General features: G+C 67.1%; 48 protein-coding genes and 1 pseudogene (2 of these 49 only partly in view). 21 read left to right on the top strand and 28 right to left on the bottom strand.

Annotated elements, in window-relative coordinates:
* A protein-coding gene (locus HV786_RS08115) for a hypothetical protein (RefSeq protein WP_128829285.1) crosses the window boundary here: on the bottom strand, positions 1 to 355 show its 5' portion. It extends 137 nt beyond the left edge of the window; the window shows 355 of its 492 coding nt (coding positions 1-355); the start codon lies at positions 353 to 355; the stop codon falls past the left edge of the window.
* 113 nt (positions 356 to 468) lie between these two features.
* A complete protein-coding gene (locus tag HV786_RS08110) occupies positions 469 to 1602 on the bottom strand; it encodes a 3-deoxy-7-phosphoheptulonate synthase (RefSeq protein ID WP_056317640.1) in 1134 nt (377 codons plus the stop codon).
* Between the two features lie 313 nt (positions 1603 to 1915).
* Here HV786_RS08110 and HV786_RS08105 point away from each other — a divergent pair, with 313 nt between their 5' ends.
* Together HV786_RS08105 and HV786_RS08100 are read left to right on the top strand one after the other, a co-directional pair.
* On the top strand, positions 1916 to 3142 hold the full coding sequence (locus HV786_RS08105) for an EAL domain-containing response regulator (RefSeq protein ID WP_128829252.1): 1227 nt from the start codon (positions 1916 to 1918) through the stop codon (positions 3140 to 3142).
* Positions 3143 to 3295: 153 nt separating this feature from the next.
* Positions 3296 to 4606, top strand: a complete 1311-nt coding sequence (locus HV786_RS08100) for a ferredoxin reductase family protein (protein WP_128829251.1) — start codon at positions 3296 to 3298, stop codon at positions 4604 to 4606.
* Between the two features lie 4 nt (positions 4607 to 4610).
* On the opposite strand, the gene HV786_RS08095 is transcribed toward HV786_RS08100, so the two are convergent.
* Positions 4611 to 6257: a mucoidy inhibitor MuiA family protein gene (locus tag HV786_RS08095; protein ID WP_254599463.1), complete on the bottom strand. Its 1647-nt coding sequence runs from the start codon at positions 6255 to 6257 to the stop codon at positions 4611 to 4613.
* A 155-nt stretch (positions 6258 to 6412) separates the two neighbouring features.
* On the bottom strand, positions 6413 to 7312 hold the full coding sequence (locus HV786_RS08090; RefSeq protein WP_128829250.1) for a LysR family transcriptional regulator: 900 nt from the start codon (positions 7310 to 7312) through the stop codon (positions 6413 to 6415).
* Positions 7313 to 7418: 106 nt separating this feature from the next.
* Between HV786_RS08090 and HV786_RS08085 the strand changes: the two genes are divergently transcribed.
* The 3 genes from HV786_RS08085 to HV786_RS08075 all read left to right on the top strand — a co-directional run bounded on the left by HV786_RS08085 (position 7419) and on the right by HV786_RS08075 (position 12291).
* Positions 7419 to 8699, top strand: a complete 1281-nt coding sequence (locus HV786_RS08085) for an MFS transporter (protein WP_175210504.1) — start codon at positions 7419 to 7421, stop codon at positions 8697 to 8699.
* 96 nt (positions 8700 to 8795) lie between these two features.
* Entirely contained in the window at positions 8796 to 11792 is a 2997-nt protein-coding gene (locus HV786_RS08080) for a GAF domain-containing protein (RefSeq protein ID WP_128829249.1), read from the top strand.
* A 133-nt stretch (positions 11793 to 11925) separates the two neighbouring features.
* Positions 11926 to 12291 carry a hypothetical protein gene (locus HV786_RS08075; protein WP_128829248.1) on the top strand — a complete coding sequence of 122 codons (366 nt, stop codon included), beginning with the start codon at positions 11926 to 11928 and terminating at the stop codon, positions 12289 to 12291.
* Positions 12292 to 12348: 57 nt separating this feature from the next.
* On the opposite strand, the gene HV786_RS08070 is transcribed toward HV786_RS08075, so the two are convergent.
* Entirely contained in the window at positions 12349 to 13794 is a 1446-nt protein-coding gene (locus HV786_RS08070; protein WP_128829247.1) for an RNA polymerase factor sigma-54, read from the bottom strand.
* 158 nt (positions 13795 to 13952) lie between these two features.
* Positions 13953 to 14957, bottom strand: a complete 1005-nt coding sequence (locus tag HV786_RS08065) for a sigma-54 interaction domain-containing protein (RefSeq protein WP_128829246.1) — start codon at positions 14955 to 14957, stop codon at positions 13953 to 13955.
* Between the two features lie 175 nt (positions 14958 to 15132).
* Between HV786_RS08065 and HV786_RS08060 the strand changes: the two genes are divergently transcribed.
* Positions 15133 to 16518, top strand: coding sequence for a sigma-54-dependent transcriptional regulator (locus HV786_RS08060; RefSeq protein WP_128829245.1), 1386 nt, complete (start codon positions 15133 to 15135; stop codon positions 16516 to 16518).
* 6 nt (positions 16519 to 16524) lie between these two features.
* Here HV786_RS08060 and HV786_RS08055 read toward each other — a convergent pair whose 3' ends face one another.
* Entirely contained in the window at positions 16525 to 16899 is a 375-nt protein-coding gene (locus tag HV786_RS08055; RefSeq protein ID WP_056317667.1) for a hypothetical protein, read from the bottom strand.
* A gap of 149 nt (positions 16900 to 17048) precedes the next feature.
* Here HV786_RS08055 and HV786_RS08050 point away from each other — a divergent pair, with 149 nt between their 5' ends.
* Positions 17049 to 17264, top strand: coding sequence for a hypothetical protein (locus tag HV786_RS08050; RefSeq protein ID WP_128829244.1), 216 nt, complete (start codon positions 17049 to 17051; stop codon positions 17262 to 17264).
* Between the two features lie 28 nt (positions 17265 to 17292).
* Here HV786_RS08050 and HV786_RS08045 read toward each other — a convergent pair whose 3' ends face one another.
* Positions 17293 to 17601, bottom strand: a complete 309-nt coding sequence (locus HV786_RS08045; protein WP_128829243.1) for a DUF378 domain-containing protein — start codon at positions 17599 to 17601, stop codon at positions 17293 to 17295.
* Between the two features lie 46 nt (positions 17602 to 17647).
* Positions 17648 to 17914, bottom strand: a complete 267-nt coding sequence (locus tag HV786_RS08040; protein WP_128829242.1) for a hypothetical protein — start codon at positions 17912 to 17914, stop codon at positions 17648 to 17650.
* A 171-nt stretch (positions 17915 to 18085) separates the two neighbouring features.
* Between HV786_RS08040 and HV786_RS08035 the strand changes: the two genes are divergently transcribed.
* The gene (locus tag HV786_RS08035) at positions 18086 to 18676 is read left to right on the top strand and encodes a phage holin family protein (RefSeq protein ID WP_062839532.1); all 591 of its coding nucleotides are present in this window, start codon (positions 18086 to 18088) and stop codon (positions 18674 to 18676) included.
* 31 nt (positions 18677 to 18707) lie between these two features.
* Positions 18708 to 19328, top strand: a complete 621-nt coding sequence (locus HV786_RS08030; protein WP_175210502.1) for a DUF4142 domain-containing protein — start codon at positions 18708 to 18710, stop codon at positions 19326 to 19328.
* Positions 19329 to 19335: 7 nt separating this feature from the next.
* Here the strand turns inward: HV786_RS08030 and HV786_RS08025 are convergent, their stop codons facing one another.
* The 3 genes from HV786_RS08025 to HV786_RS08015 all read right to left on the bottom strand — a co-directional run bounded on the left by HV786_RS08025 (position 19336) and on the right by HV786_RS08015 (position 21055).
* Positions 19336 to 20226, bottom strand: coding sequence for an SDR family oxidoreductase (locus HV786_RS08025; protein WP_128829240.1), 891 nt, complete (start codon positions 20224 to 20226; stop codon positions 19336 to 19338).
* 83 nt (positions 20227 to 20309) lie between these two features.
* Positions 20310 to 20651 carry an ElaB/YgaM/YqjD family protein gene (locus tag HV786_RS08020; protein WP_056317694.1) on the bottom strand — a complete coding sequence of 114 codons (342 nt, stop codon included), beginning with the start codon at positions 20649 to 20651 and terminating at the stop codon, positions 20310 to 20312.
* Positions 20652 to 20725: 74 nt separating this feature from the next.
* Positions 20726 to 21055, bottom strand: a complete 330-nt coding sequence (locus HV786_RS08015) for a four-helix bundle copper-binding protein (RefSeq protein ID WP_056317697.1) — start codon at positions 21053 to 21055, stop codon at positions 20726 to 20728.
* Between the two features lie 148 nt (positions 21056 to 21203).
* Here HV786_RS08015 and HV786_RS08010 point away from each other — a divergent pair, with 148 nt between their 5' ends.
* Entirely contained in the window at positions 21204 to 21455 is a 252-nt protein-coding gene (locus HV786_RS08010; protein ID WP_128829284.1) for a hypothetical protein, read from the top strand.
* Here the strand turns inward: HV786_RS08010 and HV786_RS08005 are convergent, their stop codons facing one another.
* The gene (locus HV786_RS08005; protein ID WP_128829239.1) at positions 21456 to 22508 is read right to left on the bottom strand and encodes a DNA topoisomerase IB; all 1053 of its coding nucleotides are present in this window, start codon (positions 22506 to 22508) and stop codon (positions 21456 to 21458) included.
* Between the two features lie 182 nt (positions 22509 to 22690).
* Here HV786_RS08005 and HV786_RS08000 point away from each other — a divergent pair, with 182 nt between their 5' ends.
* The 3 genes and pseudogenes from HV786_RS08000 (at position 22691) to HV786_RS07990 (ending at position 24162) form a co-directional block, all read left to right on the top strand.
* Complete coding sequence (locus tag HV786_RS08000; protein WP_175210500.1) at positions 22691 to 22855, top strand: hypothetical protein; 165 nt, start codon at positions 22691 to 22693, stop codon at positions 22853 to 22855.
* A gap of 47 nt (positions 22856 to 22902) precedes the next feature.
* The gene (locus HV786_RS07995; RefSeq protein ID WP_076520934.1) at positions 22903 to 23055 is read left to right on the top strand and encodes a DUF3309 family protein; all 153 of its coding nucleotides are present in this window, start codon (positions 22903 to 22905) and stop codon (positions 23053 to 23055) included.
* 150 nt (positions 23056 to 23205) lie between these two features.
* Positions 23206 to 24162, top strand: a pseudogene (locus HV786_RS07990) (2-hydroxyacid dehydrogenase).
* 77 nt (positions 24163 to 24239) lie between these two features.
* On the opposite strand, the gene HV786_RS07985 reads toward HV786_RS07990, so the two are convergent.
* Both HV786_RS07985 and HV786_RS07980 read right to left on the bottom strand, forming a co-directional pair.
* Positions 24240 to 25076: a universal stress protein gene (locus HV786_RS07985; protein ID WP_128829238.1), complete on the bottom strand. Its 837-nt coding sequence runs from the start codon at positions 25074 to 25076 to the stop codon at positions 24240 to 24242.
* A 117-nt stretch (positions 25077 to 25193) separates the two neighbouring features.
* Positions 25194 to 27317 (bottom strand): FUSC family protein, encoded by a 2124-nt coding sequence (locus HV786_RS07980; RefSeq protein ID WP_175210498.1) that lies wholly within the window; start codon positions 27315 to 27317, stop codon positions 25194 to 25196.
* A 258-nt stretch (positions 27318 to 27575) separates the two neighbouring features.
* Here HV786_RS07980 and HV786_RS07975 point away from each other — a divergent pair, with 258 nt between their 5' ends.
* Positions 27576 to 28487, top strand: a complete 912-nt coding sequence (locus HV786_RS07975; RefSeq protein ID WP_128830022.1) for an EAL domain-containing protein — start codon at positions 27576 to 27578, stop codon at positions 28485 to 28487.
* A gap of 175 nt (positions 28488 to 28662) precedes the next feature.
* Positions 28663 to 28842, top strand: a complete 180-nt coding sequence (locus HV786_RS07970) for a hypothetical protein (protein WP_128830023.1) — start codon at positions 28663 to 28665, stop codon at positions 28840 to 28842.
* Positions 28843 to 28965: 123 nt separating this feature from the next.
* On the opposite strand, the gene treY is transcribed toward HV786_RS07970, so the two are convergent.
* From treY to glgA, 8 genes are read right to left on the bottom strand one after another with little or no spacing between them, the layout of a single operon-like run.
* A complete protein-coding gene (gene treY, locus HV786_RS07965; RefSeq protein WP_175210496.1) occupies positions 28966 to 31593 on the bottom strand; it encodes a malto-oligosyltrehalose synthase in 2628 nt (875 codons plus the stop codon).
* A complete protein-coding gene (malQ, locus tag HV786_RS07960) occupies positions 31590 to 33710 on the bottom strand; it encodes a 4-alpha-glucanotransferase (protein WP_175210494.1) in 2121 nt (706 codons plus the stop codon). Before malQ ends, treY begins: the two co-directional genes overlap by 4 nt.
* Positions 33707 to 35494 (bottom strand): malto-oligosyltrehalose trehalohydrolase, encoded by a 1788-nt coding sequence (treZ, locus tag HV786_RS07955; protein WP_175210492.1) that lies wholly within the window; start codon positions 35492 to 35494, stop codon positions 33707 to 33709. The genes malQ and treZ overlap by 4 nt, the downstream gene beginning before the upstream one ends.
* Positions 35491 to 37602, bottom strand: coding sequence for a glycogen debranching protein GlgX (glgX, locus tag HV786_RS07950; RefSeq protein ID WP_175210490.1), 2112 nt, complete (start codon positions 37600 to 37602; stop codon positions 35491 to 35493). The genes treZ and glgX overlap by 4 nt, the downstream gene beginning before the upstream one ends.
* A gap of 4 nt (positions 37603 to 37606) precedes the next feature.
* Positions 37607 to 39805: a 1,4-alpha-glucan branching protein GlgB gene (glgB, locus tag HV786_RS07945; protein WP_128828457.1), complete on the bottom strand. Its 2199-nt coding sequence runs from the start codon at positions 39803 to 39805 to the stop codon at positions 37607 to 37609.
* Entirely contained in the window at positions 39802 to 43179 is a 3378-nt protein-coding gene (gene treS, locus HV786_RS07940) for a maltose alpha-D-glucosyltransferase (protein WP_420809631.1), read from the bottom strand. The genes glgB and treS overlap by 4 nt, the downstream gene beginning before the upstream one ends.
* Positions 43176 to 46373 carry an alpha-1,4-glucan--maltose-1-phosphate maltosyltransferase gene (locus tag HV786_RS07935; protein WP_175210486.1) on the bottom strand — a complete coding sequence of 1066 codons (3198 nt, stop codon included), beginning with the start codon at positions 46371 to 46373 and terminating at the stop codon, positions 43176 to 43178. The genes treS and HV786_RS07935 overlap by 4 nt, the downstream gene beginning before the upstream one ends.
* A 12-nt stretch (positions 46374 to 46385) precedes the next feature.
* Complete coding sequence (gene glgA / locus HV786_RS07930; RefSeq protein WP_175210484.1) at positions 46386 to 47954, bottom strand: glycogen synthase GlgA; 1569 nt, start codon at positions 47952 to 47954, stop codon at positions 46386 to 46388.
* A 285-nt stretch (positions 47955 to 48239) separates the two neighbouring features.
* Here glgA and HV786_RS07925 point away from each other — a divergent pair, with 285 nt between their 5' ends.
* The 6 genes from HV786_RS07925 to HV786_RS07900 all read left to right on the top strand — a co-directional run bounded on the left by HV786_RS07925 (position 48240) and on the right by HV786_RS07900 (position 53333).
* Positions 48240 to 50012, top strand: coding sequence for a thiamine pyrophosphate-requiring protein (locus HV786_RS07925; RefSeq protein ID WP_128828455.1), 1773 nt, complete (start codon positions 48240 to 48242; stop codon positions 50010 to 50012).
* A 39-nt stretch (positions 50013 to 50051) separates the two neighbouring features.
* A complete protein-coding gene (locus HV786_RS07920; protein ID WP_128828454.1) occupies positions 50052 to 50252 on the top strand; it encodes a hypothetical protein in 201 nt (66 codons plus the stop codon).
* Positions 50253 to 50342: 90 nt separating this feature from the next.
* Complete coding sequence (locus tag HV786_RS07915) at positions 50343 to 50684, top strand: ElaB/YgaM/YqjD family protein (RefSeq protein ID WP_062839515.1); 342 nt, start codon at positions 50343 to 50345, stop codon at positions 50682 to 50684.
* A gap of 234 nt (positions 50685 to 50918) precedes the next feature.
* Positions 50919 to 51347 (top strand): PRC-barrel domain-containing protein, encoded by a 429-nt coding sequence (locus tag HV786_RS07910; RefSeq protein ID WP_062839514.1) that lies wholly within the window; start codon positions 50919 to 50921, stop codon positions 51345 to 51347.
* 21 nt (positions 51348 to 51368) lie between these two features.
* Entirely contained in the window at positions 51369 to 52055 is a 687-nt protein-coding gene (locus tag HV786_RS07905) for a PIG-L family deacetylase (protein WP_175210482.1), read from the top strand.
* A 168-nt stretch (positions 52056 to 52223) separates the two neighbouring features.
* Positions 52224 to 53333, top strand: coding sequence for a DUF748 domain-containing protein (locus HV786_RS07900; protein WP_128828452.1), 1110 nt, complete (start codon positions 52224 to 52226; stop codon positions 53331 to 53333).
* A 19-nt stretch (positions 53334 to 53352) separates the two neighbouring features.
* On the opposite strand, the gene HV786_RS07895 is transcribed toward HV786_RS07900, so the two are convergent.
* The 5 genes in view from HV786_RS07895 to HV786_RS07875 are tightly spaced (at most 8 nt apart) and all read right to left on the bottom strand, a layout consistent with a single transcriptional unit that may run on beyond the window.
* The gene (locus HV786_RS07895; protein ID WP_128828451.1) at positions 53353 to 54111 is read right to left on the bottom strand and encodes an alpha/beta hydrolase family protein; all 759 of its coding nucleotides are present in this window, start codon (positions 54109 to 54111) and stop codon (positions 53353 to 53355) included.
* Positions 54098 to 55228: a DUF3182 family protein gene (locus HV786_RS07890; protein WP_175210480.1), complete on the bottom strand. Its 1131-nt coding sequence runs from the start codon at positions 55226 to 55228 to the stop codon at positions 54098 to 54100. Before HV786_RS07890 ends, HV786_RS07895 begins: the two co-directional genes overlap by 14 nt.
* A gap of 8 nt (positions 55229 to 55236) precedes the next feature.
* Entirely contained in the window at positions 55237 to 56238 is a 1002-nt protein-coding gene (locus HV786_RS07885; RefSeq protein WP_128828450.1) for a lysylphosphatidylglycerol synthase domain-containing protein, read from the bottom strand.
* A complete protein-coding gene (clsB, locus tag HV786_RS07880) occupies positions 56235 to 57425 on the bottom strand; it encodes a cardiolipin synthase ClsB (protein WP_175210478.1) in 1191 nt (396 codons plus the stop codon). The genes HV786_RS07885 and clsB overlap by 4 nt, the downstream gene beginning before the upstream one ends.
* Positions 57422 to 57671 carry the 3' end of an endonuclease/exonuclease/phosphatase family protein gene (locus HV786_RS07875; RefSeq protein WP_056317766.1) on the bottom strand. It continues 518 nt past the right edge of the window, so the window shows 250 of its 768 coding nt (coding positions 519-768); its start codon lies off the right edge, out of view — the gene reads right to left on this strand; it ends in the stop codon at positions 57422 to 57424. The genes clsB and HV786_RS07875 overlap by 4 nt, the downstream gene beginning before the upstream one ends.

Raw genomic sequence — 57671 nt, 5'->3', positions numbered from 1 at the left:
TCCATCGCGTCTTGCCGCGCAACAGCTTCACCGCGTTCTCGGCAGTGCCCAGGCGGTAGGACATGGCGTTGATCTCGATCGAGGATTTACCGTTGAACAGCGATTCGTCGATTTCAGTGATGGCGGCCGCGTCGAGATTGTTGCTTTCGTGGTCGATCCGGTAGACGTACTTGAAGCCGTGAAACGGATCCTGCACGACGATGAGTTTTTCCGACCCGGAAACGTCGGACATCATGCCGAGGACGCGCGACTCAACCATCTGGTTGCCGCGTTGTTCCTCGGTGTAGATGAAAATGCTGTGGCGCACGGGGGGCGATGCGGCCGGCGCGGCCGCGACAAGGCGAGAACGATCCATACCTGAGCGAAGGGAAGCGGGGAGGGGTCGAGAGACCCCGAAGCCCCGCATGATACCAATTGTTTCAGGAATGTGCTGTAACAGCGGCGGCCGGCCGCTGCCCGGCAACGGGATCAGCCGCGGGCGGCCAGCTTTTCGCGGCGCTGGCGCACGGCCAGCGCCAGTGCTGCCAGCACGGGCTCGGTCTGCGTCCAGCCCAGGCATGCGTCGGTAATGGAGACCCCGTGACGCAGCGGTTCGCCAGGCTTGAGGTCCTGGCGGCCTTCCTCGAGGTGGCTTTCGATCATGACGCCGGTGATGCGGCTGTCGCCCTGGGCGACTTGGGCGGCGATGTCGTTGGCCACGTCGATCTGGCGCACGTGCGACTTGTTGGAGTTGGCGTGCGAACAGTCGATCATGACCTGTTCGCGCTGGCCGGCCTTGCGCAGGGCGGCGCAACATGCGTCCACGCTGGCGGCATCGTAGTTGGGGCCTTGCTTGCCGCCACGCAGGATCACGTGGGTGTCCTGATTGCCGCGGGTTTCGAAGATGGCGGCCATACCCATCTTGGTCATGCCCATGAACGCATGCTTGGCGCTGGCGGCGACCATGGCGTCGGCTGCGATCTGCACGCCGCCGTCGGTGCCGTTCTTGAAGCCCAGCGGGCAGCTCAGGCCGGAACTGAGCTGGCGATGGCTGGGGCTTTCGGTCGTGCGTGCGCCGATGGCGCCCCACGCGATCAGATCGGCGATGTACTGCGGGCTGAGCAGGTCGAGGAATTCGGTGGCAATCGGCAGACCCAGGCCGCCGATGTCCAGCAGCAGTTCGCGGGCGCGGCGCAGGCCTTCATTGATGCGGAAGCTGCCGTCCAGGCGCGGGTCGTTGATGTAGCCCTTCCAGCCGACGGTGGTGCGGGGCTTTTCGAAATACACCCGCATGACGATCAGCAGATCCTTCTTGTGCTCGTCGGCGGCGGCACGCAGCTTGCGCGCGTACTCCATGGCCTGCGCGTGATCGTGGATGGAACATGGCCCCACGACCAGCACCAGCCGGTCGTCCCGGCCGTGCAGCACGTCCGCGATCTCGGCGCGGCTTTGCTCGACGAGGTTCTGGATGCTGGGCGACACCGGCAGTTCGTCCTGCAGCAGCGCAGGCGAGATCAGCGGGCGCACCGCGCTGATGCGGGTGTCGTCGGTGCGGGTGTTGTCCTGGGTGGCGTCGGCGGCGCCGACCTCGCGGTCGTGCAGGGGGTCGTCAATGCGGGTCAAGGGAAAGCTCCGTGCCGTAGATGCGGGAAAGTCCGCCATTATCGCACCCGCGGACGGTGGAGGCGGATGGGTGGCATCGCCACGCCCGCTTGCGGGGACAGGCCCCAATGTATGGAGCCGGACGGCGGATGGTCCGGCGGCTACGTCTATCGGCGGCGAACTGAATTAACCCGTTATCGATAAGGACACTTTTCGCGCGGATGCCTTAGCATTGATGCACGCTCTCAGCAGGCTGGCGCTGCCGGCCAGCGGCAGGCGCAGGCGGGGGCCGCGCACGGCTTCTTTCCGTAGGCACAGTTCAGGACGATCAGCAATGCCAAAACCCGATGCCGGATCGTCCCGACGGATTCTGCTTGTAGAAGACCATCCCGTCGAACGCGCTTATCTGCAGAACATGTTGTTGGCATTGGGCTACCGCCGCGTGGCGGGCTTGGGAAGCAGCATCGAGGCGGTGGGCGCGATCACGCGTCAATACCATGACGTGCTCATCAGCGACATCGTGATGGGCGAAGGCGACGGCACGCGCCTTCCCAACGACCTGCGGCGGCTGGTGGACGCCGGGCGCTTGAAGAGCATGCCGCCGATCATCTGGATCAGCAGCCTGAGCGACGAATTGCTCCAGTCGCATGTGCGGTTGGCCCTGCAGGCCGGTTGCCCCTCCGCGCAGGCGCTCTCAAAGCCCGTGTCGCGCGTGGCGATGCAGCAGGCCATCAAGAACGCGCTGCGCAGCATCGACGACGAGTCGGCCTCGCCGGACAAACCCAAGTCAGTGCGGCGCGAGGTGATGGAGGCGGCACTGAGCCAGGCGCTGCTCTCGGGCACCAACATGAGCGTGGTGCTGCAACCGCAGATCAGCCTGTCGACGGGGCGTGTGGTGGCGGCCGAAGCGTTGTCGCGCTGGGTGGATCCGAAGCTGGGGGCGATCTCCGCGGCGGACTTCGTGCCTGCGGCGCATCGGCTGGGCATGGACCGCATGTTGTTCAGCCGCGTCACCGACCGCGTGCTGGAGGTGTTGCGCCGGCTGCAGGACGCGGATGTCGCGGTGCCGGTCGCGATCAACGCGTCGGCTTCGACACTGTGCTCGCGCGACCTGCCCGGCCTGCTGGAGCAGAAGGTGGGGCAGGCGGGGCTGCCGGCCAGGCTGATCAAGGTCGAACTTACCGAAGACGAGCCGGTGACCGACTGGCTGGCGCTGTCGTCCACGCTGAACCTGTTGCGCGTGCGCGGCTTCGAGCTCGCGATGGACGACTTCGGCGCGGGCATCGCCTCCATGCGCCTGTTCTCGGCCATGCCCTTCAACGAACTGAAGATCGACCGGGACTTCATCGTCCACATGCACCGCGAGCCCGCCTCGCGCGCCGTCGTGGCGGCGGCTATCGAAATGGGGCGGGTGCTGGGCCGGCGCGTGGTTGCCGAAGGGGTGGAGCAGGAGCGCGACGTGCAACTGCTTCGCGAACTGGGATGCGACCTGGCTCAGGGCTATGGGATTTCGATGCCGTTGTCCCCGGACGAATTCATCGAATATTGCCGCGCGCATTGAGCGCGGGCGGCGTGCCTTTTTTTGCTGGGATGGGCTTGATTCGCGTCAAAGGACGGCCGGGGTACCCGAAATAGCGGCCCTGGGCGAAACTACCATTATGTCTGCCGCCTGTCTTGGTTCGACACGGTCGCCGATTTACTGGGAGCGATGCCAATGCGCCGAATCCTTTTCACGATCCTCGCCGTCAGCGTCCTGGCCTGGGCGCTTGCCTTGTGGCTGCAGCCGCCCGCCGCCTTCAACGTATGGACGTGGCGCGACCAACTGATTTTGCTGACCGGTTTGGCGGCTTATGTGCTGATGGCGCTCATCATGCTGCTGTCGGTCAGGCCGGTCTGGCTGGAAACGCGGCTGGATGGCCTGGACAAGATGTACCGGCTGCACAAGTGGTGCGGCATCCTGGCCACCGCGCTGGCGGCGGCGCACTACCTCATCAAACTCGCCAAGCCGCTGCTGCTGGCCATTTTCGATCCGGTTCCCAAGACGCCCCGCGCCGCGGCCATGCTGGACATGTTCCGGGGATCGGCCAAGGATCTGGGCGAATACGCCGTCTGGATCCTGGTGGCGATGGTGCTGCTGACGCTGTGGCGCCGGTTCCCGTACCACGTGTGGCGCCAGGTCCATCGCATCGCCGCCGTGATCTTCCTGGTGGCGGCGTTTCATGGCGTCGTGCTCACGCCCGCCGCGTGGTGGTCGCAGCCGGCGGGTTGGCTGGTTGGCCTTGCGACCGCGGTGGGATCGGTCTGCGCGGTCATGGCGCTGACGGGCCGCATCGGGCGGGCGCGCCGCTACAAGGGCACCGTGCTGGAGGTGCAGCATCTGTCGGATGACATCCTGCGCGTGACCTGTCGTGTCGAGGGCGATTGGCATCACCGCGCCGGCCAGTTCGCCTTCCTGACCGCGGATCGCAAGGAAGGCGCGCACCCCTTCACGGTGTCGGGCGCCGACGATGGCTCGGGCAGGGTGCAGTTTTCGATCAAGGCGCTCGGCGATTACACGCGGCGCCTGCAGAAGAGCCTGGCGGCCGGGCAGGCGGTGACCATTGAAGGGCCATACGGCTGTTTCGACTTTCGCCGGGACGAGGGCCGCCGTCAGATCTGGGTGGGCGCGGGCATCGGCGTGACGCCCTTCATTTCATGGCTTGAGGCCTTGCAGACGCGGCCCGCGGATGCGCCCGACGCCACCTTGTATTACTGCGCCCGCAATGCGGCCGATGCGCCTTTCGCCGACCGGTTGCGCCAGTTGTGCGCGCGCGTTCCCAGCGTGAAGTTGGACGTGCGCTACAGCGACGAGCACCGGCCCCTGACGGCCGCCGAACTGGCGCAGGCCAGACAGGAAGGGACGCCCTGGCCAAGTGTCTGGTTCTGCGGTCCCACCGGTTTTGCCGACGCGCTGAAGGATGGCTTGTACCGACGGGGCATGCCGGTGCGGCAACTGTTCCACCAGGAAGCCTTCCAGATGCGCTAGCGCGTCAGAGTCCGGACACGTCGATATCACCCGGGTAATCCACCGAGAACTTCAACACCGTCTCGCGCGACTTGCCCGGCTCGAGCTCCCAGTCCCACACCAGCTTGCCGTCCTCTTCGCGCTTGATGTCACGGTCGGCGGGCGACAGCAGCTTGACCACGATTTTTTCGTTGCGCGAGATGGGCAGGTGATCCTTGAAGGTCACCTGTTCCTTGGTCGACTTGTTGTTCTTGACGGTGATCTTGTACTCGTAGGTCACACGCTTGCCGCTGCCCGAAAAGCCGGTGCTCTCGGTGTAGCGGTTGACCAGCTGGCGCTTGATGGAGATGCCCTCGTCCGCGCCCAGCGCCAGCTCCAGCTTTTCGCCGGGCATGACCGCTTTCATGGCGCCCGTGGCGACAAAGGCATCATCCAGAAAGGTATTGAGCGGACCCGCCAGGAACGGAAAGTCGGTGTTGTTGCTGGCCTGCGCGGTCAAGTAGACGGTTTCGCGCATCGCGGGCGTGGATTGGTATTGCAAGGTGGCCGGCAGCTTGGCGGTGGCGATGGCGACGCGCTGCGTGGTGTTGTCCGACAGCAGCGTTGCCGGGTTCTGGATCTGGAAAGACGCGCTGGTTGCCGCATTCTGGACCTGTGCCGTGGACAGCTCGATGGCCTCGGGCTGCGGCTCGGGCAGCAAGGCGCTGTCTTCCATCGCGCGGGCGCGCGGCGCGCGCTTGGCGTGCATCTCGGCCTGGACGGCAGCAGGGGCCGGCGCGGCGACGGGCCGGGGCGGCGCAGGCGGGGCGGCCACATCGATGATCCACGGACGCAGCGTGGGCGCGCCGCCGCCCAGCGACGGCCGGGCGGTGGACAGCGTCAGCTTCACGTTGTTCCAGTCTTCGCCCGTGTTCTGGCGGATGACACCGAAGTAGCCAAGGTCCACCTGACGATCGGCCGGACGCAGCCGCGCATCATAGGCGGGCGTCCAGCGCGCGCCCGCCACGGCATACGACAGCGCGAGGTCGAGCTTGCCGGCGCGCGCCATGCCGACGCGCAAGGCGACCTTCTTGGTGCGCCGGCCCGCCTCGCCACGGACCTGGCCAAGCTGGGTTTGCAGCGCCGTCATTTCGCGCTCCAGCGCGGTCTTCTGTTCGGCGACGCGGCGCAGGCCCGCCAGCGTCGTGGCCAAAGACTCGGCGCTGAGCGTCTGGATCGCCTTGAGCTCATCCACCGTGATTCGGGCGCCTTCCTTGGCCGGTTCCGTGGCGCCGCGCTGCATCATCAGAATGAGTTCGCGCTGGTTGTCCAGCACCGCGGCTTCGTCGTCGAGCGCGGCTTGCCTGGCAGTTAGCTTGTCGAGCTGCGCTTCGATCGACCGCACGCGTTCGTTGGCGGTGTCGGTCTGGTAGACGTCGCTGACCTTGACGTCCAGCAGCGTCGCCTGGCCGGTGCTCTTGGCGGACACCTGCAGCGAGTTTTCCTGCAGCGAGGCCGGCAGGTTGTCCAGGATCAGTTCGTGTTCGCCGGCGGTCAGGTCGCTGCTGGCGGCGCGGGTGACGACCGCGCGGTCCTGGTAGACGGTGACCGCGCCGATGGCGGAGGGCAGCGCGGCGGCAGCGGCGAAGCCGGGAATCGTTGCAAAGGCCAGGGCCAGAAGGGTACGTCTCACGGGGTCACCTTTGAAAAGTTGGGCGCGGCCGGCATCGCGGATTCCAAGGGACGCATCGCCAGCAAGCGCGAGAGTCTAGCCCCAGCCCCGCGCTGCTGGTTTACAGAAGATGACAAACGCGACAGGCCGATACGGGCCATCTTCGGGGCTGACCCTCACTCGCGTTCGGGATGCGCCAGCCGGCGCAGCATGCCGACGGCGTTTTCGGCGGCCACCGAGCGGTCATGGCGTCGGTAGGCCATGTCCAGCAGCGCATGGGGCGCATCGCCCTTGATGGGACGGTACTCGATGCCCTGGGCGCCCATGTGCCGCATCGCGGCGGGCACGATGGAGATACCAACGCCAGCCGCCACCAGGCTCACGATCGACGCCATCTGCGGCGCTTCCTGGATGACGCGCGGGGCAAAGCCGGCGCGCTGGCAGGCGGACTGGATGGCGTCGTACAGGCCCGCGCCGATGGGCCGCGGATAAAGCACGAAGTCCTCCTCGGCCAGCGCGGCGATCGGGACCGCGCGTTTCCTGCTGAGCGGATGGTCCGGCGGCAGGGCGATCAGCATGGGCTCATCGAGCACCCGCTCCGATTCGAATTCGGCGTCCAGCACGTAGGGCGGGCGGACAAAGGCCACGTCCACGTCGCCCGCGCGCAGGCCGCGCAGCAGCGTGACGGTATTACTTTCGGTCAGCGTGATGCGCACGTCCGGATAGCGGTCGCGAAAAGCGCGGATGGCCCGGGGCAGGTAGGGATGAAAGACGGCCGACGCGGTAAAGCCGACCGTGATGGCGCCGCGTTCGCCGCGCCCCAGCCGCCTGGCCATATCGATGGCGCGGTCGGCACTGGCCAGGATGGCGCGGGCGTCGTCCAAAAATTGCACACCGGCTTCGGTCAGCGCGATGCCGCGTGGCAGGCGCAGAAAGAGCGGCGTGCCGATCTCGCGCTCCAATTGCTGGATCTGCTGGCTGAGCGGGGGCTGGCCGATGCCCAGGCGTGCGGCCGCGCGAGTGAAGTGCAGTTCCTCGGCGACGGCGGTGAAATACCGCAGGTGACGCAGTTCCATCGGTTTTAAATATAGACAGGAGCGGTTTCATATATTGGACATATGCAGGGGAAATGTCTACCTTGTTCTCCACGGGCTCCTGCCCGGGTGTTTTTCGAGAATCCTGATGTCTACCCCTTCTGCAAGTCACGCTACAGACTCCGGCGTTTCGGCGCCGGCTTATCTGGCGCGCGGCACGCCGGGTCTGCGCCGCGCCCAATGGGCGCTCTTCGCCGCCGGCTTTTCCACGTTTTCGCTGTTGTATTGCGTGCAGCCGCTGATGCCGCTGTTCACCCAGGCTTTCCACGTTTCGCCCGCGCAGAGCAGCCTGGTGCTGTCACTGTGCACGGGCTTGCTGGCCATCGCCATTTTCTTTGTCGGCCTGTTTTCGGCCGCTCTGCCGCGCAAGCGCGTCATGGCGTGGTCTCTGTTCGCGTCCGCCATTCTTGGCACCATCGCGGCGGTCGCCCCGGACTGGCAGAGCCTGCTGGCCCTGCGCGCCTTGCAGGGGGTGGCCATGGGCGGGGTGCCCGCCGTGGCCATGGCCTACCTGGCCGAGGAGGTCGAACCGGGCACGCTGGGTTTCGCGATGGGGCTGTATATCAGCGGCAGCGCGTTTGGCGGGCTGTCGGGACGGGTCATCACCGGCCTGGTGTCCGATCATTTCGGGTGGCGCGCGGCGATGGGGACGCTGGGACTGCTGGGGATCGTCGCGGCCGTGCTGTTCCTGTGGCTCCTGCCGGCCTCGCGCCGCTTCACGCCGCGGCGCGGCCAGGGGTGGGCAGGCGTCTGGTCCGACGTGCGCGCCGGCGCCGGCGCGCACTTGAAGAATGGGCCTCTGTGCGCACTGTTCGCCCTGGGCGGACTGCTGATGGGCGCTTTCGTGGCCGTCTACAACTATGTCGGCTTCCGGCTGTTGCTCCCGCCGTTCTCGCTTAGCCAGACCTTCATCGGCTTCATCTTCGTCGTCTATCTGGTGGGCATCTTCGCCTCGACCTGGTTCGGCCGCCTGGCCGACCGTCACGGGCGCGGCGCGATGCTCTGCGCCGCGTCGGGGCTGGCGCTGGCGGGCCTGGTGCTGACGCTCTCGGATTCGCTGCCCGTCCTGGTCGCGGGCATCGTGGTCTTTACGTTCGGCTTTTTTGCCGCCCATGCCGTCGCAAGCGGCTGGGTGGGTCAGATGGCACGAGGCTACAAGGCGCTGGCCGCCTCGTTTTACCTGCTGGTCTATTACGTGGGGTCCAGCGTCCTGGGCGCGCTGGGCGGCCAATTCTGGACAGTTGGCGGTTGGCACGGCGTGGCCGCGATGGCCGGCGGCCTGCTGGCGGCCGCATTGACGATCAGCGCCGGCCTTGCCTGGCGCACGGGGCGCCGTGACCCGGCGGCAGGGGTGGCGGGGCCCGCCTGACCGCCTCTTTTTGCAGGAAGGGTAGCGTCGCGTTACGCAGGGTTGCCCCACGCGTGCTCCTATCGCGATACATTCTGTATTGCGATAGGGGGAACCATGCTGACCAAGCAAGACCGCGTGTCCCTGCCATGGACCGACACGCTAGCTCGTCTTGAAGACGAACGCATCATGCTGGAGCGAATCGCTGCCGGCGTGCCGCTCCAGCAGGTGCTAGAACATGTGCTTCACGCCATCGAGGCCCAATCGAGCGTGAAGCTGCGCGCGTCCATCGCGCTGGTGGACGACAAGGGAGGCAGGCTGGTGCATGGCGCCGCGCCCAGCCTGCCGGAAGAGTTCAACGCTGCCGTAAGCGGGGTGATGATCGGGCCCGAGGCCGGCCCGTGGGGCGCTGCAGCGCATTCGGGCTGCCCGGTCTACGTGGAAGACATCTCCCGGGATCCTCGTTGGGCCGCATGGCGCGACGTGGCGGCGGCGCATGGCCTGCGTGCCTGTTGGTCGACCCCGATCAAGGCGCCAGATGGGCGGCTGCTGGGCGTGTTCTCCAACTATTACGACGAAAGCCGCCTGCCGTCGGCGCACGACATCGACGCCATTGCGCTGGTCACGCGTAGCGCCGCCCTGGCAATTGAACGGCATCTGCTCGACGTGGCCTTGCGGCGCAGCGGCGACCGCTGGCGCGCCATGTTCGAGGGCATGCAGGAGGCCTTCTTCCTTGCCGAGGCCTTGCGCGGCGAGGATGGCCGCATCGCCGACTTCCGCTTTCTTGAAGTGAACCCGGCCTTCGAACGCCAGAGCGGCATGCGGGAAGGCGACACGCTGGGTCACACGCTGCGTGAAATGATTCCGGGCGTGCCCAGCCAGATCCTGGATACGTTTGCCCAGGTCGTGGAAACGGGCGAGCCGACCCAGTTTGAATTTGCCGTTCCCGCGCCCAACGATGCGTGGTACGAAGCGCGGGCGCGCAAGGAAGGGCCCGACCGGATCATGGCGCTGTTCCTGGACGTTTCCGCGCGCAAGGCTGCCGAGACCGAGCTGTGGGAAGGCCAGCATCGCAAGAATTTCCTGTTGGCGCTGGGCGACCGCATGCGTGAACTGCATCTGCAGGCCGCGATCGAGGAGACCGCCTGCGCGGGGCTGGGGCAGCACCTGTCGCTGGGCCTGGTGTCAGTTCTGGATTGGGCCGGCGACGGCGCGGCGCCCGTCGTGTCGACGTCCTGGCAGTCCGACGTGTACGTGGCGCGCCAGGAGCCGCTGGCGACAGAGCAATTGGGCGACGATTTCTTCGAGGCGGTGCGCAATGGGCGCACGACGTACCTGCAGCCGCTCGTGGCGCAAGAGGGCGGCGACGTCCGCCCGTCGGCCATCGTGGTGCCGATGCGCCGATGGGCGCGGCAGGGCGGCGCGCTGGTGGTCCGCCCCTTGTCCAGCAGCCGGCTCAAGCCCGCGGATCTGGCCTTCATCGAGGAAGTGGCCGAACGGATGTGCGATGCCGTTGAGCGGTCGCAGTATGCGCGCATGCTGGAGCAGCGGGTCGAGCACGCAATCGCCGAGCGGGACCGCATCTGGCGGATGTCGCCCGAGCTGCTTGCGGTCATCGATGGCCGGGGCAGATTTGCCAGCGTGAGTCCCGCGGTGCAAACCATTCTGGGATGGAACCCCGACCAGTTCCTGTCGATGGGACTTTCAGAGCTGATCCACCCGGATGACCTGGAGGCGACCCGCGCCGCCTGGTCGCCGCACGCCAAGGCGAACGGCGCGCAACCGGCCCGGCACGTGGAAAACCGGGTGTTGCGGCGCGAGGGGGGCTACAGCTGGATCACATGGAGCATGTCGTGGTCGGAGGACAGCCTGTATGTGGCCGGGCGCGACGATTCGGACCTGAAAGCGCAGGCCGAAGCCCTGGCCGATACCGAGAATGCGCTGCGCCAGGCGCAGAAGATGGAAGCGGTGGGGCGCTTGACGGGCGGTATCGCGCACGACTTCAACAACATGCTCCAAGGGATCACGGGCGCGCTGTATCTGGTGCAGCGCAAGCTGACGGCCGGCGTGCCGGAACAGGCGCAGCGCTTCATCACCGTGGCCATGGATTCGGCGAATCGCGCCGCGCATCTGACGCAGCGGCTGCTGACGTTCTCGCGGCGCCAGCCGATCGACCCCAAGCCGTTCAGCGTGGAAGCCACGCTGCATTCCATGACCGACCTGTTTCATCGCTACACCGGCGAGCGCGTGAATCTGGTCTTCGATCTGGAGCCGGGTCTGTGGCCCGTCAACTGCGACCGGAACCAGTTCGAGAACGCAATGCTCAACCTGGTGATCAACGCCTGCGACTCAATGCCCAACGGCGGCGTATTGACCGTTGCCGCGGCGAATACCCATTTGGACGCCGCGTCGCTGCGCCAGAACCCGGGCGTCAATCCCGGCGCTTTCGTCGAGGTCACCGTGTCGGACGTCGGGTGCGGCATGTCGCCAGACGTACTGGCGCACGCCTTCGATCCGTTCTTCACGACCAAGCCGCTCGGCGAGGGCACGGGCCTGGGTCTGTCGATGACCTACGGTTTTGCCAAGCAGGCGGGCGGCAGTGCCGTGCTGGAAAGCGCCGAAGGTGTCGGCACGTCGGTTCGCCTGTATCTGCCGCGTCATCAGGGCGTGCCGGAGATGGCGGCCGAAATGCCTAGGGCGACGGGCGCGAAGGCGGCGTCGGCGGGCCAGGCCTTCGTTATCGTCGTGGAAGACGATACGAATGTGCGGGAAATGGTGCGGGAGTCGCTGGTGGACATGGGGCTGCATGTGTTGACGGCCGGCGATGGCGAGGCCGGCCTTGAGCTGGTGACGTCAACGCGCAACCTGAGCCTGCTGGTGACCGACGTGGGCCTGCCCAATTTGAACGGCCGCCAATTGGCCGATGCCGCGCGCGTCGCGCACCCCGGCCTGCGGGTTCTGCTCATGACGGGTTACGCCGAAAGCGCGGCCAGCGCGGGCGGATTCCTGGAAGAAGGCATGGAGCTGATCGTCAAGCCGTTCTCGCTGGATGCGCTGGGTGATCGGGTGCAGCGGATGCTGGAGGAGAGCGCGGGGCCGCAGCGGGCACGTTGAGGGTCAAGTGTTGCAAACACAGGTAAAAAATGCCCCGCACGGAGGACTACCAGCGGGGGAGAAGGCGGGCAGGGGGTCAGGCACGGGGCTTGCGACTAGGTCGGTGCATTTCAACCAAGGAAGGAGCTACGCTATGAAATACCGTGCCATGACCTGCGCGTTTGCTTTGATTGCCGGCGTTGCGACCGCTGGCGGCGCCTATGCCCAGTCCACGGGCCGCAGCACCCCCCCGACCTCGCCGTCCACGACGCCGAACGACGGGGCTGCCGTGCCGCCCAACACCAAGGTGCCTCCGGGCCAGATTCCGCCTGCCCCGAACGCCGCGCCCAATACGGGCACGACGCCGCCGAATCTGGACAAGAGCGGTCACATGAAGTCGGACAAGCATGGGTCGGAAATGCCCAATCGCAAGCGCGAGGCCAATGACAACGTGCCGAATACCCCGGCCGGCGGCGCTGCGCCTCCTCCGGGATATCCGAACACGGGCGGCAGCAAGTAAGCCAGCCCAACAAAAAGGCTTCCGCAAGGAAGCCTTTTTTTATGGTCGCACGGCTGATCAGTGCTGGCGGCGCAGCTCTGCGGGCGGCACGCGCAACTGGCCGCGGTATTTCGACACGGTGCGGCGGGCCAGCAGAATGCCGTTGGATGCCAGCTGCTGCGTCAGTGCCACGTCGGACAGTGGCATCGCGGGATCTTCGGCGTCCACCATTTCCTTGATGAGCGCCCGCACCGCGGCCGCGGAACACGATCCGCCCGACTCCGTGGCCAGTTCCCGCGAGAAGAAGTGGCGAAACTCGAAAACGCCGCGCGGCGTGGTCATGTACTTGCTCACGGTCGCGCGCGAGACAGTGGACTCGTGCATGTTCAGGTCGTCCGCCACTTCGCGCAGCATGAGCGGGCGCAGCGCCACTTCGCCATATTCGAAAAACATCTGCTGGCGCTTGACGATGGCCTCGGCCACTCGCTGAATCGTGGTGTAGCGCTGTTCGACATTGCGCACGAGCCAACGCGCTTCCTGGAGTTCCTGCGCCATGGGGCTGCGGTCGTCCAGGCGGGCGCGGCGAAAGAGATCCGCATAGGCGCTGTGCAACCGGGCGCGCGGCATGGCGCTGCGGTTGGGCAGCACGCGCCAGCGTCCCTGCCATTTGTCCACGAACACATCCGGCACCACGTACACCGGCGTGTCTCCGCTGTAGCGCCCGCCGGGCTTGGGGTCCAGCCGGCGGATAAGCGCGCACGCGTCGCGCAGGGCGTCATCGCCACATCCCAGTGCGCGGCGCAGACCGACGTAATCGTTCTTGCCCAGGCGCTCCAGATGTTCCTGGACGATCTTCTGGGCCAGTGCGCGCGTGTCGTCGTCCTCATCCGGCAGCGCTGCGAGTTGCAGGGTCAGGCATTCGCGCAAGTCGCGCGCGGCAATGCCGGGGGCGTCCAGCTGCTGCACCAGGCGCAGCGCCGCCATCCATTCGGATTCCTCCGGAAGTGGGTTGATGTCCGCATCCGCCGCGGTGCAAAGCGCGCAGAGCGGGGTGCGCAGGTAGCCGTCGTCGTCCAGCGCGTCAATGATGAATTCCGCCAGCAGGCGATCACGCGGCTGCAGGTGATAGTTGCCCAGTTCGAAGGACAGGCGATCGCGCATCGACACGTTGGCGCAGGCCCATTGGCCCAGATCGCTGTCACCGCCGGAGGACGTGTGGGTGGGGTAGTCGCCGGAATAGGCGGGCGCGTCGGGCGGGGGCTCGTCGCTGTCCGGGCTTTCGGCGGCCGCAACGGGCTCCGGGGCGGGCTGTCCATCCATGTCCGCCGACTCGCCGCGGACGCCGGGCGCAGGCGTGGCCGCCGCCTCGGGCTCCGAATCGTCCGGATCTTCGAGAAAAGGGTTTGAGGCCAGTGCGTGCTGCACGGCCGTGGTGAATTCAAGCGCCGACATCTGAAGCAGCTTGACGGACTGTTGCAGACGCGGCGCGAGCGTCATTTGCTGGCGCAGGCGAAGTTCTTGCATGGGGTGGCCCAATCGAGTCTCCTGAAGGGGCAGCCGCCGGAAGGCGGCTCATTCCTCTTCTATACGCAAAGATCGTGCCAGCCTCGCTCAAGGGGGCGAGGACGCCCCGGGAACGCGGCATGCTGAGCCAGTATTACAAACCCGGTGGTAAGAACTGCTCAGGCAGCCTTTTCGGGCTCGTCCTTTTCATAGACATCCAGCCGGTTGTAGAGCGTTTTCAGACTGACGCCGAGGGTCTCGGCGGCCAGGCGTTTATCGCCCGCGTGGTGGGCCAGCGTGGCGAGGATGAATTCGCGTTGGGCGCGGCCCAGCGGCATGCCCACCGGAAAGTTGAGCGAACCGTCGCGAACCTGTGCCTGGTTGGGCCCGCGGTTGCGCGTCGCGAGGTCGGCGTCCAGCTGGGTATCGGCCATGATGTACGCGCGCTGGACCACGTTGCGCAATTCGCGAACGTTGCCAGGCCAATCGTGCGCCTTGATCGCCGCAAGCATGGCCGGCGAAAACGTCTTTTGCGTGCCGTGCTGTGTATTGAGCGTGTCCAGGAATTGGTGTGCCAGCAGCAGGGCGTCGTCGCCGCGCTCACGCAGCGGCGGCACGCGCAGCGGAATCACCAGCAAACGGTGCAGGAAGTCCTGGCGCAGCCTGCCATCCGCAACCGAAGCGGCCGGGTCACGGTTGCTGGCGCAGATGACGCGCACATTGGCGCGCAGCAGGTCCGTGCCGCCCACGCGCTGATACGTGCCCACTTCAAGCACGCGCAGGAAGTGCACCTGCATGTCCGGGGGCATTTCCGTCACTTCATCCAGAAACAGCGTGCCGCCGCTTGCATACTCGAAGTACCCGGCATTTTGCGATACGGCGCCCGTGAAGCTGCCTTTCTCATGGCCGAACAACTCGGCATGCGCAAGCGATCCGCTGATCGCGCCGCAATTGACAGCGACGAAGGGTTGGTCGCGGCGTTCGCTCGCGTCGTGGATGGCGCGCGCAACGATTTCCTTGCCGGCTCCACTTTCGCCGATAATGAACACGCTTGCATCGGTGGCCGCGGCAAGTGCGATCTGGTTTCCTAGCTTGCGCATTTGCGGCGACATGCCGCTGGTGTCCGCAAAAACGGAAGTGGGGGAAGGCGCGTTGGCGCGCGTAGCGGTATTTCGACTGGCCATGCTGATTCCTAGTCCCGAAAGCGGGCCTGCAATAATCGCATCGTAGAGGGCGGTCTGCTGTCTGATTGCGACGAGTTGCAAGTATTGGAAAACGTTGTTGGAAACTGGCAGATATTTGCGCCGGCCGACCTCATAGTGACTATTCTGACGGTTATGGAAGGGATACGGAGATAGCATGCCTCACCTGCTTATCGTCGATGACGACGATGCAATACGGGAAACACTGGCCGAAATCGGCCGAGATAGCGGGTTTTCGGTGGCCCTGGCGGCCAGCGTCAAGGACGCCCTCATCCAGCTCGAACGGCAAGCGCCCGACCTGGTGTTGACGGACGTCCGGCTGCCGGGCGGCAGCGGCATGGACATCTTCAAGAACGTTGCCGTGCACAGCGCAGAAGTGGTGGTAATGACCGGCCACGGCACTGTCGACAACGCCGTGCAGGCCCTGCGCCTGGGTGCGACCGACTATCTGGTCAAGCCCATCTGCATGGAGCGCCTCGAAGAGATCCTGAAGCGGATCATGACCAATTCGGGCGGTGAAATGCCCGGCACCCCGTTTGAAGAACCGGGCCGCTTCGGCAAGCTGTATGGCAAGTCCGAACGCATGCAGACGCTGTATCGTCAAATCGGGCGCGTGGCGCCCACCACGGTCACCACCTTGCTGATCGGCGAAAGCGGCACCGGCAAGGAGCTGGCCGCTCACGCCATCCACGAACTCAGCCCGCGCCGGCAGCGGCCGTTCATCGCGGTCAATTGCGGCGCGATCTCGCCCAACCTGATCGAAAGTGAAATGTTCGGGCACGAGCGCGGCAGTTTCACCGGCGCGGACCGCCAGCACAAGGGGTACTTCGAGCGCGCCGACGGCGGCACGTTGTTCCTGGACGAAGTCACCGAAATGCCGCTTGACCTGCAGGTCAAGCTGCTCCGCGTGCTGGAAACCGGCCAATTCATGCGCGTGGGCACCAACCGGGAAATTGCCTGCGATATTCGCGTGGTTGCTGCGACCAACCGGAATCCGGAGCAGGCCGTGCAAGAGGGCAAGCTGCGTGAAGACCTGTATTACCGGCTAAGCGTTTTTCCCATCGAACTGCCGGCGCTACGCGACCGCGGCAGCGACATCCTCTTTCTGGCGCAGCGCTTTCTGCATGCTCTGAACGAGGAATCCGGCAAGAACAAGGATTTTTCCCCCGAAGCGGCGGCCGCGCTCGCGCAGTATGAATGGCCAGGCAACGTCCGCGAACTGAAGAACTTCGTGCGCCGCGCGTTCATCATGGCCGATGGGGATGTGCTGGATCTGGATATGCTTGTGCCGCAGGTATCGCCAGCTGGCGAGTCGGCCGGCGGGCAAGTCAGCGTGCCGGTTGGCGAGACCTTGGCCGAAGCCGATCGCCGTCTGATCCTGGCCACCCTTGAGCGATGCAATGGGGTCAAGAAACAGGCGGCCGCAGTGTTGGGGATCAGTCCCAAGACGCTCTACAACCGTCTTGAGGAATATGCGGCAGCAGGCTACGTGCTGCCCGGCGAGAATTCCCGGACGGGCGGACCGTCCCGGGAATCCGCCTGACGCCGCTTACTTGTTGAAGCGGGTCTTCAGGTCAGCCATGCAGGCGTCCTTGGCGTTGCCGGACATGGCATCGCACTTTTCCTTGCCGACCTTGTAGTCGGCATCGTTGCGCGTCTTGGCCGCGTCGTGGGAGGCTTCGGCCTTCTCCTTCGCGGCCTTCGCGTCGGCCTTGGCCTTGTCGCGCGTGGCTTCGGCCTGCTTCTGGCAGACGTCCTTGGCATTGCCCTTCATGCCGTCGCATTGCTTTTTGTCCATTTTGTATTGGTTGTCGATCTGATCGTTCGTGCGAACGCCGGTCGTGCCCGTTTGCGCGGAGGCCTGGAAGGCCAGGACGGAAAAGCACAGGGCAAAAGCGGGGCAAATCGTTTTGGACAGATTCATGACTGACTCCTTGGGTAAGTGATCCGGTAGTTGGCGGACCCGATAACGCCTAGAGCAAGTAACGTGCCCGGGATTTCCAGGCATGGCACTTGCGCAGGAAGGCCAGGCCATTCGCGATTGACGGATGGCGTGTACCAAGGAGATGATTCATGACGACCCCACACGATCAGCAGCCTGCCAAGTCCAAGGCCAATACCCCCAAGGACGATACGGAAGCGGCGAACCAGAGCGGTCAGTTTGGCGCGGATAAGCCGACTGAGAAGGATCAGCCTTACAAGCGGCATTCGGATAAAACCCCGAACCGCAAGGGGCCGGAGTTTGAAGAGGGCGGGCAGTATCCGGGCAAGCGGCCTGACGGCAACTGATGCGAAAGGCGGGCGCAGCGGCTTGCTGTCAGCGGGCCGGTTCGCCCAATTCGTCGGCCAGACGAAAAAGCATCACGACGCAATACAAGGCCGCGATGCCAATCGCGCCGTAAACCGTGCGCGCCGCCGCCGCATGCGGAAAGATCTTCGCGATGACATCCAGATTGACGGCGGCGATCAAGCCGCTGTTCAGACCGCCGGCCACAACGGCTATCAGCGCCATCCAATCCAGCAGGGACAGGCCGTGCCGCGCTTCGCCGTGCGCAGGCTCGGGGGCCAGCAGGCCCTCGTCGAGCTCGGACCCGGCAGCAAATTCCTCAGTACGGGATGTTTCCATCGACGTTCCTCAAGGAGCGCGGCGACGAGGCCGGGGAGACTGCGGCTCAGCCACCGTTGCGGACGGGCTCGGGGGCGTCGTGCGAGAGGCCGGCTTCGTCGGCGTCGGTGATTCGGTCGGTCGCCACGTCCGCACCGTCGTCGTCCTGGAAGTCCGGTTCGACGCTCTCGCGTTCGCCCGTCGCCTGGGAGTCGCTATCGGTATGCCTGAGGTCGCGCGGCAGGTCGCTGGCCGAATCTGAAGAGTCGCTGGGACCCAGGTCGGGCCGGCCGCTTTCGTCAAGGTTTAAATCGGTGTCGGGTATACGGGGCATGAGAATTCTCCGAATAATGGCGCGCGCGCGGGATCGGAACAGGCGGTGCGCGCAGCAGCGGGTGCGGGGCAGGCAGCAAGCGCCATGCCGACGTCGCGATGGCAGGGCGGTTCAGGCAGCGCAGGTATGGAAGTTGCTCCTTGTTTGAAAATTTTTCCCCGGGAGATTGTCATGTCCTTGATTGTCGCTGCACGGTTCCAGACCTTCGACGAAGCCACGCTGGCCGCCCAGAAGTTGTTTGCCGAGGGCTATACCGAGGATGACATCCACACCTTTTACGTCAGCATTGCTGGCGAGCATGGGCGCTTTCCGCTGGGGGGCGACCGGATTGCGGACCCCGATGCCAAAGGCGGGCATTTTGGCGCGGTGGCCGGCGCTTCGTTGCTGGGGCTGGTGTTTGCGTTGGTGGCGGGGCTGATTGCCGCGCAGCTGGCCGCCTCGATCTTCATCACGATTGCCGCCGCCGGGGTGGGCGCCTACATCGGGGCGTTGGCGGGCGCCATGTGGGTAGTCGGCCGCAAGAAGCGGGTGCGCACCGCGCCGGGCGAGCCCGAGAAATCGCACCCGCCCGTGCGCCAGGCCGGCGTCATGCTGGCGCTGCACGTGGATCTTGGGCGCGAGCAGCAAGCCCGCCAGATTTTGCGCGCCGCGGGCGGCACCGACATCGAACGGGCCAATGGCCGATGGCAGGACGGCAAGTGGCAGGATTTTGACCCGCTGGATCCGCCGCGCCGGGTTGAAGCCCCGACCACCGCCAATTAAGTCGCGCCCAGTCACGCACGGAGAAAGCACCATGAAGCCATTCGCTAAAACGTCATTCGCCGCGCTTGCCGCGGCGGTCGTGCTCTCGGGCGCGGGCCCGCTATCGCACGCCGCGGAGCTGGACGCCTCGGACGCCCGCTTCCTGCAGGCCGCCTCGGGCTCGGGAATTTTCGAAGTGCAGGCCGCCGAGCTGGCAGGCAAGCGCGCCAAGGACGCACAGGTGCGCGCGTTTGCGGCCAAGATGATTGAACAGCACACGGCGGTGAACAAGGAGATCCGCGCGTTGGCGGCCGCCAAGAACATTTCGCTGCCCGATCAGCCGGCCGAGCCTGATCGCGCCACGCTGCATGAATTGCGCGAGAAGACTGGCGCCGAGTTCGACCAGGTGTATATCAAGAAGGCTGCCGTCGACGCGCACGCGACCGCCAATCGTCTTTTCGAAACAGCCGCCAAGGAGTCGGAAGATGCGCAGGTGCGCGACTTTGCGACGCGCACCTTGCCGATGTTGAGCGATCACTACGCCATGAGCCGCGCGTTGGGTCGCGAGCCCGCCGTCAATGGCGACAAGATCCATCCCGCGCCCAAGGGCGAAGCGCCGCCGGTCTCCCCGGCGTCGCGCGCCGCGCCGGCCTCGGTGGTGCCGGAGAAGTGAGGATCGCTTAGTCGCCCGCGCTGCCCGTGATGGGCAGAACGATGCCGGTGATATAGCTCGAGCATTCGGGCGATGCCAGAAAGACGTAGGCGGGTGAGATTTCCTCGGGCTGAGCGGGGCGTCCCAGATCGGTCTTTTCACCAAATGACTTGATGTCTTCGGCGCTTCGGTCGGCCGGATTGAGCGGCGTCCAGACGGGACCGGGCGCGACCGCGTTCACGCGGATACCCTTTTCGGCCAGGTTCGAGGCCAGCGAACGGGTGAACGCGTGGATGGCGCCTTTGGTCGATGAGTAGTCCAGCAGCTTGCCGCTGCCGTTCAGGCCCGTGACTGATCCCGTATTGATGATGGCGCCGCCGGGCTTCAAGTGTTCCAGCGCGGCGCGCGCCATGTAGAAGTACGCGCTGATGTTGGTACGCAGCGTCTTATCCCATTTTTCGTCGCTGATTTCTGGCAGCGTCTCGGTATGTTGCTGGTAGGCCGCGTTGTTGACCAGGATGTCGAGTTTGCCGAAGTGCTTGACCACCTGCGCGACGGCCTCGTTGCAGAAGGCGGAATTCTGGACGTCGCCCGGAATCAGCAGGCACTGGCGGCCTTCAGCCTGAACGGCGCGGCTGGTCTCCCGGGCATCCTCGTGTTCATCGAGGTACATCACCGCGACGTCCGCGCCTTCGCGGGCGAACAAGACGGCGACGGCCCGGCCGATGCCGGAGTCAGCGCCGGTGATGATCGCGACCTTGTCTTGCAGCTTGCCGCTGCCTTTGTAGCCGGGCGCCTGATACTGGGGCTTGAGCACCATGTCGGCTTCAACGCCTGGTTGTTCGTCCAGGTGCTGCGCTGGCATGGGCGGGGTGGGGTGAGGGCGGTCGCCGGTCTGGGCGCTTTTGGGGGTGCTCATGTGTTCTCCCATTGGGCGGCGCGGGATGCGCCTTGCAATGGGCGACGAGCAAACGCCGTTCCCGGCGACCGCATGGGAACGGCCTACTGGCGGCCGACAATGACGCCGAGCAGAAAGGCCGCACCCGCCACCAGCCCGACTGCCTGCCAGGGACGCGCGTGGATGTAGTCCTCGGTGCAGTCCAGGGTCTCGCGCATGAGGTCATGGGCGTTGTCGGACGCCTCGCGCAGGCTCTGGCGCGTGGCTTGCAGCTGGTCGTTCAAGCGCGCCTTCAGGGCTTCAAGGTCCGTTGCCGAAGTGTCGCTGAGCGTGGCTTCCAGCTCGTCGATCCAGCTTTCCGGATGCCGCGAGCGCCTGTAGGCGCCACGATTGTCGGGGCCGTTCTCGGGGAAGTCGGAAGGCATGGGGGTATTCGTGGTGGCCATCGAAAGCTCCTGACTGTCGGGCGGAAAAATGCGCCGTTGCGGCCGGCCCGGGCGGCCGCGCGGCGGGGCGAGGCTTACGCCTCGACCATGTCTCGGCATGCCAGCGTGCAGGCGATGCAGGCGCCCGCGCAGATCTGGCAGTGCTCGGCGTCGTGCGTGGAACATTGCCGCGCACAGGCGTCGCAGACCAGCGCGCACAACGTGCAGAGCGCCTGGGCGAATTCGCCGCCGCGGGCCAGCATGGCCGCGCACAACCGGCAGACCTCGGCGCAATCGGTGCACAAGGCGATGCTCGCGCGCATCTGCGCCGGATTCTGTCGCAGGCACGCGGCTGCGCATTGATCGCACGCTACCGCGCATTCATAGCAGGCTTGCACACATTGTTCGAAGTTTGGGTCTCGCATTGCATCTCCTTGTGAGCGGCCGCGGCCGCCCGGCCACACAGGCGCGGCTGGCGCGGCGGCACATCCGCTTGCAATTTGAAGGTCTTGACAGTTTTTCCTGCGGGCGAGGGGCCGTAGGATGAAGGTTCGCAACTGGCGGGAGAACACCGTGAAACCTTCGTCCACATCCAAAACCACCTCGTCGGCGCGCGCCGGCAACTCCGCGCAGGACAACGCTAAGATACTGCCGCCGAGCGGTCCCGTCGACGTGCCGAATCTACCGGATAAACCCGATGCCCATACGCCCGACGAGGCCGCTCGCGACAAGCGCGAGGTGGTCGACAACAAGACCGAATCGAATTGGGCCGACGGCTCCGCGCCGCAGCCCCGCGCCAAGAATGCGCGCTCCTCGATTCTCTGATCACGCATCGCCGGCCGCCTGCTCATGAAGAAACGCGAGCAGGCGCCGCTCGTCGGCGCTGAGCCCGCGGGGGCCTGCTGGGGCGGCCGTCCGCGTGGGCAGCGTGCCGGTCAGGTAGGCCTCCATGATGGCCGGGTGCACGTAGCACGCGCGGCACACGGCGGGCGTGTTCGCCAGCCGTTTTGACACGGCCTTGATGACGTCCACCGCCTCCTGCTTGGCGCGGCGCTCGTCCTCGAATGGGCGCGACTGCAGCGCGGCAAAGGCCATCACGGAACCCGCCCAGGTGCGGTAGTGTTTGGCGGTGTATTCGCCGCCGCCGGCATTACGCAGGTACGCATTCACGGCGCCCGAATCGACAGGGCGCTTGTCGCCGTCGGCATCCAGATACTGAAACAGCTGCTGGCCCGGAATGTCCAGGCATTGCTTGATGATGCGCGCCACCCGCCGGTCCGTGACCGTGACGTCGTGGGCAACGCCGCTCTTGCCCTGGAACCTGAACCGGAAACGGCTGCCGGCCACGGTCGTGTGCCGGCGCTTGAGCGTTGTCAGGCCGTAGGATTTGTTGGCACGCGCGTACTCGCGCCCGCCAACGCGGATCAGGGTGATCTCCAGCAGGCGGACCAAAGTGGCGACCACCTTGTCCTGCGTGAGGCCCGGTATCTTCATGTCGCGCTCGACCTGGCGCCGGATGCGGGGCAGTGCGTGACCGAAGGACAGCAGATTCTTGTATTTGGTGGCGTCGCGCACCGCCGTCCAGCCGGGGTGATAGCGATATTGCTTGCGGCCGCGCGCATCGCGCGCCGTGGCCTGAAGATGCCCGTCCGCCAGCGGGCAGATCCATACGTTTTCGTACGCGGGCGGGATGGCCAGGGCGTTGATGCGTTGGATCTGCGCCTCGTCGGTAATGCGCGCGCCTTTCTCGTCCAGATAGTGAAACGTCTGGGCGTTAACGCGCACACGGGTGTAGCCGGGCTGCGTGTCGTCCACATAGGTCAGCGATGCCTCTTCGACGGGCAACGGATCCGGGTCCTTTTGCGTGCGGGTGCTCATTCAATCTCCGGGTGCGCGCGGTAGCGCTGGGCTACAGCATGCCGCGTTCCCGGCGGCGGCGATCGCGGGCGTGGACGGCTTTGGGCACGCCGCTTGCTGAATGCCTTGTCGGCAATCGCGCCGCCGGAACCGCCCGCCGACCGGCCGCGCTGCCCGCGAGAGAATCTTCAGAGGAGAGTGCAATGCAAACCGTCCTGCAACTACATGTGCCGCCGAAGCCGGATCCGATCCCGCCCGGCTCGCCGCCGGGGGACTTGCCGGTCGACCCGGATACCGATGAGCCGGACGTGGACCTGCCGCCGCTGTCCCATCCCGTCAAGGAAATCGTGCCGCCGAAAGACGCCTGATCCTTCGCCCCTTCCACAACTCAAATCAATAAATCCAAGGAGTCATTATGTCGACCATCCTGCTGATCATCCTGATCCTGTTGCTCATCGGCGCCGTCCCCGCCTGGCCTCACAGCCGTAGCTGGGGTTACTACCCGAGCGGCCTCTTGGGCATCGTTGTGATCGTGCTCATCGTGCTGCTGTTGATGGGACGCATATAGCGCCATGACACGCTGATGGCCGCCGGACGCCCGCGCGTCTGGCGAGCCGCCAGCAGGGCCCGGGGCGGCCCTGCCGTCCTGGCGCGCGCGCCGCGTCGGGCATAAGATCTGCGGGTTTCAGCAGCAACCCACCTAGATCCCGCAGCCCCCATGAGCATCCCCTTACTCATCCTGATCGACAGCGTTCAGGACTACCTTCCCGTCATCGAATCCCAGGGTTTTCGCCCGATTCTCGCCACCACCGACCAGACCCGCGCGCAGGCCATCCAAGCGCATGGCGGGCAGATCCGCGCGGTCCTGACGCGTGGCGCCACTGGCCTGCGGGCCGACGAAATGGCGGCGCTTCCGAACCTGAGTATCGTCTGTTCGCTGGGTGTCGGCTACGAAAACATCGATCTCTTGGCGGCGCAGGCGCGCGGCATTGTCGTGACGAACGGTCCGGGCGCAAATGCGGTCTCTGTCGCCGATCACGCAATGGCGCTGCTGCTGGGCGCGGCGCGCCGGCTGCCGCAGGCGGACGCCTGGGTCCGGCAGGGCCACTGGAGCGGCTTCATGGGCCCGCAGGTCAGCGGCAAGCGTCTGGGCATTTTGGGCCTGGGCACCATCGGCCTGGAAATCGCCCGCCGGGGCGCGAATGGTTTCGGCATGAGCGTCGGGTATTACAACCGCCGCGCCCGGCCGGAGTCGGGCTATACCTATTTCGACAACCCGCGCGCGCTGGCCGCGGAATCGGACTTTCTGGTGGTGGCCACCCCGGGCGGCGCCGGCACGCATCACCTGGTCGACGCCAGTGTGCTGGACGCGCTGGGCCCGGACGGGTAGCTGATCAATATCGCGCGGGGCAGCGTGGTCGATACCAACGCGCTGATCGCGGCGCTGGCCGAGCGGCGCATCGCGGGCGCGGGCCTGGACGTGGTGGACGGCGAGCCATTCATACCCGATGCGCTCAAGCAACTGGACAACGTGGTGCTGACGCCGCACAGTGCGGGCCGGTCGCCCGAAGCCGTGGCGGCCACGGTTGCGCTGTTTTTGGAAAACGCCACCGCGCATTTTGCGGGCAAGCCGGTGCTGACGCCCGTGCGCGACGCGCAGCCCGAGGCGGCCTGATACTGCGCCGCTCAGGAATGCACCGAAGCCGCGCCTGGGATGGGCGCGGCTTCGTGTGGACGGGCAGGGTATAAGCTTCAGTGCGAGAACATGATGGGCACGGTCATGCTTTTGAGGATGGAAGCGGTGGCGCCGCCCATGGCCCATTCCCGGAACTTGCTGTGGCCGTACGCGCCCATGACGATCAGGTCCGCGCTGTAGTCCGCGGCGGCATTCAGGATGGTGCTGCCCACGCCGACGCCCTTGATGTCGCGGCGCACGTGATCGGGCGCGGGGATGCCATGCGCCACGCAATAGGTGGCCAGGTCTTCGAAGGGGATGGATTCGACGTTGCGCGTGGCGGCGCCTTCGTCCATGGTCAGCACGACCACATGCGAGGCGCCCTGTAGCAGCGGCGCCGCATCGGCCAGCGCGCGGGCGGCTTCGCGGCTGCCGTCCCAGCACAAGAGGACGCGATCGCCGACCACCGGAAAATCACCGCTGGACGGCAGCACCATGACGGGGCGGCCGGCGGTCAGCAAGGTTTGTTCCACGAATTCGTTTTCGTGCGCGGCTTCGACGTCATCGCGGTTTTGCTGGCTGACGATGATGAGGTCGCTGGCGCGGCCGTGCAGGGCAACGGTGGCGCTGGGCGAGGATTCGCCCGCCCGGACGACGGCCGGCACGTCGGCGGCCGCTGCCGCTTCCAGAAAGGCGTTCTGTACCGCACCCCGATTCTGTGCCTGCAGGTTCTTCATGATGTTCAGCGTGCGCGACATCATGACGGATTCGCCGTAGTAGTACTGCGGCGGCGCGGAGCTGGCGTAGACCCCCACCAGTTCGGCCTTGTGGCGCTTGGCCAGTCCCAGCGCCAGCGCGGTGCGGCGGGTGCAGTCAAACCCGTGGTCCAGGTGGACGGTAATGCGGCGGTACATGGTGGGCCTCCTTGGTTAAATGCGTGCCATGTCCGTATGGTTGCCGTTTCGCCAGCGGGCTCCATTGATGCGCATCAAACCTGTCTGAGTTTGGCCTCGCCGGCGCAATGCAGGGCGTTATTGCGCCGTTTCGTCGCGCTGCACGCGTTCGCGCAGTTGCCGGATCTGGCGCGCCTGTTGTGCGATTCGGTCCAGCGGGGCGGCGAGCGCCGGTTCGGCGTCGGCGATGACCGCCGGGACGCCGATGCGGCGCGCGTCTCCGGCCGGGGTGGGGCCTTCGGGGTGCAGCACGTGCGCAAGCCTGGCGCCATAGTCGCGCAGCGCGGCGGCCGCGGGTGACGCCGGGGGCAGCGCTGGCTGGATTTCCAGCACCGTACCCGCCGCCGTGATGCGGCGCATGGCGTTGAGCAGGTTGACGGCGGTGTCCACGTTGCGCTCGCGATGCACCGGATTCTGTTGCAGCCGCTGTAGCGACGCCTCGGCGTTGTCGGCCGACAGGCAGGCAAGCCTGCGCAGGCCGACGATGTCCTGCGAGGACGTGTCGCCGCTCTTTTCTTGCGTCAGGGCCAGCGCGTAGTCCGCGTGCCGCTGCAGCGCGCGCGCCAGGGCGCCGGCAAGCTGCCGCGGTTCTTTCTCGGGCCAGACCAGAAAGCCCACCAGCAGCGCCAGGATACCGCCCAGCACGCTGTTGAAAGCGCGCAGCGCGGCCAGCATGGGCTCGTAGATCTCGGGCTGCTGGATGTGGCTGACCAGGACGAACTGAGAGGTGAGGAAAAAGGTGAAGAGCGCGTAATGGATGGTGCGCGCGGCAAACGTGCCCAGCGCGATCGGCAGCACCGCCAGCGCCACCGACAGCGGCGTGCTGAGCAGAAGTCCCAGCAACGAGGCGCCGATGGCGCCCGCCACGCTGCCGATCACGCGCTCGACGGTGCGTTGCCACGTCGTCGCGAAGTAGGGCTGCAGGATGAAGACCAGCGTCAGCGACATCCAGTAGCCATGGTTGACGGCAAAGGTCTTGGACAGCGCGACGGCAATGGTGGCGCCCACGCCGACGCGAAACGCATGGCGGAAGGCATCGGATTCGAACCGCAGGTTCTGGCGCAGGGTTTGCCAGGCCTGGCGCGCGCCGCTTGCGTCGCCGGCGCGTTGGGCGGGCGCGGCGGGCGCGGCGCCTTGGTCGAAGAGGGTGTGAGAGACCGCCTGAGCGTTGTGCAGCAGTCGTTCCAGCACCGGCACCACGGTGGCCAGGTCGGGCGCGTAGGCCATTGCGCCGCCGCGCAGATCGCGCAGCCCGGCGTTGTAGTGGGCCAGGCGCTCGCGCAGGCAATCGGCCTGTTTGGCATCGCTGACGTCGGAGGTGCTGGCGATGGCGTTGCAGACGCTGGCGTACCGGTGCAGGGCGTGCGACAGGTGGGCGCCGGCGCTGCGGCCCAGCCAGCGCGGCGCGTTCGATTCCAGCAGGTCGGCGGCCGCGACCAGGGCGATGAAACTGTCCTCGGCGCTGTCCAGCAGGTACATCAATTGATGCGCGCGGGCCCGGCGCGACGGCCGGGCATCGAGCACTTCGCGGATGCGGACGCGGGCGGCTTCCAGCGCGGCGCGCTGGGCGCTGCGCTGGGGCTTGACGACGGCGGTCCAGGCTTGTTGCCCCGCGGCGGGCGCGAGGCCCGAGTACATGCGAGCCAGCGCGTCGGAAAAATCGGCCAGCCCCCGGTAGCAGTGCGCGACCGCATGGGTCGCGTCCTTCCAGGGGCGCCGGCGCCAGACGAGCGCCGTCATCAGGATGGCCCAGACCGCGCCTGCCAGGAAGAACAGCGTGTACCAGAGGCTTTCCATCAGCGTCGGCGCGGGCAGCTCGGCGGCCACGACGAAGCCGGCCGACAGCAGGGTGCCCACGATGGCGGCGGCCGGTCCCAGCACGCGGAGCAGCCCGCCGAACGTGCAGCAGACAAACGTAAGGGGCAACAGCAGCCAGAGATGCTTCGCGCTGGCGCTGGCCAGCAGGCAGAACAGGGCGCCGATCAGGCCCAGCGCCAGCATCGATCCCGCGCGCTTGCGCAAGGGGCCGCCGGGGTCGCCGAAGCAGGCCCAGAACGCCGCGATGGCGGTCCAGCCCAACCGGGGTTCGTGCACCAGCACGGCAAGGATGACGGGGGCCGCGCTGATGGCGGCGGCTTGCAGGGCGTCGAGCCACAGCACATTGCGCAGGGAAGCGCGCCAACGGGTAAGCAGACTAGTCACGCGGAGAGGGGAAATACAGCGGAAATGGAACGCGGGCCGGGCCCGAAGACGGCAACCCTACCATGTCGACAAGACACCGTCAGGCGCGTCTCGCAGCGTGCCCGCCACGCGGCGTGAAACATGAATTCCCGCACCTTAACACCTCTGGTTACATGTGTGTGACTTTATGGCGGAGAGAGCGCAGAATCGCCGAATATCGTGTCCTGATCTGCGCCCGGACAGCGCAGGCATCACAGCGGGGCGCATCTGGAGCAAGCCATGATCAACACTGAGCCTTGCCAAAATTCCGTGGTCAGCGATGCGGAAATTACCGCCATGATCACCAGCCGGGACGGGCTGCGCGTGCTCCTGCAGCCGCAAGTGGACCTGCTGACGGGCCGGATCGTGTCGGCCGAGGCCTTGGTCCGATGGCAGCATCCGCAACTGGGCATCGTGATGCCTTCGGATTTCATCCCGGCAGTGAACCGGCTCGGGCTGGATTGCATGCTGTTCGAGCGCGTCTGCGTGCGGGTCATCGATGCGCTCCAGACACTGCGCCGTTTGGGGTTGGCGGTGCCGCTGGCGATCAATGCGCCGGCCACCACGCTTTCCGAGACGCGCTGCATCGATTTCCTGCTGGATCGCGTGCGGTCCGCTGAATTGCCGCCCTCGCTGGTGCGCGTGGAACTGACCGAAGACCAACCCATCCATGACCTGGACGTGCTGCGCGCGTCGCTGCTTCGGCTGGAAGAAGCCGGTTGCGAAGTCAGCCTGGACGATTTTGGCACCGGCCATGCGTCGCTCAAGCTGCTGTCGGCGCTTCCGCTGTCGGAGGTGAAGATCGACCAGTATTTCGTGACGCGGATGCGCCGCAGCGCCGTGGCTTTTGAAGTGCTGCGCACCGCGGCGGAGCTGGCTACCCGCCTGGGCTGGCGCGTGGTGGCCGAAGGGGTGGAAAACGTGGCTGACATTCCCGCGCTGCGTGCGGCCGGATGCCGGTACGGGCAGGGATTTTCGCTGGGCCGGCCCATGCCGCTGGATGAACTGATCTTGCGCCTGCGCACGCAACGCGACGGCGGCGAGCCGCTGGCCGCCCCTGCTGCCTATGCGTCGTCGTGGCTGGATGCTTTCGATGGTCCCAGCCAGGAAACTGAGCCCACGCGCCCCGTTGTCCTGCGCACGGTGGCGTAGTCGCCGCCCGCCGTATCCTCCGCGAGCGTAGTTTTTACCGGTCTGCGCGGGATTTGCCCAGGCCCGGCCCCGTCCCCTGAAAATGCTTGCCCTCGAGCCGCCCGCTCCGGCCCGCTGGGCACGCCGGTTGCTCTGGTATCTGGGCGGAATATCTCCGCTTATTAGGAGACTTGTAATGGCCAACCAGAACCAACCCGACCAGCAAAAGCAACCCCAAAAGCAACAGTCGCAGGAAAATCCGCAGGACCGTAATCAGTCGCCGGGTCAACAGCCTGGACAATCGGGTCAGCAAATGGAGAAAGACCGGAATCAACAAGGTCAGACACCAGGCCAGCAAAACAGGACCCAGCGCTAAACGCGCTGGCTACGCCAGCCGCGTGACCAGCGCGCGGATGTCTGCGTAGAGCCTGACGGCCCCGGCCGCGCCTCCTCCGTGGCGTGTCCGGGGCCGAATTGCATCTGAAAGGCCGTCCCGAGCTCACGCAGACAGGCACAAGGCCGCCGGGCCGTCGCGCAACACTTCCGATACCGGTATCCGGCCGTCGGCGCCGGCGCGGACGCGGCGCCCGGTTAGCGCGTCGTGCCAAGACAGAATCGGGCTTGCCGCCGGCAACCGCAGTGCCGTATCGCCCCAGAACGCCCGCGCGTTGCCCGGATCCCCGCTTACATAGCCGGTCAACCGCAAAGCGCAGGTTCTCGCCCCGACAATAAGGGCCGTCTGACCCTCGTGTTGGCGCACGTAGGCCAGCACATGATCCGCTTGGCCGCCTTCGGCTTGCAGGGCGTGCAAGGTGCCGGCCGCAAACGGCGCGGGGGTACGCTGGCGGGCAAGGAGCAGGCGGTGGATCAGGGCCTGCTTGACCGCGCCCGCGCGCCAAGCCGATTCCGAGAGGTCCATTGCCACGTCGCGCGCCCCTTCGGCCAGCATCCGGGCGCGCAGGCCGTAGTCGACCGGCCTGCGGTTGTCCGGGTCGACGAGGCTGAAATCCCAGAGTTCCGTACCCTGATAGAGGTCCGGCACGCCCGGCAACGTGCATCGCAGCAGCGTTTGGGTAAAGCTGTTCACCATGCCGGCGGGCGCGATTTCCAGCGCAAAGGCCGCAATGCTGGCCAGCACCGCGCGGCCGTCGGCGTCGTGGCCCAGCCAGGCCATGCACTCCTTTGCCGACGCTTCGTACGCCGGGTCCTGGTCGGTCCAGCTGGTGTGCAGCTTGGCTTCGCGCAGCGCCTTTTCCTGCCATTGGACGACCCGGTCCAGCCAGGGTTGCAGGCGGTTGGCCGGCCAATCGGATGGGTCGGCGCGCCATTCGCAGGGCCAGGCGCCGACCAGGGTCTGGATGAGCATGTAGCGGTCGGCACGCGTCATGCCGGCAGGCATGGCGTCGATCCAGCCACGCGCCGCTTCCCGCCAGCGCTGCGGCATTTCCGTCAGGACGGCAAGGCGGGCCCGGGTGTCTTCGCCGCGCTTGTGGTCGTGCGTGGCGGTGGCCAGCATGGCGCGGGGATGCGTGCGGGCTCGGGCGGCACAGGCCTGAAAGAATTCGTCGCCGGACAGGCAGAAGCGCGCGGGCGACGCGCCGACCTCGTTGCGAGACAGCAGCGGCCCGTAACGGTAGAAAAGCGTGTCTTCCAGCGCCTTCGCGGCCAGGGGCGGCGTCAATTGCTGAAAGCGCCGCAGAGCAGTGGCGTGTTCCGGCTGGCCATTGAACCATTCGGCGATCTGCGCCAGCAGCGTGGCGTCCGCCGAACCCTCGCGAGCCGCCAGCGCCAACGCGGCGCCCTGGACAGCCGTGTTGCGCCGATGCGCGTCCGCCGGGTTGCTGCCCTCGTCCTCGGCATAAGTGCGGTAGACGGGGAAGGCCGCCAGCAGGGCGCTCAGCGCGCGGTCAATCGCTGTTGCTGTCCAGTCGCGCGTGCGCACGTCCTGGCTGGCGATCTGTTCAAGGCAGCCGACCAACGCCTGCCGTTCGGCGGGAAAGTGCCGCACCAGCATGCGCACGCGCGCCGCGCGCAGCTGCTCGGCAGCGTCGCGGTCGTCGCCTGTCAATTCTTGCCAGAATGTGCGCAGCGGCGCCTCGCCCTGCGGGTCATGCAGCACGGCGCTCACCTGGTCCATGAAGTCGTAGCCCGTGGTGCCGTCGGTCTGCCAGCGAGGATCCAGCGCCTCGTCATGCGCCAGGATCTTCTCCACGACAAGATACGGTTGGTCTTGCCGCAGCGCAGCGGGCCGGCTGGCGTTGGCTTGGGCCAGACGCGCCGACAGCCGGCGCAAGTAGCCGCCGGGCGACGCCAGTCCGTCGATGTGGTCGATGCGCAGGCCGTCCAGCACGCCTTGCGCGTACAGGCGCAGGACAAGCGCGTGGACGGCGTCAAAGACCGCCTCGTCCTCGACACGCACGCCGACCAGTTCGCTGATTTCGAAGAAGCGCCGCCAGTTGATCTGGTCGGGCGCGGTGCGCCACCACGCAAGGCGGTAGTGCTGGCGTTCCAGCAGTTCATGCAGACGCTGGCGGCCGGGCGCCTTGGCGGGGTCGTGTTCGCGCAGCCACGCGTCGCGTGCGGCTCCGCGTGGCACGGATGACGGGGTCAGCGGATAGCGCTGGCCATGCACGTCCAGCTCGGGGGCGGCGGCGCCCGAGTCCCATTGCGGCGTGATGGCGCCGCGTTCCAGGGACGCGCCGTATGGGTCGCCCAGCACGGGCAGCAGGACCTTGTTGCGCAGCGCCGGCGCGGGACGATTCCAGTCGATATCGAAGTAGGCCGACCACGCGCTTGCCGCGCCGTTGGCCAGCACATCGCGCCACCACGCGTTGGTGGGATGGGCCGCCATGTGGTTGGGCACGATATCCGCGATGAGGCCCAGGCCGCGTGCCCGCGCGGCGCTGGCCAGCCGGAGCAGGGCGGGTTCGCCGCCCAGTTCCGGGCCGACCACGGCGTGGTCGATGACATCGTAGCCGTGCGTGGAGCCCGCTCGCGCGCCGGTGATGGGCGACAGATACAGATGGCTGACCCCCAGGTCCGCGTAGTAATCCACCTGGGCGCACGCGTCGTCGAGCGTGAAGCCTGCGTGCAGTTGCAGCCGGGCGGTGGCTTGCGGTGTGCTCAAGATTGTCTCCTTGCGGCGCGCGCGGCATCCAGGCGGGCCTGCGTGGCGGGATCGGCAAACGTCGCGCGGATGCTCAGCGGTAACCGTTGGCACCAATTGGGGTGGGTGTCGATGGTGCCGGGCAGATTTGGCTGGTCCAGCACGCCGGCAACGTCTTCCATCGGAATCAACATCAGCGGGCACGGGCTGGAGGACACGAACCGCAGTAGCGCGGGCACCGGCGCCTCGGCAGGAGGCGTTTCCAGGCTTGGATCCAGCGCCCGCGAAAGCAGCGCGCGGTCCTGCGCCCGGCCGGCGCGAAGACTTTCCTCGCTGTCGTCGGCGCCCAGCAGACCCAGTTTGACGCGCCAGTCGATGTCGCGCTCGTCCCACCAGCCGCGCAAGGTGGGCAAGTCGTGCGTCGTCGTCATGGCGACCGCGTTCCGCGGCCACTCGGCGGGCGTCGTGAAGCCGGCCGGGGCGTCGGGACCCGGCTGGGCGTCCGGCGCCTGACGCATGAACCAGAGCACGTTCATGCCGAGCACGCCGTTGTCCTTGAGCCGGTCGTCAAAGCCCTCCGGCACGGTGCCCAGGTTCTCGCCGATGGCGCAGGCGCGATGGCGCCAGGCTTCCAACGAGATCAACGCAAGCATGTCGTCCAGCGGATAGCGCAGGTAGGCGCCATCGGCGGGCGACGCGCCCTCGGGTACAAGCCACAGACGCGCCATCCCGAGGATGTGGTCGATGCGCACGCCGCCGGTATGCGCCAGCACGGCGCGCAGCATGTCGATAAAGGCGGCATAGCCCTGGGTATGCAATGCGCGCGGCGACAAGGCGGTCAGGCCCCAGTACTGTCCGAGCGGGTTGTAGATATCGGGCGGCGCGCCCACGGACATGCCGCGCATGAGGTCGGCCTGGCGGCTCCAGGCGTGGCTGCCGTCCGGACTGGCGCCCACGGCCAGATCGGCGAGCAGGCCCAGCCGCATGCCGGCCTCGCGGCCCGCGGCGTGCGCCGCGGCCAGGCTCTCTGCCGCAAGCCACTGCGCGAATTGATGAAAGTCCACTTCCAGCGCATGGTCCTCGGCAAAGCGTTTGACCTGCGACGAGGCGGGATCGCGCAGGGCGGCAGGCCAACGATGCCACGCGGGGATCGACCCGCCGGGCGCGCGTTGCGCCGCATGCAGCGCTTCAAAGATCGCGTGGTCGCGCAGGGCCTGGCCGCGGTCGGTGCAAAACCGCGCATAGCGCGCCTGCTCACTGACGGCGCCGTGGGTGGCGAAGTCGGCATGCAGGGACCGCAGCACTTGCAAGCGGATCGCCGCGGCGGCTGGCCAGTCGATGCGCGCCAACCCGTCCAGCGCGGTCAGCGCCGCGGGCGCAACGCCGGCCAGCGCGCGCTGCAGGGCATCCTGGCCCATCGCGGGGGCGGGATCGGCGAATAGCACGTTCAGGAACAGGCGGTTGGACGGCGAATAGGGGCTGGATCGCTCGGGTTGCGCGGTGTACATCGCGTGGACCGGGCTGATGGCAAGCATGTCCGCGCCTTGCTCGGCAGCGGCCACCGCCAGTTCGCGCAAAGCGCCAAAATCGCCGTAACCGTGCGTGCGCGGCATGTCGGCGCGCGCGTCCTGGCGCAGGCTGTAGACCTGGGCGGCCAGACCCCAACAGCGCGGGCTGGCCGCGCCGGTCAGGTCGGCCAGACTCGGGGCCTCCCGCGGCGCCACGGCCAGCGTGGCCTGCGCCGAGGTCAACAGCAGCCGGTGGTAGCCGGGCTCGTCGGGCGCGACCAGGAACGGGATGCCATCCGCGCCCGCCTGAATGTTGCCGCTCAGAATGTGGCCGGATTCGCACAGGATGCGATAGGGGCCACGCGCAGTCTTGGGCAGCGGCGTGCGGGCGTTGCACCGCGTCACCAGCATGGGCGGCAGCGCGTCCGCCGCCTGTTGCGCCAACCGTTGGCGGCTGTCGGCGATATCCCGGGACGTCTCTGCCGGCAGATCCATCGCAGCCAGCAGCGCGCGCAAGGTTTCCGGCGCGACGCGCTGCGGGCGCTGGCGCGCATCGGTCCAATGCTCCGCGATGCCGGCCTCGGCGGCTAGCGCGGATAGGCCATCCGGCTCGGCACTGGCGCGCTTCATGCCGGGTCCTCCAGCAGCCAGACGGTGCTGTCCGGGCACAGTTCACCTTGGGCGAGCCGGTCCCGTCCGCCCGCGGGTGATTCGAACAGCAAGGTTGCGAACACGTCCGGACCGGGCATCAGCGAATCGGGCACGGTCTGAGGATTGGGCCCCAGGTTCGCGTAGACCGTCAGGCGGGCGCCATCGGCCAATTCCCAGCGTGCAAACACGCTGCGGTCGCCCACCGCCGAGGCGCCCAGGCTCACCGCGCCCGCCAGGCGCGGCGCGATCATGCGCGCGCGCAATTGCAGAAGCGCCGTATAGTCGCGCATCCACTGGCCCGCATCTGGCTCATCCTGCCAGGGATAGCTGGCGTGGTACGTGGACTCGTCGTTCGGATCGGGCAACTGAGCGGTCGGAGAATCGCCGGCGAATTCGGGAAAGGCCGAGAATTCGCGTTGCCGGCCGTCGCGCACCGCCTGCGCCAGCTCGGGATCGGTGTGGCTCGTGAAGTACAGGAACGGCGCGCGCGATCCGCGTTCCTCGCCCATGAAGATCAAGGGGATCTGCGGCGCCAGCAATTGGAGCGCGACGGCCGCGCGCAGACGCTGGGGGGTGTCCACCAGCTCGGTCAGGCGCTCGCCGCGCGCGCGGTTGCCGGTCTGGTCGTGGTTTTGCAGGAACAGCACGAAGGCGGTGGGCGGCAGGTCGGCGCTGCGCTCGCCACGCGGCTGGTTGCCCCGATAGGCGGAGGGTTGGCCCTGATACACCCAGCCTTCGGCCAGGCAGCGCGCCAGCGCCTGCGCGGGCGCTTCGGCGTAGTCGGAATAGTAGCCGCGCGATTCGCCGGTCAGCAGATGGTGCAGCACATGGTGCGCATCGTCGTTCCATTGCGCCTCGAAATCGCCGCGCAGCAGGCTGGCCCGGTTGTCGTCGTTTTCGACGACAAGATGCACATGGCGCTCGGCCGAGACGTTGTCGCGCACGAAGCCGGCCAGCTCGTGCAGCCACTCGTGTCCGGCGATGGCATGGACAGCGTCCAGGCGCAGGCCGTCAAAGCGGTACTCGGTCAGCCAGTACAGCGCGTTTTCCTTGAAGAAGGCGCTGACGGCCTCCTGCCGGAAGTCGATGGCGGCCCCCCACGGCGTGTCGATATCGGTGCGAAAGAAGGGCGCGGCATAGGCCGACAGATAATTGCCGTCCGGGCCGAAGTGGTTGTAGACCACGTCCAGCATCACGCCCATGCCCAGCCCATGCGCGGAGTCGATCAGGTTCTTCAGGTCGTCGGGCGAACCGTAGGCGGTGTCGGGCGCATACGCCAGCACGCCGTCATAGCCCCAGTTCCGATCCCCCGGAAAATCGGCGATGGGCATGAGCTCCAGCATGGTGATGCCCATGTCGGCCAATTCGGGCAACCGCGCGATCAGTCCCGCGTAGCCGCCGGCCAGTCCCGCGTGGACTTCGTAGATGACGGTGTCTTCCCACGGGCGGCCAGTCCATTCCGGGTGGCGCCAGCGGTATTCGCCGGGCGCCACGACAACGCTGTCGCCATGCACGTCGCCGTCCTGCAGGCGTGAGGCGGGATCGGGCATGACGGTGCCGTCGTCCAGCCGATAGTGGTAGCGCGCGCCCGACGGGCAGTCCACGTCGGCTTGCGCAAAGCCGTCCGGGCCGGGCCGCATCGGAATGGGAGGATGGCCCTCGACCTCCAGTACGAGACCGGGCGGGGCGCTCGGCGCCCACAGCCGAAAGCGCGTGACGCCGCTTTCCAGCGGCAAGGCGCCGAATGAGTACGGATGCGTCATGTCGCCTCTCCAGATTCCGCCCGCTGTCCCATCAAGACGAGGCTATGGGGCGCAACCGTCACCGTTGGCTCGTCCCATGGCGCGGGCTCGGCTGGCTTGTCCGAGTCCAGTTCCAACGACCAGGCGAATCCGGCTTCGGGCAGCGTGAAGGTCACGGCTTCGTGCGTGGGATTCATCAGCAACAGCGTCACGTCGGCGCCGCCTTCCGGACGCAGCGCAGCGCGGCGCAAGCCCATGACGCGCTCCTGTTCGGCGTCCCACGCCGGGCCCTCCAGCGGCGCGCCCGATGCGTCGAACCAGGAAATGGCCGGGACGCCGGGCAGGATCTCCTGGCCCGCATCGCCATAGCGGGCGCTGCGCACGCTGGGATGCGCGCGGCGCAGGGCGGTCAGGCGGCCCACATAGCGGCTGAGCGCCCGGCCGGCATCACTTTGCGCCTGGGTCCAGTCCAGCCAGGAAATGGCGTTGTCCTGGCAGTAGGCGTTGTTGTTGCCTTCCTGGCTGTTGCCGAATTCATCGCCCGCCAGCAGCATCGGCGTGCCGTCGGAGAGCATCGCCGATCCCAGCAGCGCGCGTTGGACGCGGCCGCGCGTCTCCAGGATCTGCGGATCGTCGGTCGGCCCTTCGGCGCCCCAGTTGTGGCTGAAGTTTTCGGAATGGCCGTCATTGCCGTCCTCGCCATTGGCCTCGTTGTGGCGGCCGTCGTAGCTGACGATGTCGGCCAGCGTGAAGCCGTCGTGCGAGGCCACGTAATTGACGCTGGACCAGGGGCGGCGATGGCGGCGGTCGAAGATGTCGCGCGACCCGCACAGCCGCGCCGCCATCTCGCCGCGCATGCCTTCATCCCCGCGCCAGAAACGGCGCGTGGTGTCGCGGAACTTGTCGTTCCATTCCGCGAACCCGGGCGGGTGGTTGCCGAGCTGGTAGCCGTCCGGGCCGATGTCCCACGGTTCGGAGATGAGCTTGAGCTTGGACAGCACCGGATCCTGCAGGATCACGTCGAAGAATCCCGAGCCGGGGTCATAGCCGGTGCCTTCACGGCCCAGCGTCACGCCCAGGTCGAAGCGAAAGCCGTCCACCCCGTAAGAGGTGGCCCAGTACCGTAGCGAGTCGGTCACCATCTGCAGCACCCGCGGATGCGACATATTGACCGTGTTGCCGCAGCCCGTGTCGTTGATGTAGTAGCGCTCTTGCCCCGGCATGAGGCGGTAGTAGCTGGCGTTGTCCAGGCCACGCCAAGAGAGCGTCGGGCCCATTTCGTTGCCTTCGCAGGTGTGGTTGTAGACCACGTCCAGGATCACCTCGATGCCCGCCGCGTGCAGACGGCGGATCGCCAGCCGCAATTCGTTGGGGTGCTGCATCAGGTATGCCGGTTCCGGGGCGAAGTAGGACAGCGTGCTGTAGCCCCAGTAGTTGCGCAGCCCGCGCTCGGTCAGAAAGTGGTCCTGCAGGAAGGCGTACACCGGCAAGAGTTCTACCGCCGTCACGCCCAGACGTTGCAGATGCTCGATGAAACGCGGATCGGCCAGCGCCGCGCAGGTGCCGCGCAGCGGCTGGCGCAGGTCTTCGCGCTGCATCGACACGCCGCGCAAGTGGACCTCGTAGATGGTCGTGTCGTTCCAGGGCGTGTCCGGGGCCTTGCTGTTGCCCCAGTTGAACGGCACCTCATCGGCCACGATGGCCTTGGGCATGGCGGGGGCGCTGTCGCGGCGGTCAAAGCTCAGATCCTGCCGTGAGTGATTCATGCGGTAGCCAAAGAGCGCATTGCTCCAGTGCAGCGGGCCGCTCAGCTGGCGCGCATAGGGGTCCAACAAAAGCTTGTTGGGGTTGAAGCGGTGCCCATTTTGCGGATCGTACGGGCCGTGGGCGCGGTAGCCGTACAGCAGGCCGGGCTGCGCATCGGGCAGGTAGCCGTGCCAGATTTCGTCCGTGCACTCCGGCAGGTCGAAGCGGCGCAATTCCTTGCGCCCCTTGGGATCGAAGATGCACAGCTCGATACGGGTGGCGTGCGCGGAGAACACCGCGAAGTTCACGCCCAGGCCATCGCTGGTGGCGCCCAGCGGTTGTGGCTGGCCGCCGGTGATTCGGGTCAGTTGGGACGGATCCATGGATTCAGCCTTCGTGCATCAGGAAGAGGGTCGAGAGGGGCGGCAGGGTGAGCGACAGGGCCTGCGGCTGCCCGTGGGCAGCCATGTCGCCGGTGTTGGCCCCGCCCTGGTTGCCCTGGCCGGACCCGCCGTAGTGGGACGCATCGGTGTTCAGCAGTTCGGCCCAGCGGCCGGCCCGAGGAACCCCGATGCGGTAATCGTGCCGGGTGACCGGCGTGAAATTCGACACGGCCAATACGTGCTGCTGGCCGTCGGTGCGGATGAAGGCGACGACGCTGTTGTCCTGGTCGTCCATGATCGTCCACGCAAACCCCGAGGGGTCCGCGTCTCGCGCGTGTAGGGCCGGAAGGTCGCGATACACGCGGTTCAGGTCGGCCACCAGGCGCTGCATGCCCAGATGACCCGCGTCGTCCAGCAGGTTCCAGTCGAGCGTGGCATCGTGGTTCCATTCGGTGGGTTGTGCCAGCTCGCCGCCCATGAACAGCAGCTTTTTGCCAGGATGCGCCCACATGAAGCCGAAGTACGCGCGCAGGTTGGCCAGCCGCGCCTGCTTGTCGCCCGGCATCTTGCCCAGCAGCGACCCCTTGCCGTGCACCACCTCGTCGTGCGACAGCGGCAGGATGAAGCGCTCGCTGTACGCGTACACCATGCCGAACGTGATGTCGTGGTGGTGGTAACGGCGATGGATCGGATCCTGCGCCAGATAGCGCAGGGTGTCGTGCATCCAGCCCATGTTCCATTTGTAGTGGAACCCGAGACCGCCTTCGGACACGGGCGCGGTCACGCCCGGCCACGCGGTGGACTCTTCGGCAACCATGATCGCGTCCGGCACCTCGTGGCGCACGGTGTCGTTCAGCTCTTGCAGAAACTGGACGGCCTCAAGGTTCTCGCGGCCGCCATAGCGGTTCGGAATCCATTCGCCGGGCCGGCGGCTGTAGTCGCGGTAGAGCATCGACGCTACGGCGTCCACGCGCAAACCGTCGACATGGAACCGGCGTAGCCAATGAAGGGCGCTGGCGATCATGAACGCCTTTACCTCGTTGCGCCCCAGGTTGTAGACCATGGTGTGCCAGTCGGGGTGATAGCCTTCGCGCGGATCTTCGTATTCGTACAGCGAGGTCCCGTCGAAGGTGGCCAGGCCATGCGCGTCGTCGGGAAAGTGCGCGGGCACCCAATCCAGGATGACGCCGATGCCGGCGGCGTGGCAGCGGTCGACGAACCGGGCGAAGGCCTCGGGCGGCCCGTAGCGCGCCGTGGGCGCGAACATGCCCAGCGGCTGGTAGCCCCATGAGCCGCCGAAAGGATGCTCCATGATCGGCATCAGTTCCAGATGCGTGAATCCCATGGCGCGGGCATAGCCTGGCAGCTTGTCCGCCATCTGGTCCCAGGCGCAGGGGCCCGCTTCGATACTGCTCCACGACCCGGCGTGGACCTCGTAGATCGACACGGGCGCGTCGGGAGACTGGCGCGCGCCGCGCGCCTGCATCCAGTCGTCGTCGGACCAGACGTAGGACGCGGGATCGTCCACGATCGAGGCCGTGGCGGGCGCCATCTCGCAGCGGCGCGCCATCGGATCGGCCTTCAGGAATTGAATGCCATTGCGGTCGGTGATGGCGAACTTGTAGCGGTCGCCGGGTCGTACGCCGGGAATGAAGATTTCCCACACCCCCGCAGCGTGGCGCAGACGCATGCCGTGGCGGCGCGCGTCCCAGCCATTGAAATCGCCCGCCACCGCAACCCGCCGGGCGTTGGGCGCCCAGACTGCGCAGCGCAGGCCGCTGACTCCGTCTACCTCGACCAGGTGCGCGCCCAGCGCCTCGCCGGCCTCGCGCCACGCGCCTTCGGCCAGGCGTTGCAGCGTGGCGTCATCCAGCAGGGCGCCGAAGGCATATGGATCGGCGGTGACCTGTTCGGCGGCGGGCCAGCGGATCGCCAGCCGATAGGAAGCCCCGTCGCCGGCCTGGGCGTACGTCACGCGGCCGACGTAGAGGCCCTGTGCCTGTTCCTCCAGGGCCGTGCGATCGCCGTCCGGATCCAGGACGGCCACGGCCGAGGCCCCGGGAACGAAGACGCGCACCCAGCCGTCGTGCGGCCCCAGCACCGCGAAAGGATTGTTGTGCAGCCCATGGGCCAGCGCGGTCAGCTCCTGCGTGTCGATGTGGCCGTCTGTGGCAGCGGCGGGAGAGGCAAAGCCTGCGGTCATGACGTTTTTCCTTCGGCATCGATGGCGGCCGACAGCAGGACGCCGCGCGCCAGTTCGGTCAGGGCGCACAGGGGAATCGAAATCCAGTCGGGCCGATGGGCCGCTTCGTAGCTGACCTCGTAGGCGGCTTTCTCCAGTTGCGCCAGGACGAGCAGCGTGTTTTCGCGATCCGCCGTGGCGGCAAGGTCGCCGCCGCGCACGCCGGTGTACCCCTGCAGGAACGCGTCCGAGGCCCGCTGGCGGAAACGCGCCAGGAGGGCGTCGCGCTGTTCGGCCGGCGCGACGGGCGGCGCGGGGACGTCGTCCGCGCCCGCATTGGCGTCCAGATGCGCGCCGCCGATCAGGTCCGTACGCGCAATCGACGCCGCCGCATAGTCAAACGAGCGCAACATGCCGGCCACGTCCTTGTACGGAGAAGCGAGCGAACGCCGCACCTCCAGGCTGCTGATCGGCTCACCTTCGAAATCGATCAGGTACGCGTCGGTCTGCGCGACCAGCACCTGGCCCAGGTGGAAGTCGCCGTGTATGCGCAGCCACGGCGCGCCCACCTCGGCCTGCGCCATCTCGGTGACGCGCTTGGCCAGGCGCGCGTGATGTTCGAAGAACCACTCCGCGCAGGCGTGCGACGGCTCTTCAAGCTTGTCCAGCGTCGCGCGCAGGTTCTTTTCGGCGCGGTCCAGCAGCGCGAGCACCTGCGCGGCCCGCTTGTCCGCATCCGCCTGGCTGGCGGCTCGCGACTGGAAGTCCGCATCGTCGGTCGGCGCGGCCAGCAGCGTGTGCATCTGGCCCAGGCGCTCTCCGATGGTGCCGGCCATGACGGCGTAGCCTTCCAGGGTTTCCTCGAACTCCTCGGGCGAGTTGCCGACCAGGAGCGCGTTGGCCAGCGTGCGCTTCAGGTAGTCCAGCGTCCAGCTCCAGGCATCGCCCTCGTTGGATATGTAGCCGTGCGCGACCGCCAGCGTGTGCACGACGCCCTCGGCGTCGACGCGCTGCACCTCGCCCAGGAGCGGCGGAATGTTCCCGTAGCCGGCCCGCGTCAGGTAGCGGGTCATCTCGGCTTCGGGCGACAGGCCCGGCTGCACGCTGCGGATCAGCTTCAGGATGACGGCATTGCCGACGATGACCGAGCTGTTGGACTGTTCGCCCGACAGCCAGTGCATTTCCAGGTCGCCGTCGAAGTCCATGTCGGCCAGCCCGGCCTCGGGCAGAAAGCGGATCACGCCCGGCTTGTCGCCCGGCTTGCCGCCGCTGCGTCCGTCAAGTTCCGCGCTCGCCTGCATTGCCTTGAGCGTGCTGCGCACGAAGCCCGGCTGCAGGAAGGCGTCGGCCAGGACGCCCACTTCGGCACCGCGGCGCACACGGGCGATGGCGTACTGGATGACGGCCGTCTCGTCCCAGACCAGGACAAAGGGCGCTTGCGCGCGCATGCCCGTCGTGCCGTCCTGCGGCTCGATCTCGGCCCAATAGAATTCCCCGTCGGCCGACGCGAACGGCGTGGCGTAGGCCAGGCGTGCGCGGGCCGGCGCCTCCGACCCCGGATACCAGCGCTGGCGCGCCAGATACTGCGGCAGGATCTCGCGCTCCAGCGTGGCGCGGGACGCGTCGGTCAGCGCCGCGCCTCCGCGGTTCTTGAGCACCAACGTAATCAATTCGGGCATCTGGGCGGGCGCCGTCGCGTGCCATCCGGGCGGCGCGGCGTCCTGGCTCAGGTCCATCCAGTAAAAGCCGTAGGGCGGCAGCGTCAGCAGATAGGGCAGTTCGCCGATGGCGGGGAAGGGCGTGCCTCCCAGCATTTCCACGGGCACCCGGCCCGAGAACTCCTGCATATGCAGCTCGACCGGCTGGGCCGCATTCGACAGGTTCGCCACGCAGAGGATCGTCGTGTCTTCCCACTGACGCAGGTAGGCCAGGATCTTGCGGTTGCCGGCGTAGATGAAGCGCAACGTGCCGCGGCCGAAGGCGTGGCTCTGCCCGCGCTGGGCCAGGAGCCGCCGCGTCCAGTTCAGCAGCGAGTGCGGATCGCGCTGCTGCGCCTCGACGTTGACGGCCTCGTAGCCGTACAGCGGGCCCATCAGCACGGGCAGCGGCAGCCGTTCGGGATCGGCGCGCGAAAAGCCGCCATTGCGGTCGGGCGACCATTGCATCGGCGTGCGCACCCCATCGCGGTCGCCCAGGTGGACGTTGTCGCCCATGCCCAGTTCGTCGCCGTAGTACAGCACCGGCGTGCCGGGCATCGACAGCAGCAGGCTGTTCATCAGCTCGACACGGCGGCGGTCGCGTTCCAGAAGCGGCGCCAGCCGGCGGCGGATGCCCAGGTTGATGCGGGCGCGCGGCTCCGACGCATATACGTTCCACAGGTAGTCGCGCTCGCGGCTGGTCACCATTTCCAGCGTCAATTCGTCGTGATTGCGCAGGAAGATGGCCCACTGGCAGGTCGGCGGAATATCGGGCGTCTGACGGATGATGTCGGTGATCGGAAAGCGGTCTTCCTGCGCGATGGCCATGTACATCCGCGGCATCAGCGGGAAGTGAAAGGACATGTGGCATTCGTCGCCCGCGCCGAAATACTCCTGCGCGTCCTCGGGCCACTGGTTGGCTTCGGCCAGCAGCAGGCGGCCGGGGTACTCGGCCTCGATCACGGCCCGGATCTGCTTGAGCACGTCATGCGTCTCGGGCAGATTCTCGTTGTTGGTGCCTTCGCGCTCGACCAGGTAGGGCACCGCGTCCAGGCGCAGCCCGTCCACGCCCATGTCCAGCCAATAGCGCATAACGGACAGCACTTCCTTGAGCACCTGCGGGTTGTCGTAGTTCAGGTCGGGCTGGTGCGAATAGAAGCGGTGCCAGAAGTAGGCGTTGGCCACCGGGTCCCAGGTCCAGTTCGACTTTTCGGTATCGCAGAAGATGATGCGCGTGCCGGCGTACGCCTTGTCGTTGTCGGACCAGACATAGAAGTTGCGCGCCGCCGATCCGGGCTTGGCCGCGCGGGCGCGCTGGAACCACGGGTGCTGGTCCGACGTGTGGTTGACCACCAGTTCGGTAATGATGCGCAGGCCTCGGGCGTGCGCGGCCCGGATCAGCTTGCGCACGTCGGCGATGGTGCCGTAGTCCGAGTGCACGCCGCGGTAGTCCGCAATATCGTAGCCGTCGTCGCGGCGGGGCGACGGATAGAAGGGCAGCAGCCAGATGGTGTTCACGCCCAGGCTGGCGATGTAGTCCAGCTTGGAAATCAGGCCGGGCAGGTCACCAACGCCGTCGCCGTTCGAGTCAAAGAACGACTTGACGTGAAGCTGGTAGATGACGGCGTCCTTGTACCAGAGGGGATCATCCTGAATGGGTTGGGCTTTACTCATCATGGCGTTGGGCGCGGGCTTCATCCATGCAGCGAAAGCCGCCACACGCGATAGGGTTGGTCGGGGGTCAGCGTCATGCTGCGGTGCTTCTGATGCCAGGTCTCGCGGGTTTCGGTCAGCAGGTCTTCGGCGGCCAGCTGACCGGCGTCCGATTCGCCGAACAGCCAGAACGGCGCCTCGACGCGCGTCTCTTGCGCCTGGAACGGATCCAGGCTGATGACGGCCAGCACCACGTTGCCGTGGCCTGGCGTGGACTTGTAGAAAGCCAGCACCCGGTTGTTGCTGCTGGCCGCCAGCGTCAGGCCGCGATGCGTCTGCAACGCCGGGTTGGCGCGCCGGATCTGGTTCAGTCGCGTGATCTCGGCCCGGATGTTGCCCGGGGCGTGCCAGTCGCGCTGGCGCAATTCGTACTTCTCGGAGTCCAGGTACTCTTCCTTGCCCGGCAGCGGCGCGCCTTCGCAGAGTTCAAACCCGCTGTACACGCCCCACAGTCCCGAGCCCAACGCGGCCAGCGCCGAGCGGATCAGAAAGCCCGGGCGTCCCGAGGTCTGCAGGAAGAATGGGTTGATGTCCGGGGTGTTCACAAAGAAGTGCGGGCGGAAGAAGTCGGCCGCGGGCGGCGACGAGATCTCCTGCAGGTAGGCTTCCAGCTCGGCGCGCTCGTTGCGCCACGTGAAGTACGTGTACGACTGCGTGAAGCCGATCTTGGCCAGCCGGTACATCATCTTGGGGCGCGTGAAGGCCTCGGACAGGAAGATCACGTCCGGATGCTGCGCGTGGACTTCGCAGATCAGCCACTGCCAGAACGGCAGGGGCTTGGTGTGGGGATTGTCCACGCGAAAGATGCGCACGCCGTGGTTCACCCAGAACAGCACCACGTCGCGCAGCGCGCGCCACAAGCCAAGCTTGCGGCCGCGGCGGTTCTGGCCGCCGTAGAAGGACACGTTGACGATGTCCTCGTACTTTTTCGGCGGATTCTCGGCGTAACGCATCGACCCGTCCGGCCGCCACGAGAACCAGTCCGGATGCTGCGTCAGCCACGGATGGTCAGGCGAACACTGGATCGCGAAGTCCAGCGCGATCTCCATGCCTTGCTGGGCCGCCGCATCCACCAGATTCAGGAAGTCGGACAGGGTGCCCAGCGCGGGTTCGATGGCGTCGTGGCCGCCGCTCTGCGCCCCGATGGCGTAGGGACTGCCTACGTCGCCGGGCTCGGCGCGCAGGCTGTTGTTGCGGCCTTTGCGGTTGCGCTGGCCGATTGGGTGGATGGGCGGCATGTACAGCACGTCAAAGCCCATTTCGCGGATGTCCGGCAGCCGCGCGACCACATCGTCGAACGTGCCGTGGCGCCCGGGCTCGGCCGCCTGCGACCGCGGGAAAAGTTCATACCAGCTGGAATGGACGGCCTGGCTGCGGTCCACCCAGACCGGGTAGGCCGTGGCGGTGACCGCTTCGAATGGGTGGTCGTCAAGCGCGTGCATGGCGTGCGTCAACGCCGGGTCCAGCAGCACGCCGACCTCTTCTTGCGTCGGCGGGACCGGATGGGCCAGGTCGGCGTCCGCGAAGGCCGCCAGCGCACGGCGTACCGGCTCGGCGTCCGCGCCGGCGGGCGAGCCGGCTTCGGCGCGGGCCAGGGCATCGCGCAGCAGTGCGAGGCCTTCGTGGATCTCCAGGCTGATGTCGCGGCCCGCCTGGTGCTTGACCTCGATGTCATGGGTGAACGTATGCCAGGCGTCGAACCAGGCGGCCACGACGAATTCATGGGCCCCGATGCGGCGAGGCCGGAATGCGCCTTCCCACCGGTCGTTCAGGCCGCGCGTCATCGGTACGGTGTGCCAGCGCGCCTCGTCCTTGGCCCGCCAGCGCACCTCGGCGGCAAGTTGGTCGTGCCCGTCCATGAAGATGTCGGCCTGCACGGCGATGCGCGCGTGCGGGATGGTCTTGACCGGATAGAGGCCGCCATCGACGGCGGGGCTGATGTTCTCCAGCGCGACGCGCTGGTTGGCCAGGTCGTCGGCGCGGGTCCGGTGGTGACGCACGGCATCGCGGACAGGCTGGGTGGACTGGAGCATCAGCAGCGCGCAGTCGCCCGCGGCCAGGGCATCGGCCTGCCTCTGCAAGCCTGCCGGCGGCGTGAAGGGGACGAGATCGGCCGGGGGCAACATCGGCGCCAGCGCATCCCAATCCACGCCCGCGTGCTGCGTGGGCGAGGGATTGACCGCAAGCGCCAGTGTCGCGCCATCGCCCGCGTCGCGCAGTAGCACGGTGCAACTGCCGTCCCGGCCGCCCAGCAGGCACAGGGGACCCTTCAGGCGTGCGCCGTCGAACCAGGCGTTGACGGCTTGCACGTCCGGCAGGCAATGGTCATCCTCGTCCGTCAACATGAGCCCATCGCCCGACACCGCCGCGCTCCAGAGCGCGCTTCGGCCGTACTCGGAGGGCGACTGGGCGGCGGATTGCGGCGGTGCCGCAATGACTTCGCCAATGGCGCGCAGGCGCGCGTCCTCTTCCGCCAGCCACGACGACTTGAAGTCCCACCAGGGCAGGGAAGAAAACGCGGCGTCGAACGCCGCGTCCCGCAGGCCCGCCAGGTCGGCGGGCGACAGGCCGGGTGTCCAGGCCAACAGGCGCACATCCGGATTCTGCGCGCGCAACGCGGCGCCCAGTTCCCGCCACGCCTCTGCCGGCAGCCGGTGAGGCGCCTGGAACACCAGGCCCTTGACCCCGCTGCGGGTCCAGCCGAGCAGACGCGCCGTCCACGCCGGCAGAAACCCGGGCGGCAGGTGGCCTTCGGGCAGGTGCAGCACCCCGCGCTCCTCCGGCGTCAGACGCGGATCGCGCGCGGGTTCTTCATGCAGCGACCGATACCACCCGGGTTCGGCGGTGGTAGCCACCGCATGGCGCGCACTGCGGTCCAGGATTATGTCGATGAACAGCGACAACCCGTGGGCCGACAACTGCGCCGCGACCTGGGTGTACCACTGGGTGATCGGCATATCCTTGCCGTCCACCCGCGCGGTGTCCGCGTCGTGCGCGGCATTCGAGCCGGGTTCTGGCCCGGTCAACCACGGCGCCGGCGCCAGCACGGCATTGAACCCGCGTTGCGCGAGGCGTTGGCACAGGGCCTGGAGGTCGGATCGGCCCTCCGGCAGGCCAGCACGGGCGTGATAAAGACGTAGCGGGGCGCGTGACGGCGCGGAGACGGTGGAAGGGGGCACCGGGCTGGCTCCTTAGATGGCGGCTGGCATCGCGCCGCCCGCTCGCGGCTGGCGGCGGCTGACGGCGGCAACGTCAGCGGGTTGAGCGGCCGAGGCGGGCGCGGCGTCGCGGTATTCGGGCTCGACCAGCGACCGGTACAGGCGGGCGTACAGGCTGACCGCGGCGCGCCAGCCGAAATCGCTGTTCATCGCGTTGCGCTGCATCAGCCGCCAGAGAATGCCGTGGCCGCGCAGATCGATGGCGCGGTCGATCGCGGCGCTCATGGCCTGCGGCGAGTCGCCTTCAAAGAGCAGGCCGGTGGCCGATGCCATGGCCGACAGCGGGGCGCGCGGACCGGGATCCTGGATCGTATCGGCCATGCCGCCCACCCGCGAGCCGATCGGCAAGGTGCCGTAGCGCATCGCATACAGCGGCGTCAGGCCGAAGGGCTCGAAGCGGCTGGCATGCAGCAGGATGTCGGAGCCGGCGTGCAGACGGTGGGCGATGCCCTCGTCGTAGCCGATATGGGTGGCGCAGCGTCCCGGGTAGCGGCGCGCGATGTCCTGCAAGGCTTCTTCCAGCCGGTGATCGCCCTGACCCAGAATGGCAATCTGCAGATTGGGGTGACGGTCCAGCGCGTCGGGCAGCGCGTGCACCGCTACGTCCGCCATCTTCTGTTCCGTCAGGCGGTTGCCCATTCCCATCACCGTCGCGCCCAGGTCCGGGCGCAAGCCGAACTCGCGTTGCAACGCCGCCTTGCAATGAATCTTGTTGGTGAGGTCGCGCACCGAATAGCGATGGCTGCGCAGGTACGGATCGTGGGCGGGGTTCCACAGCACGTCGTCGATGCCGTTCGGGATCGGCAGCAGGTCGTCCGCGCGGCTGCGCAGCAGCGCGTCCAGGCCGCAACCGAATTCCGGCGTCATGATTTCGCGGGCGTAGGTGTGGCTGACCGTGGTGACGCGGTCCGCGTAGCGGATGCCTGCCTTCAGGAAGTTGAGTTGCCCCCAAGCCTGGGCGCCATCGTCGGTGCGGGCCCATTCGGGCACGCCAAATTCGTCGGCGCATGCCATCGGGAACAGCCCCTGGAACGCCAGGTTGTGAATGGTCATCACGCTTTTCACGTCGCGCAGGTCGGCCGCGCGCAGCAGCAGCGGCACCAGGCCGGCATGCCAGTCGTGCGCGTGCACCAGCGTGGGGCGTGCAACGCCCGGCAATCCCGCCGCCACGCGCACGGCGGCGTGCGCAAGCGCTGCATAGCGCATGCCGTTGTCGGGGTGCTCGCGCCCATTTTCGTCAGCGTAGAGGCCGCCACGGTCGTACAGGGCATCGTTCTCAAGCACCAAGTAGTCGATGCCGGATTGGGGGCATTTGCCTTCCAGCAGGACGGCCGGGCCGCCGGGCAGGTCCTCAAGCGTGGCCACTTCGCGCACGCGGTTCAGCTTGGCGCGCACGCCCCGATAGGCAGGCAGCAGCACGCTCAGAGGCATTCGCGCCTCCATCAACGCGCGGGCCATGCCGGTAATGGCATCTCCCAGTCCGCCCGTTTTGGCCAGCGGAAAAGCTTCTCCCGCCACAATCAGGGTTCTTGTCTTCGCCATGCTTGCTCCAGTTGATAGGCCGATCGAGATAGATGCAACTCGATCGCGATTACGCCGAGGCCCTCCCTTACGCAAGCCGTGTGCCCAAAACCGCCGGCACGAGAAAAATTGCGCAATGCAGCACAAATGCGCGTCATCCAAATGATGGAATGACGATGCATGCCGGGCACCGCTGCGGCCGGTTTGTAATTTTTATCTGTGCGCCCACGCCCAAATTCCAATCAGGGGCAGGAACGGCGGTTGCTGCAAGGAGACGCTTTCAACGATGACCGCATGGAGAAACGTATGGAAACAGTGTCGGACTTCGTGTTGAAGCGGCTGTCGCAGTGGGGCGTGCGCAAGGTGTACGGGTATCCCGGCGACGGCATCAATGGGCTCATCGGCGCCTTTGGCCGCACGCAGGAGCCGTTGGAATTCATACAAGCCCGGCACGAAGAAAGCGCCGCTTTCATGGCGTGCGCCCATGCCAAGTTCACGGGGCAGGTCGGGGTATGCCTGGCGACGTCGGGGCCCGGCGCCATCCATCTGCTCAATGGTCTGTATGACGCCAAACTGGATCATCAGCCGGTCGTGGCGCTGGTGGGCCAGCAGGCCCGCAGCGCACTGGGCGGCGACTACCAGCAGGAAGTGGACTTGATCAGCCTGTTCAAGGACGTCGCGCACGATTACGTGCAGATGGCGACGACGGCGGAGCAGGCGCGCCATATGGTGGACCGCGCCATGCGCATTGCCCTGGAGCGGCGCAGCGTAACGTGCGTCATCTTTCCCAACGACGTGCAGGACTTGCCGGCCGTGCCGGCGCCGCGCCGTGAGCATGGCACGGTGCACACCGGCATCGGCGTGACGTCCCACGCTGCCGTGCCCGGTCCTGACGCGCTGCGCAACGCCGCCGACATCCTGAACCGCGGCGAGAAGGTGGCCATCCTGGTGGGCGCGGGCGCACTGCAGGCAGGCGAACAGGTCAGCCAAGTCGCCGAACTGCTGGGCGCGGGCGTGGCCAAGGCGTTGCTGGGCAAGGCAGTGCTGCCGGACAGCCTGCCGTTCGTGACGGGCGCCATCGGACTGCTTGGCACGCAGCCAAGCTGGGACATGATGAACGAGTGCGACACGCTGCTGATGGTGGGCACCTCGTTCCCGTATGCGGAATTCCTGCCGCAGGAAGGCCAGGCGCGCGCCGTGCAGATCGACCGCGACGGACGCAAGCTCAGCCTGCGCTATCCCGTGGAAATCGGGCTGGTGGGCGACAGCCGGTTGACGTTGGAAGCATTGATACCGCTGCTGGAACCCAAGAAAACGCGGCGCTGGCGCGAGCGTATCGAGAAGCAGGTTTCCGCCTGGCGCGAAACGGTGCATGCCCGTGCGATGGTCGATGCCAAGCCGATCAATCCTCAGCGCCCGTTCCTGGAGCTATCCAAGCGCTTGCCTGCGCGGACCATCCTGACCTGCGACTCGGGCTCGGCCGCCAACTGGTATGCGCGTAACGTCGACATTCAGGCCGGCATGATGGGTTCGGTGTCGGGCGGCCTGGCCACGATGGGTTGCGGCGTGCCCTATGCGGTGGCGGCAAAGCTTGCCTACCCGGATCGGCCTGTCATCGCCCTGGTGGGCGACGGCGCGATGCAGATGCTGGGCATCAACGAGCTCATCACCATTGCCCACCGGTGGCAGGACTGGAGCAATCCCACCCTGATCGTCATGGTGCTGAACAACGGCGATTTGAACCTGGTGACGTGGGAACAGCGAGTGATGGGCGGGGACCCGCGCTTTCCGGACTCGCAGTGGTTGCCCAAGTTTTCTTACGCGGAATATGGCCGGATGCTGGGCCTGGAGGGCATCCGGGTGGACAGTCCCGACGATGTCGGGCCGGCGTGGGACCGCGCCCTGGCGGCGGGACGGCCCGTCGTGCTGGAGATGGTGACTGATCCCGAGATGCCTCCGTTGCCGCCCCACATCCCGGCCAAGCAGATCGGCGCGTACTTCAAGGCCCTGCGCCAGGAAGATGCCGCCACGGGCGGCGCGGCGCTGCGCGCGACGATCAAGCAATGGTGGGCAAGTTGACTGGCAATTGCATCAGTCTTTTCACTTCAGGAGCACATCATGGCAAACACCGAGGGGACGCGTTCCCCACCGCCCGGACAGGGCGGACAGAAGACCCCGGACCAGGCGCCAGCCGAACAACCCCAGCCCGACGCGCCCGGCGCGGACAAGGATGAGAAGGGGCACTGGCCTCCGGACAGCATTCCCAATCCCATGCCGGGGGTCGACCCCCAGCAGACGCCGGGCATTGACCGGCTGTGACCGGTCCCGCACGGCTTGCGGTTTGCGGGCCGCGCCTCGCGTGCGCCGTGCCGCGGGGGGAGCGATCCGCAATTTTTCAAAGGAGTACACATGAACAAACGAGATAGGCTGCGCGACATGTTCCACACCTCGGACTCGTCTTCGCGGACGATGCGCGATCTGATATCAGGCACCGAGGATTTGCTGCGAAGCACCGCCAGCTATAGCGGATCGGAGATCGAATCCGCCCGTGACAAGCTCAAGCACCAGCTGGACGCCGCACGCGATCAGGCCCGCGGATGGGAGCGCGCGGCCTGGGATCGGGCGCGCGTGGTGTCGCACGCCACGGACGAATACGTGCATGAAAACGCCTGGAAGAGCATCGCAGGCGCCGTGCTGCTGGGCGTGCTGGCGGGCATCTGCATGATGTCGGACCGCAGCAACCGGCGCTGACGCGAACCCGCGCCGCCCGACCAACGCGCCAGCCGGGGCCGATCCTGCACACACGCAGGGCCGGCCCCGGCATTTTTGTGGGGCCGCATGTAAGAACTGCCATCTTGTCGGGGGCGGGTCTGCGCAAGGCCGGGGCGCCAAGCCGCACTGCGGTGTGGCACAGGGCTTGCGTGGAGGGTGACCTGCATGCCGAACCGTTCGCCATGCAAGACGCTTCACTGAAGGAGACTTACCATGAACCATCCGTTGACAGGCGCCGGCCAGGCGCAAAGCGAAACCAAGATCGTGGGCGGTCCGAAAAACGATCCCAGCGGTCCTGGTCCGCAGATCATGGCGGCCAGCACCCTTGAAGGGAACGACGTGTACAACCCGGCCGGCGAATCGCTGGGCAGCATCCAGGAAATCATGCTGGACGTGCCGCACGGGCGCATCGCGTATGCCGTCCTGTCGCGCGGTGGCATCCTGGGCATTGGCGACAAGCTGTACGCCATTCCGTGGAGCGCGCTGACGCTGGATACCGACCGCAAGTGCTTCGTGCTGAACGTTGACAAGGAGGTGCTCAAGAACGCAGAGGGTTTCGACAAGGACAATTGGCCCGGCATGGCGGACGAAACCTGGGCAAGAGGCATTCATCAGTATTACAACCAGCCCCCGTATTGGTAAGCCGCCACCGACGAGGACGCCATGCTCCGGGAAGGCAGACTGATTGCGGTTTCTCCCTGCTTCAACGACGCCGTCGGCGGCTGCGCAGGCCTGTTGGCGGCGCGTCCGGACAGCACCGTGCTCACGGTGTATTCGGGCCAGCCGCTGCCGGCCGGTTGCGCCAACGGCAAGGACAGTGCCGACCGTCTTGCAAGCGGCCGCGATGCCATCCTTGCCCGCCAGGCCAGCAGCGAGCGTGCGCTGTCGCTGCTGGGCGTGCGCGGCGTGCAGATGGATCTGGTGGAAGACCCGCACCCGGACAGCGGCAGGGCTGGGCGGCTGACGGGCGCCCTGGCATCGGCGCTGTCCGCGCTGCGGCCGCGGGTGATTCTGATGCCGCTTGGGTTGTGCGGGGCGGCGCAGCTGCAAGTGTCGGACGCATGCCTGACCGCGCGGGCGCTGTTTCTGCGCGTGGAGTGGATCGCCTATGAAGAGGTCGCGGACGCCGAGCCGGGCGCGGTCCAGGAGCGGCTGGCCAGTCTGCTGCGCCATCGGATCCTGGCTTCGCCGTTCGACGGCGGCGCCGAGGGCGACGTCACGCGTGGCCGTCAGCGCGCCCTGGCCGCGCGCAACAGCCTGGCGGCAGACGTGCAGGCGGGGCAGGTTGGCACTTTGCCATCCCGTCCCGAACGCTACTGGCGCCTGTCCTGGCGGCGTGAGGTCGCTTGACGAGCAACGAGACGGCGAGGCCAGGCGCCGTCTCATCCTTTTCGAGCATTGATGAATGATTGCGCATCCCGGACGATGCTCTAGGTTGCGCAGGCCGCCGCGCCTCGCTATGGTGCAAGGAGTGTGGCGCCGGCGGCGCCGGTGATTTGTACAACTTCGGAAACCAAGATGAGTTCGAAAGCAGCCGACGCGCGTGGCCGGTCAGGCTGGGGCACCGCCCTGGCGATACTGCTTCTGATCGGAGCCGTCCTTGCGGTGCTGGCGCTGGCCGCCACCCGCGTGGTCGAACAGCGCATCGCCAGCATTCTGGGGCCCCGCAGCCAGGTCGGCAACGTGCAGGTCGGCCTGCGGCAGGTGGTGCTGACCGACGTCACCATACCCGGCGCATCCGGCCAGCCCGGCGCGCGCGCCCAGCGCGTTGAACTTGAACCGGAGTGGACCGCCTTTCTGCGCCGCGAGGCCGTGTTCAAGCGCATCATCATCGACGGGTTCGATTTCGCCGTGGTGCGCAGTCCCGACGGCGACATGCAGATATCCCCCGCGCTGCAGGCGGCGCTGCGGGCGGGCGGGGGGGATGACAAGACACGCCGCAACGGGCCGATCCGCGTCGCCGAGCTGATTCTGCGCGATGGCCGGCTGGAATACCTGGACGGCGCTGTCTCCAAGCCGCCGCATCGCATTCCCTTCAAGGACGTGCAGGCGCGGCTGCAGCCGGTGGTCATTCCTGGCGATGGCACGTCCAGCGACATGGAATTTACCGGCAAGGTCGAGGACAACCGCAATGGCGAGTCGACGGTGCGCGCGCGAGGCAAGGTGGTGATCGGCGGCACGGATGCCGATATCACGGTCGCGGCGCGCAACATGGACGTGCGCCATGCCGCGCCTTATCTGGCCGAGAACGGCGCCGGCTCGCTGTCGGGCGGTTCGATGGACCTGGACATGAAGACCTCGATTGCCCGCCATGAGCTGAAGGCCTCGGGCGCCGTGGCCTTGCACAACCTGAAGTTCAGCGGCGACGGCAGCCTGTTCTCGTTGCCGCGCAAGGCGGTGCTTGCGGCCATGAAGGACAAGAGCGGCACGGTCCGGTTCGACTTCGCGTTGGCGGGAAGCTTGGATAATCCGAAGTTCTCGGTCACGCGCGGCTTTGCGGCGCAGGTCGCGCAAGGCTTCGGACACGCCATCGGGGTGGGCGCCGAAGGCGCCGCGGAAGGGGTCGCGGGCGCCGTCAAGGAATTGGGCAACGCGCTGTCGGACCTGCTCAGCCCCACCAAGCCCTGAGCCGTCGCCGGGCAACCGCCTAGGGCAGCGGGCGCGGCCGGCCGACCCGCGCGCCCATGACCATTTCGGTCACCCAGTTCACCAGGATCGACGTATAGGCCTGCTGCGAGGCCTTGTCGCTAAGGGCGTGGTCCGCGCCATCCAGGATGCGGTGCGTCATCGAATGGGACCGCCGGAAGGCCGAGCGGTAGTTCATGATCGTCGAGTGCGGAATGTACACGTCGTGCTCGGCTTCCACGATCAGCACGTCGCCGGTGAAGTTGGCGCAAGACGCCAGCGCGCGATTGCTTTCAGGCTCGATACGGGTATTGCGATAAGCCCGCAGGGTCTCGCGGTTGAGCTGATTCTTGGGCAGCATCCATTCATCGTCGCGGTACAGCGCGGGCACATGCAGGGCCAGCCAGCGGACGCGGCGCAACCCGCTCAGGATGGCGGCCAGGTAGCCGCCGTAGCTGCTGCCCACCACCGCCACCGAGCCGCTGTCCAGCGACGGATGGGCAGCAAGCCGGTCGTAGGCCGCCATGACGTCGTGCAGGTTGTCGTCGCGCGACACCTGCATCTGCTGGGCCTGGGTGGCGGCATGGCCGCGCAGGTCGAACGTCAGGCACACGCATCCCAGCGCGGCGATGCCCTTGGCGCGGGCCAGGTCGAACTTCTGGTCGCCGCCCCAGCCGTGAATGAACAGCACGCCCGGCACCTTGTTTTCGGGCGTCAGAAACGTGCCGGCCAGTTGCTGGTCCGCCACGTCGATTTCGATTGGGTCGCTAAAGGCGGCCATCGTAGTCCTCCAGAATGCCCCCGGATTTGGTGATCATACCCACGGCGGAGTCTTCGCCCCGGTACACGTATTGCTCCGACGTCGGCGGCGGTTCGTCCGCGCCATAGCGTTCGCGCGTGAAGGCGGACACGAACTTGAGCGACGGAGACAGCATGAACGCCTGCAGCGCGGACAGTTCCGCGATGCTGGCGCCGCCCGCCCGCCACGATTGCTCCAGCACCCCGGCGCGGGGTTCGCCTCGGGCGTTGCGGCCCACGCCCACGTCGTAGTTGCGCCGGGACGCGAAGAAATCAGGATAGGCCGTGGAGACCGCCGTGTCGTAGCGGCAGCTCAAGTCCACCGCCTGCCGTTCTTCGTCGGTCAGGTTCAGCGCCCGCAACTCGTCGAAGCCCCCGCGGGCAACGGTGAGATTCGAGCCGCCGTACACCGAGACGCCGTTGTTGTCCGGCGTGAGGCACTGCGTGCCCACGTACGACGCTTCCAGCTTGCCCACGCGCACCCAGCCCACGCTGTACGTTTCGATCTGCGCCAGGTCCTCCTCCAGCACGAGGCCCAGGCGACGCACGGATGCGGCGTCCTGTTCACTCAGCGCGGCCCGCAATTCCTGCGCGTTGCGCACGACGATCTGCCCGCGGCCCGCAGTGGCGTCGGCTGGCTTGACGCGGAATGCGCCTTCCTGCAGCAGCTGTTCCCCGGCCCGGTAGGCGTCCTCCAGCGTGAACGCGGTGAAGCCGCGAAGCACAACCTCGTCGAGCGCGCCGGCCAATGATCGCGCCCATCCCTGCGGCACCCGCGCCTGGGCGTCGACGACGCCATGGGTGATGGACTTGGTTGCGACGAATGCATGCGGCGTCACGCCGCCGAACAGGTCGGCCGCGCGCGTGATGCCCAGCTTGGCCGCGCGGGCCAGGCTGGTGATGCTGCGATCGGGCACGTAGTAGGGCGGCGGTTCGCCGCGATTGCGGGTCGGCCGGAAGTCCGGGGCGAACCGCCGTCCCAGCAGGGCGGCGACGCGCAAGGCCAGCGCCTCCTGCGAGGCGATATCGTGTTCGGACGCAGCGGCGCGCCGCGGATAGGCGGCGACGGTTCCTGCGGAGTCGGGTCGGGGTCTACTCATGGCGGTCCTCATTGCGCGCGGCTTGCTTGACCAGGGGGAGCGGCGTCCGCCTTGCGCCGACGCATGCCCAATTTCAGCTCGATCAGGGGATACGCGATCAGCGCCAGGCACAGCGGCGCCAACGCATAGACGGCGCGGTAGGCCAGCGCCGCGCCCAGCACTTCGGTGGGCGGAATCTGGGATCCCAGCGCGGCCACGAAAATGGCCTCGGTGGTGCCCAGTCCGCCGGGCACGCGGGTGATGACCGACGCGAAGCTCGTGCAGAGCAGGATGCCCAGCACCGCCGGGTAGCTGGCCTTGCCTTGCAGCAGCACGTAGCAGATGGCGCCCATCAGGGACCAGGACAGCGCCGCCAGGGCGCATTGGGCCACGGCCATGCGGGCGCGCGGCAGCGCGATGTGGTGGCCCATCCAGGTGACGCTGCGGCGCCGGGCCCTCGCGCACGTCACGACGTACGCAATGCCCAACGCCAGCAGCGCAAGTCCCAGGATGCGCAGCATGCCGGAGCCGATTTCCCAGCCCGCCGGCACCGGCACCACGCCCAATGCGAACACGATGCCCGCCAGCCACGCATAGCCGATCCAGTTCGATGCCGCCGCAAACAAGGCGACGCGGGTCGCTACAGACTTGCGGCAACCCAGCCGCGTGTACAGCCGCAGCCGTGCCCCCAGGCCGCCCACCAGCACGCCCAGGTTCAGGTTCAGCGCGTAGCTCAGCATCGCCACGCCCAGCGCCTTGGGCGCGGGAAGGTGGTGGCGCGTGTATTTCTTGCCCAGGAGGTCCAGGCTGCCGTATGCAAGGTAGCCCGCAACCACCAGTCCGGCCGCGATGGCGATGGTCTGGCCGGGAATCTTGCGCATGGCTACCCACACCTGCGGCCAGTCCACGGAGCGGCCGAAGTAGTACAGCAGCCCGGCGACCACGATCAGCACCAGCACGGGCAGCACGCGTTTGATCCGGGGCCAGCGGCGCCTCAACGCCCGCATGGGTGACGAATGCAGGATCTTCATGCGGTCTCCCTTCCGGTATCCGCCGTCATGGATTGCAGGCGCGGCTTGTGGGCCGGCAAGCTGCCCGCCCACGCAGGGAACCGCCGCAGAAAGTGGAACACCACCACGCCCAGCCACAAGCGGCGCAAGCGGCGCCGCGAGTTCTTGGCCATCTCGACCGGCCGGCAGTCCTCGGCAATCAGCCGGTCCAGGCTCTTGCGCAGGGCCGCGTTCAGCGACGCGTCCCGCACCACGACGTTGGCCTCCAGGTTCAGCGCCAGACTCAGCGGATCCAGGTTGCTCGAACCAATCGTCGACCAGTCATCGTCCACGCACGCGACCTTGCCGTGCAGCGGCTGCTTGCAGTACTCATGGATCTCCACGCCCGAATCGATCAGGTAGTCGTAGAGCATCGACGCGGCCAGGCGGGCGACCAGGACGTCCGGCTCGCCCTGCAGCAGCAGCCGCACGCGCACGCCGCGGCGGGCGGCCTTCACCAGGTCGCGCAGCAGGTGGTAGCCCGGAAAGAAGTAGGCATTGGCGATCAGCACGTCCGAGCGCGCCGACCGCACGCCCGCCCGGTAGTAGCGTTCGATGTCGCTGCGATGGCTGATGTTGTCGCGCACCACCAGCCGCCCGCCGCCGTCGCCGGCGGGCAGGGGATCCATCCGGGCGGGGCGCCGCCGCAGCCGCCGCTTGCCGTTGCCCAGTTGCGCGCGCGCGTAGTCGGCGATGTCGGCCGCCAGCGGCCCTTCGACCAGAGCGGCGTAGTCCTGCTTCGCTTCCGGGCCGTAATCGGGCAAATGGTCCGCGGAAAAATTGATGCCGCCGATGAACGCGCGCTCGCGGTCGATGCCCACGATCTTGCGGTGCATGCGCCGGAACACGTTCGTGCGCACGCCCAGAAAGCGCGGGCGCGGATCGAACACGTGAAAGCGCACGCCGGCCTCGGTCATCGCGCCGATGAATTCCTCGCTCAGCTCGTCGGACCCGTAGCCGTCGACCAGAAGGTCCACGCTGACGCCGCGCTTTGCGGCGCGGATCAGGACCTGCTGGATATCCCGGCCGACAGCATCGTCGAACAGGATGAAGGTTTCCACCAGCACTTCGCTCTTGGCCGCGTCGATGGCCTCGACGACGGCGGGAAAGTACTCCGTGCCGTTTTCCAGCAGGGTATATCGGTTGTTTTCGCGCCAGCCCAGGTTCATAGCGCAATCTCCGCACAAATCGGCACATGATCGGAAAGGCGTGACCAGACGCGCGATGCCAGTGGCACCGGCTTCCAGTCGCGCACACTGCGTACATAGATGCGGTCCAGCCGCAGCAGCGGCCAGCGCGCCGGGAAGGTCCGCGCGGGCCGGCCCAGACGCGACGTGAATACCTCCTGCGTGCCGCAATCGCGCATCAGGGTGTCCGCGCGCAGCCGCCAGTCGTTGAAGTCGCCCGCAATCAGC

This window comes from Achromobacter mucicolens (assembly GCF_902859725.1).
Lineage (GTDB): Bacteria > Pseudomonadota > Gammaproteobacteria > Burkholderiales > Burkholderiaceae_B > Achromobacter > Achromobacter mucicolens.
This window is presented reverse-complemented; position numbering and strand designations above follow the sequence as displayed.

Coding starts and splice junctions, on each gene's coding strand:
- HV786_RS08105 (WP_128829252.1), top strand. CDS start 1,916: ATGCCAAAACCCGATGCCGGATCGTCCCGACGGATTCTGCTTGTAGAA.
- HV786_RS08100 (WP_128829251.1), top strand. CDS start 3,296: ATGCGCCGAATCCTTTTCACGATCCTCGCCGTCAGCGTCCTGGCCTGG.
- HV786_RS08090 (WP_128829250.1), bottom strand. CDS start 7,312: ATGGAACTGCGTCACCTGCGGTATTTCACCGCCGTCGCCGAGGAACTG.
- HV786_RS08085 (WP_175210504.1), top strand. CDS start 7,419: ATGTCTACCCCTTCTGCAAGTCACGCTACAGACTCCGGCGTTTCGGCG.
- HV786_RS08080 (WP_128829249.1), top strand. CDS start 8,796: ATGCTGACCAAGCAAGACCGCGTGTCCCTGCCATGGACCGACACGCTA.
- HV786_RS08075 (WP_128829248.1), top strand. CDS start 11,926: ATGAAATACCGTGCCATGACCTGCGCGTTTGCTTTGATTGCCGGCGTT.
- HV786_RS08070 (WP_128829247.1), bottom strand. CDS start 13,794: ATGCAAGAACTTCGCCTGCGCCAGCAAATGACGCTCGCGCCGCGTCTG.
- HV786_RS08065 (WP_128829246.1), bottom strand. CDS start 14,957: ATGGCCAGTCGAAATACCGCTACGCGCGCCAACGCGCCTTCCCCCACT.
- HV786_RS08060 (WP_128829245.1), top strand. CDS start 15,133: ATGCCTCACCTGCTTATCGTCGATGACGACGATGCAATACGGGAAACA.
- HV786_RS08055 (WP_056317667.1), bottom strand. CDS start 16,899: ATGAATCTGTCCAAAACGATTTGCCCCGCTTTTGCCCTGTGCTTTTCC.
- HV786_RS08050 (WP_128829244.1), top strand. CDS start 17,049: ATGACGACCCCACACGATCAGCAGCCTGCCAAGTCCAAGGCCAATACC.
- HV786_RS08045 (WP_128829243.1), bottom strand. CDS start 17,601: ATGGAAACATCCCGTACTGAGGAATTTGCTGCCGGGTCCGAGCTCGAC.
- HV786_RS08040 (WP_128829242.1), bottom strand. CDS start 17,914: ATGCCCCGTATACCCGACACCGATTTAAACCTTGACGAAAGCGGCCGG.
- HV786_RS08035 (WP_062839532.1), top strand. CDS start 18,086: ATGTCCTTGATTGTCGCTGCACGGTTCCAGACCTTCGACGAAGCCACG.
- HV786_RS08030 (WP_175210502.1), top strand. CDS start 18,708: ATGAAGCCATTCGCTAAAACGTCATTCGCCGCGCTTGCCGCGGCGGTC.
- HV786_RS08025 (WP_128829240.1), bottom strand. CDS start 20,226: ATGAGCACCCCCAAAAGCGCCCAGACCGGCGACCGCCCTCACCCCACC.
- HV786_RS08020 (WP_056317694.1), bottom strand. CDS start 20,651: ATGGCCACCACGAATACCCCCATGCCTTCCGACTTCCCCGAGAACGGC.
- HV786_RS08015 (WP_056317697.1), bottom strand. CDS start 21,055: ATGCGAGACCCAAACTTCGAACAATGTGTGCAAGCCTGCTATGAATGC.
- HV786_RS08005 (WP_128829239.1), bottom strand. CDS start 22,508: ATGAGCACCCGCACGCAAAAGGACCCGGATCCGTTGCCCGTCGAAGAG.
- HV786_RS08000 (WP_175210500.1), top strand. CDS start 22,691: ATGCAAACCGTCCTGCAACTACATGTGCCGCCGAAGCCGGATCCGATC.
- HV786_RS07995 (WP_076520934.1), top strand. CDS start 22,903: ATGTCGACCATCCTGCTGATCATCCTGATCCTGTTGCTCATCGGCGCC.
- HV786_RS07985 (WP_128829238.1), bottom strand. CDS start 25,076: ATGTACCGCCGCATTACCGTCCACCTGGACCACGGGTTTGACTGCACC.
- HV786_RS07975 (WP_128830022.1), top strand. CDS start 27,576: ATGATCAACACTGAGCCTTGCCAAAATTCCGTGGTCAGCGATGCGGAA.
- HV786_RS07970 (WP_128830023.1), top strand. CDS start 28,663: ATGGCCAACCAGAACCAACCCGACCAGCAAAAGCAACCCCAAAAGCAA.
- malQ (WP_175210494.1), bottom strand. CDS start 33,710: ATGAAGCGCGCCAGTGCCGAGCCGGATGGCCTATCCGCGCTAGCCGCC.
- treZ (WP_175210492.1), bottom strand. CDS start 35,494: ATGACGCATCCGTACTCATTCGGCGCCTTGCCGCTGGAAAGCGGCGTC.
- glgX (WP_175210490.1), bottom strand. CDS start 37,602: ATGGATCCGTCCCAACTGACCCGAATCACCGGCGGCCAGCCACAACCG.
- glgB (WP_128828457.1), bottom strand. CDS start 39,805: ATGACCGCAGGCTTTGCCTCTCCCGCCGCTGCCACAGACGGCCACATC.
- treS (WP_420809631.1), bottom strand. CDS start 43,179: ATGAAGCCCGCGCCCAACGCCATGATGAGTAAAGCCCAACCCATTCAG.
- glgA (WP_175210484.1), bottom strand. CDS start 47,954: ATGGCGAAGACAAGAACCCTGATTGTGGCGGGAGAAGCTTTTCCGCTG.
- HV786_RS07925 (WP_128828455.1), top strand. CDS start 48,240: ATGGAAACAGTGTCGGACTTCGTGTTGAAGCGGCTGTCGCAGTGGGGC.
- HV786_RS07920 (WP_128828454.1), top strand. CDS start 50,052: ATGGCAAACACCGAGGGGACGCGTTCCCCACCGCCCGGACAGGGCGGA.
- HV786_RS07915 (WP_062839515.1), top strand. CDS start 50,343: ATGAACAAACGAGATAGGCTGCGCGACATGTTCCACACCTCGGACTCG.
- HV786_RS07910 (WP_062839514.1), top strand. CDS start 50,919: ATGAACCATCCGTTGACAGGCGCCGGCCAGGCGCAAAGCGAAACCAAG.
- HV786_RS07905 (WP_175210482.1), top strand. CDS start 51,369: ATGCTCCGGGAAGGCAGACTGATTGCGGTTTCTCCCTGCTTCAACGAC.
- HV786_RS07900 (WP_128828452.1), top strand. CDS start 52,224: ATGAGTTCGAAAGCAGCCGACGCGCGTGGCCGGTCAGGCTGGGGCACC.
- HV786_RS07895 (WP_128828451.1), bottom strand. CDS start 54,111: ATGGCCGCCTTTAGCGACCCAATCGAAATCGACGTGGCGGACCAGCAA.
- HV786_RS07890 (WP_175210480.1), bottom strand. CDS start 55,228: ATGAGTAGACCCCGACCCGACTCCGCAGGAACCGTCGCCGCCTATCCG.
- HV786_RS07885 (WP_128828450.1), bottom strand. CDS start 56,238: ATGAAGATCCTGCATTCGTCACCCATGCGGGCGTTGAGGCGCCGCTGG.
- clsB (WP_175210478.1), bottom strand. CDS start 57,425: ATGAACCTGGGCTGGCGCGAAAACAACCGATATACCCTGCTGGAAAAC.